Genomic DNA, 57671 nt, shown 5'->3' with positions numbered 1-57671 from the left:
AAAGCCTTGCTAGTGGTGTATAGTAGTCGCCAATCACCTTCTAGTAAGTAACTAGCTTCTAAAGGGCGTGGATTTGGGTTAAAGTCTTCTAAACTAGCGATCGCTGCTAGAATGGCTTGTTTTTGGGTTTCAGTTGCCAGCAAACCCCGATTTGTACCAGCAATTGTATCCAAGAGAGCAGCTTTTGTTACCATTATGTTCTACCTCAGAATATTAAGTATGAAATCAGAATTAACAGGAGGTTAATGTCAGTAATTCAGCAAGAATGGCTTGCTGTTAGGCATCAGGCTATTAAATAAATTTTTTTGTTTAATTCGGATTGATTAATCAAAGAGTTGAATCATTAACTAAATTATCTCGTATCAAATGATAGACTCTTAATGTCCATTTACTAATCTCTTCCTGTCTTCGTTGATATGTTAAATTCTCCTCTACGTGAGCATCCCCGGAACAAGCGGGCTATTGTAATTCCCTTGAAGCAAGAGTCGTCTATATTGGAATGGTTGCAGTCTAGCGGCCGTCTTATAGTACGTGACTTGAATGAAGCAAGTTTTTCTAGACCGGAAGAAGAAATATCTGATTTTTTAGTTGGAGAAGATGGAATGGGCGATCTTGACTATGATGATAGTGATATCAGCTTAGATGAGGATTAGCCTTGAGGACTGTGGAGACTAGATTTTATTCAGTAGTCTCTGTTTGCGATTTTTTTAAAGTGTGGAGTGAAGGAAAATTTTCTGTGGACGCTAAATTATCTCCTAATCAAGGATTGAATATTTCTGGAATTCGACTGGCTTCTCTGTTAGCCCTTTCGCTGACTATAGCCGCATTAAGTTTAGATTGGTTGAGTCATAGAGTATTCTGGCATACAGAATCTCTCACCATGCCCTTTCTGCTTTGTGCTGTAGGTGCTGCTGCTGCTGGCTTTTGGGCTGTACCATGGCTGCAAGCTTTGAAAACGGGGCAAATTATCCGAGAAGATGGACCCCAAGCACATCTGAGAAAAGCTGGTACTCCCACTATGGGTGGTGTGTTTTTCATCCCTGTGGGTGTGATAGTTGCTTGTTTCTTGTCTAATTTTGCTCAAGATGTAGTTGCTGTTTCGGCTTTAACACTCAGTTATGGGTTGATTGGCTGGATAGACGATTGGCAAATTTTGCGTCGGAAATCAAATAAAGGTATATCTCCGAAAATGAAACTGGCTTTGCAGATTATTTTTGCGGCTGCTTTCTGTGTTGGGATGATGTTGAATAGAGATTTTAGTATAACAAATATCGCTTTACCTTGGGTTGGTTTTTCCCTACCTTTAGGATTACTGTTTTGGCCTTTGGCTGGTTTCGTGCTAGTGGCAGAAAGCAATGCTACTAATTTAACAGATGGGATTGATGGTTTAGCGGGGGGAACAGTTGCGATCGCTATCTTTGCTTTAGGGGCTTTAATTGCACCCACTTCCCCAGAATTAATGATCTTCTGTGCGGCTATGAGTGGTAGTTGCATCGGATTTTTAGCCCATAACCGTAACCCAGCCCGTGTTTTTATGGGTGATACTGGTTCTTTGGCTTTGGGTGGTGCGTTAGCTGCTGTTGCACTTTTAACTAACAGTTTAGTAGTCTTGTTTATTCTCAGCGGGATATTTTTTGTAGAAACTCTGTCTGTGATGGCACAAGTTAGTTATTACAAAGCTACAAAAGGACCAGATGGGAAAGGGAAGCGGTTATTCAAAATGGCTCCTTTACATCATCATTTAGAATTAACTGGTTGGTCAGAATTGCAAGTAGTCACAGTTTTTTATCTCATTGCGGCGATTTTGGCTACTATCTGCTTGACAATAATCAAATTTTGAGATTTTTCATATATCACGAAGATATAGATCCCCGACTTCTTAGAGAATTCGGGGATCTGGTTTTTTATTGATTTTGCATTTGCTTGACAAGATGGACAATTTCTGGTAATATGATTTCATCCATTCCCAGACGGACTGCGTTACTAGAACCGGGAAGAGAAAAGATAATTTTATTTTGATAAGTACCAGCGACAGCGCGAGATGCGATCGCACGAGAACCAATTTCTTGATAACTTAAAAAACGGAATATTTCGCCAAATCCTGGTAAAGTCTTTTCTAACAGTTTTTCTATAGCATCGTAAGTAGTATCTCTAGGTGCAATTCCTGTACCACCATTAAAAATAATAACTTCTAAATTCTGATTTTTACTGATACTTTCTATATATGCTTGGATTTGGTCTGGTTCATCTTTGATAATTTGATAATCTACAATCAGATGATGAGCAGATAATAATAAATCCTGTATTAATTTTCCACTTTTATCTGTTTCTGGGTTGCGGGTATCACTGACGGTAACAACAGCACAGTTAACCGTGATATTTTCTGCATCTGGATGTGGTTGTAATTTAATCATTTATCCTTGTAAAACCTCACCCACAGTTAACTTAATATCAGAAAATAAAGGTGAACAAATTACCATATTATCAGTAAAAACCTGCTCATCATAAAAACCTTCCACCCACTCTAAAACCGTGACCTTTTTCTGCATGGGATCAACAATCCAATATTCAGCAATACCCCGCGCTGCATATTCAGAACGCTTGTAACGATAATCCCGATTTTCTTGATTAGGACTTACCACTTCAACTACTAACAAAGGAGGCGGCATATCCATTAAAATCAGAGAACGTTTAGCCTCTTTCATCTCTTCTGCTAATTCTTCTGAAAATATGACTAAATCAGGAACACGTACCCCCACCATCCGACTATTTACAGCTATTTCTGTTTTCATACTCAAGCGGTAATAGGGAATATCTAACTTTAAAAAGGAGGCAACTAAAAACATCACTATCCGCCGATTTAGCTCACTTTCAAAAGGCATAACAATTAATTCCCCGTTTTCTAATTCATATAAATTATCTGTACCGTCATCAAATTGGAGAAACTCTTCAAAAGTCATTTTTTTAGCAGTTGCAACTATCATGACTATTACTCCTATAAACTTTGAGAACATTTTTTAAGTCAAAGATCAAAGATAAAAGATCAATGACCAATGACTGATAAATAATTTAGGATTTACTTAATCCCAGATCATTTTCTTCCGCGTAACGTTCCATAAAACGCATAAAGCGTTCCCATTCTTCTGGACTTTTCATCAGGTAAAGTGCTTCGACAGTATCTGGTTTACCATTGACAAATTTACCCTTGACTTCGCGGGTAACAATTTCACCTTCTTCGTCAATCATATACATCCCAGTAATTTCTTCTGTGCTACCTTCGCTGAAAGCTTTGGGATTAGTAAAAGTAAATGTTGCTGTACCTTGATCACCACTGCGCGATCGCGTTAAACGTACATCTGGAACTACTGTTTCGTCAATACCTCTAGAAAATTGGATTTTTGCCATGATCAATGAATTTTAAGTTTTATGATGTTTAGGTTAATATTCTCTCATCATATAACAGGCATTTAACTATCGTGGTTGAATCTATTTACCGATTTCGCTTAAATCGCAGGTTATTTACTGTACTGGCAGTATGCTCAATTTTATTAGTAATTTTACTAAATTTTCATGCTGCACCAGCCGCAACCACAACTAACGCCAAAAATGTCATTATTATGATTGGTGATGGCATGGGCTGGGAAATGGCTAATGCTGCGGCTATTTCTCAGGGGTATAGTTATAGTGCAGGTAAAGGTCAAGGACTCAGCTTTCAGAATTTAGATAATTATGCCTTAGCGACAACCTACGGAACTACAATTGCTGCTGGTAATGGAGTGTTTAATACTGGTAACTCTGCATTGACTAACACTATTTCCATCACAGGTGGTAGCCCTATCTTATCTGGGTTTAGCTTCAATCCTAGATTTAATCCGGGTATTAACGCTTCCGGTGGTGAAAAAAATCTCCAACCGGATGCTGTAGGTAATTTGGTCGGTTATGATCCGGTACTTGGTGGGATTAATCCTTGGACTCCTGGAAATGACCCGGAATATATTAAGCACAGTTATCCTGACTCAGCAAACACAGCTACCACTCTTTATACCGGAGTTAAAAGCTACAATAACGCTATTTCTGTAGATATCTTTGAGAAACCGCTAGAAACGATTCTAAAAACTGCGGCTGATGTGGGAAAATCAACTGGTATTGTGACATCTGTACCTATTGATCATGCTACTCCTGGTGCTGCTGCTGCTAATGTCAACCGTCGCAATAAATATGATGGTGAGTATCCGAGTTTAGATAATATTTTGCAGCAGGAACTTCGTATTTATCAACCGACGGTAATTTTGGGTGGTGGTCATCCTCTGACTGGTGCTAGTAGTCAATCTTTACCAGTGGGAGTAGAACCTCCGACGAAGTTTGAATATATTACGAAATCGACCTATAGAGAATTGAGTAAAAACCCCAATCAAAATCGCTATGATTACACATTTGTAGAACGGGGAAGAGATGCAGCGGATAAATTAAAAGAGATTGCGAGTAAATTAGATCCCAACAAAGGCGATCGCTTATTAGGATTATATGGTGCAAGGGGACAAGAAGGAAATCTGCCAGTTAGTACAGCAAATGGAGATTACAGTCATACAGGTTTAAGTATTTTTTCTCTGTTTGCTTCCCAAGGTAAAAACCCTGATACAGTCCGTCCTTTACTTCCTGGAGAAACAAATACATCATTTATTGCTAGGGAAATTAACGAAAATCCCACTCTCAAAGATTTAACTTCAGCAGCTTTAGAAGTCTTATCAAAAGATGAAGATGGATTTTGGTTAATGGTAGAAGGTGGTGATATTGATTGGTCTGCACATGATGATAATTTAGATAATTTGATTGGTACAGTTTTAGATTTTGATCAAGCTGTGAAAACTGTAATTGATTGGATTGAAAAAAATGGTGGTTGGGAAAATAATCTCCTCATTGTTACCGCAGATCATGACCATTACCTTACTTTAAATCCTGATTTTGAGCAACTTTTAAAAACACAAGGTGCAGAAGCTTTAACTACTGAAGCTGACCCTACAAAAGCTGGACATTTTTGGGGTTCTAATCCTGATATTAAATATGGTTGGGGGAATCATTCTAACCGACCAGTTCCTGTTTACTATCAAGGTCAAGGTGCGGAAGTTTTGACTAATTTTATCGGGAAGGGTTTTCAACTTTATGGTTTTGATGTTCCGGGAATTACAGGTTTAGTAGACCAAATCCACATTTATCAAACTCAATTAGCTGCGGTTAAAAACAATAGCTAATTTTTTGTAGATCCCCGACTTCTTTAAGAAGTCGGGGATCTGAGTAATTGAATTGAGTAATTATCTATTTTCCAAAACCTTTACCTTTACTAACTGAAGGAAGACAAAGACAGTTTTCTAGTTGCTTGAGTAAAGTTTCTTCGTCCAAATTTTGACCAATTAAAACTATTTGGTTTTTCTTTTCACCTTTCCACTGATCATCATCAATGGTGAAGCGTTTACCGCACAGGTGAAAAATATGACGTTGGGGACTTTCTTCAAACCACATAATACCTTTAGCGCGGAAGACATTTGTAGGTAGTTGGTTATCTAAGAAATATTGAAATTTTCTAATTGCAAAAGGTTTATCACTTTGAAAAGAAATAGATATAAAACCATCATTTTCTAAGTGATTAGAATGATGGTGATGATGTTCATGATCGTGATGGTCATGTTCACAAGTAGAATGATCATGATCGTGATGTTCGTGATCATGATGATCGTGTTCGTGTTCTTCTGAATCAAAATATTTATCAGATTCAAATAAACCAACACTGAGGATCAAAGGAAGGGGAACTTGGGAATTTTTAGTTCTAATAATTCTTGATCCTTCCTTAATTTCGTTAATCTTCCTTTCTAAATCTTGTAACTTAGTTTCATCAACCAAATCTGCTTTATTGAGCAGAATTACATCACCATAAGTAATTTGACTAAGTGCAGCTTGGGAATTGAATAAATCTAAACTATAATTTGCTGCATCAACTACGGTGATGATGGAATCTAGACGGGTTAAATCTCGCAGTTCTGAACCCAGAAATGTCATTGCTACTGGTAAAGGATCTGCTAATCCTGTAGTTTCTACAACTAGATAATCTAGCTTTTCTTCTCTTTCTAAAACTTTGTAAACTGCATCAACTAAGTCATTATTAATGGTGCAACAAATACAACCATTGCTAAGTTCCACCATGTTATCATCAGTGGCAACAATTAACTCATTATCAATGCCAATTTCGCCAAATTCGTTGACTAAAACGGCGGTTTTTAAACCTTGCTGATTAGTCAAAATATGATTGAGTAAGGTAGTTTTACCGCTACCAAGAAAACCTGTAATAATGGTTACTGGTAATCCTTGTTTGGTATCATTCATTGCTGGAGATTCGGAAGTTATTGCTGATGTCATAGTCATGAAGTAGGATTTGAGTCTATTTAAGTCTATTTTAAATAGTAGCCTGTTTTTGGATACTTGGCTTTGCTAGTTATACTAAACACGGTTGAGACATGGACTTTTACAAAATTACGAAAAACCCAGATTTGTAGGGGTTTAGCTCCTGCTTTACCCCTACCCACAGAATCAAATGATTAAGCCGTGTTGAGTATACATACCAGCTTGAAAAATCTGATTAGCTGTTAATTTTAACTCTGGAAATGTGGCTGATATGATTATTTCATCATTTCTAAATTGTTTAACTTTATATTCTCCATTGACTAAATTATAAATAAACGTTTATATTCCGATAAAATTATTTCATTTAAAAAAAGGATAATCCACTCATGATACCCTAAAGGTTGATTCATTTCAAAGATTACTCCCTTATGTAATTCATATCTTTTATTTTCTGGTTTCCATTGCAAAAATTCTGTAAAAGTTACTGGTTTAGTTTTGGGTAAAGCTTGAATCATAATTTACCAACCTCTGCTGACGGCATTACATGATATTACTGGGAATTATTTATAGAACTACATCAGATATGATAGATGAAGAGAGCGATCGCTTTTAATTCCATTTCTCTTACCTATCCGGTTACTCACTACATACGCTATCATTGCTAATCGTTAGATGCCTTATTCCTCTATTATGACCCTATCTATTTACAATACTCTCACCCGTCGTCAAGAACCATTTACCACCGTCGAACCTGGAAAGGTAAAGATGTATTATTGCGGTGTGACGGTATATGATTACTGTCATTTGGGTCATGCTAGAGCGTGTATTGTTTGGGATGTAGTGCGGCGCTATCTTCAGTTTATCGGTTATGATGTGCGTTATATCCAGAATTTCACGGATATTGATGATAAAATTCTTAACCGCGCACGGACAGAAAATTCGACAATGGAAGCGGTATCAGAACGCTTTATCAAGGCATATTTTGAAGATATGGCACGTTTGGGAATTAAAGAAGCTGATGAATATCCCCGTGCGACCCATACCATGAACGGTATTCAAAGATTAATTCATGATTTAGAACAGAAAGGTTTTGCTTATCCGTCTCATGGTGATGTTTATTATGCGGTGCGAAAGTTTGATGAATATGGCAAACTTTCAGGACGCAAATTAGAAGATTTACAAGCTGGTGCGAGTGAACGGGTAAACGTAGAAGATCCAGAATATCAAAAAAAGAAAGATCCCTTTGATTTTGCCTTGTGGAAAGCAGCAAAACCTTCAGAACCGTCTTGGGAGTCACCTTGGGGAAAAGGCCGTCCCGGATGGCATATTGAATGTTCAGCGATGGTGCGCGATCGCCTGGGTGATACCATAGATATTCATGCTGGTGGTGCTGACTTAATTTTCCCACATCACGAAAACGAAATTGCCCAATCAGAAGCAGTAACTGGTAAACCTTTAGCAAATTACTGGTTACACAATGGCATGGTTAAGGTAGATGGTGAAAAAATGTCCAAGTCTTTGGGCAATTTTACCACTATCCGCGATTTGTTAGATCGTGGTGTTGACCCGATGGCATTAAGATTATTTGTGTTAATGGCACAATATCGCAAACCAATTGATTTTACCGATGAAGCAATTTTAGCAGCAACCAACGGCTGGCATACTATCAAAGAAGGTTTGTTATTTGGCTATCAGCATGGTAAACAATTGGGTTGGGAAAATCTCGAATTAAATAATTCTAACATTGATAAATCAGAAGCTGAGAAATTCACCAACGCAGTGGATGATGATTTTAATTTTCCTGGTGGTTTAGCGGTAATTTTTGAATTAGCCAAAGAATTAAGGAAGGAAGGAAATATCATTGTTCATCAAGGAAAAACAGAAACTCCCGCAGATGAATTATTTAAACAATGGCAAACTCTGTTAACACTAGCAGATGTTTTAGGTTTAACTGCCAAAATAGAAGAAGAAAAACCTGCAACTGATGGTATAAGTACAGAAGAAATTCAAAAGTTAGTTGACAAAAGACTGGAAGCTAGAAAAGCAAAAAACTTTGCGGAAGCTGACAGAATTCGTGATGAATTATTAATCAAAGGAATTACCTTAATTGATACAAAAGATGGCACACTTTCTCATCCTACTATTAAGCCCATAACATTGTAGTATTTTAGGGTGCGTTAATATCAAATCTGTAACGCACCTTGAATGATACCTAATTTATAATAAATGTAAAAATGTAAATGTTCAGCTATAGCAATGGTTCATACCCAGATCCCCGACTTCTAACATCAATTTATAATTTGTGAACATAATAAATAAAAGAAGTCGGGGATCTTATCGCCTTACCTGACTACTATACGTAAACAGAGATTTTCAACTTTGATTTTTTAATTTTTAATTAATACCATGTGGAAAGAACTAACAAACGCAATTTCTCATTTTAACATCCCTGCTGATTGGATCGGTATTCGCGCTGTTAAAGAAACAAGCAGAAACCATTATGTTCGTGATGGTTTACCCAAAAGCAATGGTAAATCATTAACAATGGGAGCAATGATTGAAGTCATGGTCAATGGTAGCATAGGTTATGCTGCTAGCAATTCCTTAACATTATCATCCTTGCAAAATGCAGCGGAAATAGCTTATAAACAAGCGATCGCAGCAAATAAATTTTGGATATATCCCTTTAGTCAAAATACCCGTCCCAAAGTCGTCGGTGAATATAACTCACCTTTCTTTGAACCATTAGACGCTATTAGTCCAGGGGAAATCAACGATTTATTAATTCGTATTTGTCACACCCTGAAAATTAATGATAAAATTGTCCAAACTACCGCTAATACTAACACCAGTGAAAAAGAGACTTGGTTTGTTAGTAGTAACGGCTCAGAAGTTTATCAAAAAATCATTTACCAATAAACCTTCTAGCACCGAAAGCAGCATAATCAACAATCCAATATTCAGGAATACCCATTGATTCATATTCATTGGTTTTAGTCGAATAATCTGTTTGCCAATTACTACTAACAATTTCTATTACTAAAGGAACAGAAGCAGCTTGAGTAATGGTTGATTCTTTTTTCCATAAAGGTTCATTAACTAAGTTCTCAGGATTTAGTAATAAAATGTCTGGTGCAAAAGCAGATTCAGAAGTTGATGATTTAACCAATGTTGTTTTAGGTATGAGATAAGGAAGATCAAGTTTATCTAATTCTGCTGATAATTTACGGACTAAAAAACCAATAACTAATTCATGATCTCCTAATGGTGGGTTCATATCAACAATTATTCCATTATGTAATTCATAGCGTAATCCTGTATCTGGATAGGATTGGATAAACTCATCAAAGGTTACTGCTTTAGTTAAAGTTTTAACCACGATTCACCTCTTGAATAATAATTATTATTGTATTATTATTTTATCTCATTTCCCAAGATTTTGTTTGTGTAGATGCAATTTACAATCTTCTCATTATCTTGAATCGCTGTTTCTATTTTCTCAATTTGCTAAATTGATATTGGTTATTTATTCTTAAGTCATTGTTTACACAACTTTAATTATCTACATAATATTTAAAAATAAGTATTACTTGTTTATAAAAAAGATACAAAAAATTAAATTTTAAACCTGTTTCAATCTTGACACAGGTTATTACTATGTATAAGATATAAAGGTATGTTTAAACAGTCAAAAATAAAACTAATAGTTAAAACTATATGAGTAATCAAGTATATAAGGTATTTGAAGAAATCGAGTTTAAAGCCAAACTACTTGCACAATACTGGAATAACTTTCATACAGAAATATCTCAGCATTTACCAGAGAGTTATCAACCGGAAATACAAGAACTGTCAGATAAATTAGAAACAGCATTAACTCAGCTAGTTTACGAATTACAAAATCCTACCCTTACTCTTGCTACAACCGGAACAACCAGCAGTGGTAAAAGCACTTTGGTAAATTTATTATGTGGTGCGGAAATTGTTCCCGTTGCAGTTAGTGAAATGAGTGCAGGAGCAGTGACAATTGAATATAGTAAAGAAAAATCTCTGATCATCCATGAAACACCGGGGGCGTTATGGGAGTGTGGAGAATGGAAAGGAATTAGTGACGATAAAATTTATCAGCGTCTTTATAAAGCAATGATAAGTTACATCGAAAATAGAGAAACACAACCAAATTTAGCCTGTCCACAATCTACAATTACTTATCCTTTTCGACTGTTAAAAGAATCTCAATTACAATTACCAAAAGGAACAAGAGTCAGTATTCTTGATTTACCTGGTTTAGCTTATGTGGGTGATCAAGGTAATGCTAATGTTATTAAACAAGAGTGTCAAGAGGCTTTATGTATAGTTACTTATAACAGTGCGGAAACCGATAAAGAGAAAGTAAAAATTTTATTGCAAGAGGTAGTACAGCAAGTAAAAGATTTAGAAGGTTCTCCTGCGCGGATGCTTTTCGTTTTGAATAAAATTGATGTTTTTCGAGCAGATAGAAACTGGCCAGAAACAGAAAATCGGTTTATTCAAAATACTATTAGTAGTATTAAAAATGAATTAACTGAACGATTAAAAGAATATACAGAAGAAATTGAGAAATTAGAAGTAGTAAAGCTGAGTACGTTACCTGCTTTCCTATCTCTTCAAATTGTAGCAATAGAGGAATCATTAGAAGATGTATCATTAGAAGATGTGTTAGAAGATTTATCCAGTAATGAAGAGAAGTGGACTGAACATGATAAAAGTAGAGTTGCTAAAGCACAGAAAGGAGTTGATATTTGTACAAAAGCACAACAGTTCACTGGATTAATTGATAGGAAATATAAAAAAGGCTTGTCAGCAATGCCAGAAGAATGGTCTAAACAAAATCGCCTTGGATTTGCTGAAGGACTGTGGAAAATTTCTTATGCTGAAGAATTTCAACAAAATTTGAGGGATCATATTACACAACATTTTCCGAAACTAGTAATACCAGAAATTATAAAACGGTTTCATGAATCTGCTGGAGATGCTATCGGAAGATGGTCTTTACAAACAACTACAGCTATTCTTAATAGTTCTGAAGAAAAATATCAAAAGGAATGTGAAAATATATCGCATATTAGATCATCACTTGAGCTTTTTTTGCAAGTTAGCAATAAACAATTAAGAGATCCGTTTGAAAAACTAGAGACAAAAGTTAAACAAGTTTTAGCAGAAGAGTCAGATGATGATGTTGTAACTTATATCAGAGAGATAATTGATGAACTCCAGCGTATCGAACCATATAGTGATTTGAATCAAAAATTATTTCCACTCTTTGCATGGTCTAATGAGTTAAGAAGAGGACTCATGGAAATATTAGAAGCAGTGGCGAAGTCTTTAGAAACTGGAAGAGTAAGTCTAGACAGTCCAAATTTAAAAAAAGCAGATGTTATACAAGTAAAATTACTAGAAAGTTGCTTAAAGCGTTTAGTTGATTTAGACTATACAGCTTCAGTTGCTAAAAATGGTACAACAATAGAAGCAAAAACAGAGGCAGAGAAAAAGAAACTCAAACAACTCAATGACGAACTGAATCAACTAGCTTTACACCTAAATATTGTTATAAATGATGTGTTGAAGCAAATATCTAAGCAAGAATTAAATAGAATTTTTGAGTCAGTGTCTGAATTGTTCCGTTGCCATTTATCTTATCTTGAAAAAAGAACAAATGACATAGCATCTAATATGGCAATAACATTTCCTGATTCCGAACTGAGTAAAGTTGATAAGAAACTTGAATTTAATTTTCAGTTTAGAGCAGGATTTACAATTACAGAAGGAACTTGGTTAGAAAAGAAAGAAACCCTGAGTACGGGATATGGGACAGATCAAACCAAGATTACAATACAAGAAGCACACCGGAGAAATACTAAAGGAAAGTCTGGTTGGGACTGGCTTGGTGGTACTGTTAAAGGATTCTTCAATGATTTTATATATGAAGGTGTCGTCGAGCAAAAGAAATACATTGACTATACTCCAAGACCTAGTGATAATGCTGTAATACCCAGTTTAGGAGAGTTATTTGAAACCTGGATCATCCAAACTTTAGATGAACAGACAGGAATAGTTAATCAAATAACTAAATGGTTATTCGAGCAAATTGATGTTCTAAAAAAAAATGTAGACAAAATCCAGAATGATATTATTGACCGATATCAAGAAAGACTTGATAAAGCTAAACAAGAAATTGCCATAGATTATGAACAAGAGAAAAATCTTTGGCTACCTATGCAAGAAAAGGCTAAGAATTTAAAAGAAGAATTTTCTGGCTTGAAATTGGGAAACTAAATAAAATTTATCCAAAAAACTCAATAAGATGAATAACGGAAAAATAGTATCTTCCCCAGAACAGGTTATAGAAGACCTCTATCAAGAGGTTTTTTATACAATTTATAAACAAATAAAAGGTGATAGAAAAGGAGTTTTATCCAGAGTAATCCATTTACTTGCTCCAGATAAAGCTAAAGAAATTTGTCAACGTTTTCAGATTCAAAATTATGGATCATTAAGTGATGACTTATCCATATCATCATCTATATCATCGGGTGTCATTAAGATTTTAACAAAACACCTAAAGGATAAAAAAAAATATGAAGATATACTTAATAACTTATTAAAAGTTTTTAAGGAACTGCTTAGTTTACCTAAAAATGAGGAAATAGAGAAGATGGAATTATATCAAATTGTCGCAATAGGAATTTTAATTGTAGGCGTTCCTTCTTGTGTTATATATCTCCAAAATCAGAAAGAAGAACAGAAAGAAAAACAAAATCATCAAAGTTTGCCATTACCACCACAAAAAGTTTATGCACGCATAGCCTTGCGTCTTATTGTACCTGCATCTGTAGTAAGAAATATCAAAAGAAATGGGAAAAGAAATATAAGAAAGGATGATCCAATTGATGTTTCTCAAATAGAAACATTGATAGAGAACGCTTCATATTTTTTATGTACAAGTGCAGAAAATGAGACTATTACTGATAGTATTGATCAGTCTTTATCCACAACCAATGAAGATATTACAAATGTGAGTGAAGAAAGAGAAGTTTATGTGAGAATCAATATTCATGTTGATGATGCAGAGAAAATGATTGGGAATAAAGTAAGATATACCTTAAAAACAAATCTTCCTACTGATGGACGACAAGGTACTGTTAGACAATTAGCTTGTCTCAAATATTTATCTGTATCTGGTTTAGAAAAATTTAACCGTATTTAAGGACTATCTAAAAAATGGACTGGAAAACAGCATCTTCCTACTACGAAACCCGTCTCACCGAAGCTTTAAACATCCAAAGACGTGCGCTAGATTTAATCAACCTCATACCAACAGAAATTCCCACCAAATTACAAGAAATACTCATCCAAGAAGCACAACCTACCCGTCGTCAACTAGAAAGACTCAAAAAACGCGAGTTTCGTATTGCTGTAGTCGGGTTAGAAAAAGCCGGAAAAAGCACCTTTATTAATGCTTGGTTAGAATGTGACTTACTCCCCGCAAAAGGAGGAAGATGTACATTTACCACCACACAAATTTATTCCGTACAAAATGAATCAGAACAAAAATTAGAAGTACAAGCAAAAACTGAGCAGGAATTTAGTAAATTAATTCAAGACTTAGAAACAGCCAAAGCACAAGAAGACTTGAATACTATTCGCACTAATCAAATAACTTTACAACAAGTTAGAACAGACGGAAATCGTACTTTTCCCTTTACTAGATTAGAAGATATCAGAGAACCATTAAAAAAATATGTCGCAGATGAAAAATATGCTCATGCTGTGTTAGAAGCTAGACTTTATACAAACAAACTTGCTCAAGCTGAGGGAATTGTTTTTTATGATGTTCCTGGTTTAGATTCAGGTTTAGCAAAGCACGTTGATGAAGCACAAGAAATGTTATCAGATTGTGATGCTGTGATCTTAGTACAGCGTGATCCTAATCTCAAAGAGAAGGAACAAGAAATTATTAAATTTACAGAACAAGGAGATCAAAACGTTACCGTTGCTGATAAACTTTTTGTATTTTTAAGTAGAATTGATTCATTAGGTAGTGCAGAAGCCTTAAAAACTCACATTCAAGAAGCATCTCAAGATTGGTTAAAACGGGCAAAATTACCCAGTCAAAGAATAGTTTATGGTTCTGCTGGTGCATATTTATTATTAAATAATCTGGCAGCAGAACAAACTAAGTTAGAAATTGGAGACGCTACTATTATTCAATCTCATTTACAGAGATTAACGGGAATTACTGATAAAGAACATCTTATACAAAATGGAACTGGTATTCCTGAAATCAAAGATAAAATATTCAATTATATTAATACAGAAAGAGTTGCTATTTTAAAGAAAAGATGTGAAGCATCCATTGAGAAAATTGTCAGCACTTCGGAAGAAATTTATCGTCTAGTAAGTAAAAACTATCCAGAAAATCCCGAAGAAGCTAAATTAGTGGCTGAAAATAATCGTCGGGTTTTATTTGCAGAATGGTGGAATCAAAAATGGTTGACTATTAAAGCCGATTTACAAAAATATTATGGCGATTCAGTTGCTCATAAATCTTTAGATAATTTAACCACTAATTCTTTAGTACCAATCGAGAAATTTAGAGAACGCTATTTACAAATTGTAGATCATGAAATTGCTAAACTCAGACAGGAAACATTAAACAAGAAAGATACTATTTTTCTGGCTAACTCATTTCCCAACTTTGATGCAACAAAAGCTAACTATCTTTGGCGTGATGATTTATATGTTGATATCAGCAAACTGTTGTCAAAAATTGCCCATGAACTGGCTTTAGAATTAAAAAATGAAGCCTTAAACTTAGTTGAATATATGACAAAGTTGCTATGGGGAAGTAGTCAAGTTAAAGCCAGATTAATTGAAAATTCAGAAGATTATTTTTTGGCGAAATTAGAAAATAGTTTAAGTGTGTTATTTTTGCGTTTTGCACGTCCAGTAGCAGAAGCATTAATCAGAGGACCTGTGAATAGTCCTACTCGCAATCAAATCATTAAAGATTTAGGAGTAGATGTTGAAATTGTAGATAACTACTATATAGGTAAAGAACTTGCTTATAGTGTTCTCAAAAGATATGTAAAATACGGTGCAGATTTACTTTATCACCCAGAAATTCGTCAACAAGTATTAGGAGTAACAGGAGTTGTCGCACAAATAGCAATGGATGTTGCTAGTGAGTTGATACCTGCACAACAAGCTGTAGTTTTTGAAGTGGAAAATGATATTAATGCTTTTGCAGAATATTTGCGTTATGCAATTTTTGACGCTGCGGGTTTTGAGTCTTATTATCGTCAAGAACTCCAGAATTTAGTTGATAGTTTTAGAGAGAAAGAAGGAACTTGGACTGGTGTAGCACTAAATGAATGGTTACAAGGAAATCCACTTTTATTAGCGGAAATACCAAATAATTTAAAATCTCAAACATCTAATTTAGAAGTTAGTGATAAATTACGACAATTATCTATTGCACTAAAAAGTAATCATTCACTTTCGCAGTAGAAATAATGATGCTGTTATAGAAATTACACCAGAAATTTTGAATGTTATTGATTTGTTGAAACACACAAGTCAAATCTTCTTGAATCAATGCTACAATCAACAAACAACTACTTGATGCCATATCAATATGATCATTGCACAAGACATAGAACAAACAAAAGATATCTTCCCAGATGTCGTATTTCCTCCCAGTGATTTATATAGCGATGAACCACCAGTGGAAACAGAACTGCATTTAGAGCAAATTATGCTCTTAATTAAATGTCTCAAATGGTTATGGAAAGATAGAAATGATTTCTATGCTGCGGGAAATTTAACTATTTATTATAGTCCTAACCAGAAAAAAAATGAAAATTTAAGAGGTCCTGATTTTTTTGTAGTGTTAGGAACAGAAAGAAAAACCCGCAAAAGTTGGGTAGTCTGGGACGAAGATGGTAAATATCCTAATGTAATTATAGAAATTCTCTCACCCAGTACAGCAAACAGTGATAAAGTGACTAAAAAAGAACTTTATCAAAATACATTTAGAACACCTGATTATTTTTGGTTTGATCCTTATACATTAGAATTTGCCGGTTTTTATTTAACAAATGGCAAATATCAACCTATAGAACCAAATGAAAAAGGATATTTATGGAGTGAACAGTTAGGTTTATATTTAGGAATTTATGAGGGTTTATTAAGGTATTTTACTCCTGAAGGTGATTTAGTCCCAACACCAGAAGAAACCGCAGAACGGTTAGCAGCAAAATTACGAGAATTAAATATTGATCCAGAGAAAATCTAGGCTCTAATATTTACTTAATGCTACAATCAACAAATAGCTACTTGATGCCATATCAATATGATCATTGCACAAGAATTAGAACTTGCAGAAAACATCTCCCTAGATGTCATATTTCCCCCTAGTGATTTATATAGTGATGAACCACCCGTGGAAACAGAATTGCATCTACGACAAATAATTTTACTTTTCAAATGTCTAGAATGGTTGTGGAAAGATAGAACTGATTTCTATGCTGCGGGAAATCTGACTATTTATTATAGTCCTCACCAAAAGAAATCAGAATTTTTCCGGGGTCCTGATTTTTTTGTTGTTTTGGGAACTGAACGCAAGACTCGTAAAAGTTGGGTAGTGTGGGAAGAAAATGGTAAATATCCCAATTTCATTTTAGAAATTCTTTCACCAACTACAGCTACCACTGATAGAGGATATAAAAAAGAACTTTATCAAAATACATTTAGAACACCTGATTATTTTTGGTTTGATCCTTATACATTAGAATTTGCTGGTTTTCATTTAGTAGATAATAAATATCAACCTTTAGCAGCAAATGAAAAAGGATATTTGTGGAGTGAGCAATTAGGTTTATATTTAGGAATTAATGAAGGGTTGTTACGGTATTTTACCCCAGAAGGAGAATTAGTACCTACACCAGAAGAAACCGCAGAAGAGGAAGCCAAAAGAGCAGCACGAGAAGCTGAAAGAGCAGAACAGGAAGCTAGAAAAGCTGAACGTTTAGCAGCAAAATTAAGAGAACTAAATATTGATCCAGAGACAATTTAAAAAATGAAAATTGCAGAATTATCAACGTTAGAAAAAACTTTTAATCAACTTGTGGAAACTCTGCTGATTAAAAAAGCAGAAAATGAACATTTTACGGTGAGACTCAGCAGCGAAACTAGTCAATTTACCCGCTTTAATTGTGCGAAAGTTAGACAAACAGGTTATGTTAATGATGGTTCGATTCAACTGACATTAATAGCAAATCAACGCATTAGTTTTCGTCAATTTCCCTTTACTGGTAATTGGGAAATAGATTGGGAATTAGCATACACAGCTTTACAAGAATTACGTGATGAATTACCATTATTACCAGTTGATCCTTATTTAGTAATACCATCAGGAAATAATAGCAGTAGAGAAGTTAATATTGGTAAGTTACTAACTCCAGAAATATTAGTTACCAGTATTCTAGAAACTGTTGCTAATTTAGATTTTACTGGAATATATGCTGGAGGAATTGTCATCAGAGGTTATGGTGATTCTAGCGGACAAAAACACTGGTTTGCTACCGATTATTTTAATTTAGATTATTCCTTATTTATGGCATTAGGACAAGCTGTAAAAGGAACTTTTGCCGATATTGAATGGAATGAAACCGCTTATTTAGCTAAAATAAATGATGGTAAGCAGCAATTAGAAATGCTATCTCGTCCTGTTAAAGAATTGCCAAAAGGACAATATAAAACTTATTTTGCTCCCGCTGCGGTAGCTGATTTATTGGGTATGCTTTCCTGGGGTGCTATTAGTGAAGCTGATATTCAACAGGGTAATAGTGCTTTAGCTGCTTTATCACGTCAAGAAAAACAACTTTCACCAAAATTTATTTTAAAGGAAAACTTTAAATTGGGTTTAGTTCCTAGATTTAATAACTTGGGAGAAATGGCAGCATCGGAGTTAACTTTAATAGATAAAGGAGTTTTGGTAAATAGCTTGGTTAATTCCCGCACAGCGAAGGAATATAATAAGCCTGCTAATGGTGCTAATGCTTCAGAAACCTTGCGTTCTCCAGAAATAAGTACAGGTAATTTGGCTTTTGAGCAGATTTTATCTAGTTTAGATACAGGATTATATGTTTCTAATTTGCATTATTTAAACTGGAGCGATCGCCCAACTGGTAGAATTACAGGTATGACCCGTTATGCTTGCTTTTGGGTAGAAAATGGGGAAATAGTCGCACCAATTGAAAATTTACGTTTTGATGAAAGTCTTTATCGTTTTTGGGGAGCAGAAAATTTAGTTGATTTAACTAACTTTCAAGAATTTATTCCCGAAGTTGGAACATACAGCAGTCGCCAATTAGGTGGTAGTTTAGTTCCAGGAATATTGGTAGAAGATTTCACATACACTTTGTAATATCATCTAGCTGTGAATAGTAAATAGTGAAGAAAACAATACGGTTCAGATAACTTCAGCCACAATGTTAAGACTGTAAAGTAATCTAAACCGTATAAGATTAAAAACGTTAAATCTTTGATAATTTTGAAATGTCTTGTGTTGTTAATAAGCTAAAGTTTCTAAAGTTTCTCGTAAATAGCGTTGTACTTGCTGTTCTAGGCGTAGACCTTTTAATTGAGCATTGCTCTCTAGTTGCCAGCTTTGGAAACCGGAACTAGCAGAGATGGCATATTTAAGGTTTTGCCAAATTTGAGCATTACGAGAAATCTGGCCAGTGCTAGAAGCTGAAATTTGAGCCATAGTTCCTCATTCCTCATTTTACTTCCAGAATCAAACAATTTTAGATTTTGGATTTGGCATTGATGATTGTTTTGCCCAGATGGAACAAGACAGACACCAAACAAGCTAAATCTAACATTTGTCAAATGGGGTAAGATGTGATCCATGCCTACCCCTAAAATTCTTAGTTTTTACTTAATCTTTTCTAAAGATAACTGTTATATAGCCGCAAATTCTGTGTTATCGATCACTAAACTGGGAGATATACCCAGATAAATTTGCAAAAACAACTTTTTTTTAATTAAGCAGGAGATTTTTCCTCTTGATGATTATATTTTTTTCTGCTAATAGCTTGGCATCAGCCATAGTGCTTTGTGGCTTCAGAGTTGTGAGTGCTGAGAATTAAATTTTGAATGTTGAACTAAAAGTTAAGTCAACTCAACATTCATCAATTAACTCAGCACTCAGCACTCTTCACTGAACACTACTTAGTTAGGGTAAGGGTACGACGTTTAGTTACCATTTGATAGGCTTCAATGATGTCACCTTCAGCCCAGTCATGGAACTTATCAATGTTGATGCCGCATTCATAACCAGCGTTAACTTCGCGGGCATCTTCTTTCATCCGTTTGAGGGAATCAAGAACACCTTCATAGATCACCTTACTGCCGCGACGGACTCGCACTTTGCAGTTGCGAAGCAGTTTACCCGATTGTACATAACAACCAGCAACCGCACCACGACCAACAGGGAAGACAGCACGTACTTCTGTTTGACCCAGGGGTTCTTCCACCAACTCTGGTTCTAGCAGACCTTCTAAAGCTCCTTGAATATCTTCTAGGAGTTTGTAGATGATATTGTATTCGCGTACATCCACACCTGCTTCATCCGCAGCTTGTCTAGCACCACTAGCGTAGGTGGTGTTGAAACCAATGATCACGGCGTTACTAGCAGCAGCTAAATCAATGTCTGTTTCTGTGATTTCTCCAGCAGTAGCCAACAACATCCGAATTTGAACTTCGTTTTGAGGGATTTGCTTGAGAGAACCGATAATGGCTTCTACAGAACCTTGGACATCTCCTTTCAGGATCAAGTTGAGTTCTTTCAACTCGCCTTCTTGAGCTTGAGCCGAGAGGGTTGTGAGGGTAACACGTCCTTGTAACAAGCGGGATTGCCGTTGTTTGTCGGCACGAACACTTGCCAGGGTGCGAGCTTCTTTTTCGTTCGCAAACACCTCGAAGTCATCACCTGCTGCGGGTACATCGCTTAGGCCCAGGACTTCAACAGCACAGGAGGGAGTAGCAACGTTTACTCGTTTGCCCCTATCATCTACCATGGCTCGGACTTTACCAAATGCCGATCCAGCTACTAGCATATCTCCGACATGGAGAGTACCATTTTGAATCAGCAGGGTAGCAACTGCACCCTTGGCTTTATCTAAGTGGGCTTCAATAACCGTTCCCTTAGCCACACGATTTGGGTTAGCAGATAGTTCGGCGACCTCTGCCACCAGAAGAACCATTTCTAAGAGTGTATCCAGGTTCTCGCCCTTGATGGCACTCACAGGAACCATAATAGTCTCACCACCCCAGTCTTCTGCGGTTAGACCATAATTAGTCAGTTCTTGTTTAACACGCTCTGGCTGCGCCCCTTCTTTGTCAATCTTGTTAATAGCGACAACAATTGGTACACCTGCGGCTTGAGCATGGCTAATGGCTTCCACTGTTTGCGGACGAACACCGTCATCAGCAGCAACCACCAAAATAGCAATGTCTGTTACCCGCGCTCCTCTAGCCCGCATAGCGGTGAAAGCTTCGTGACCTGGGGTATCTAGGAAGACAATCTGTTGTGGCTTGCCATCATGTTCCAAATCAACGTGGTATGCGCCGATATGCTGGGTAATACCACCTGCTTCACCAGCAGCCACCTTAGTTTTGCGAATTGAGTCGAGCAGAGTTGTTTTTCCGTGGTCTACGTGACCCATAATGGTCACAACCGGCGGACGACGAATCAGGTGTTCCAGATCCGTAATGTCAATCATTTCTGTGACTTTGCGGGCTTCTGCTTCTGGTTCTGCCGTTTCGATTTCTACTTCTAATTCTTTAGCTACCAGGGTAATGGTGGGAATATCCAGGTTTTGGGTGATACTTACCGCCATGCCTTTCATAAACAGGATTTTGACAATCTCTGTATCGGCAATAATCAAGCCCTCAGACAACTCTTGTACAGTCATCGGTCCAGTGATCACCAGTTTTTCTGGACGTTCACGCTTGACTTCTACTTCTTGCTGACGACGGTTTTGGTCGCGATGGGAACCAGACTTTTTATTATTTCTAGTAGTGGGTGCTGGTGCAACTAATGTTGGTTGCTGTGTAGGTCGAGTAGCCTTGGGCTTAGGTGGACGAGCTATGGAAAGACTCATTTGGACGTTGGCTGGAATTTCCAGACCGTCTTCATCCAGTAAGTCTTCTTCTTCAAAATCATCATCGAGGATGGGTTTAACTCGTTTGCCTTTAGGACCAACTTTGGCTTTCTCTTTGATTTCGTCAATGATTTCTTCTTCTTGCCATTTTTTGCCACCTTTACTTGGACGTGGTGGTGTTGGCCGTTTCAAATCCAGCAAATCTGGCCTAATTGGCGGCTCATTGACTAATGCCTCTTTTTTAGCTCCTCCAGACATGGGTTTGGGTGGAGTTGCTATGGGCATTGCTGCTACAGCTTCACCAGGACGTGCTGGCCTGGGTCGTTGCACATCAGATGATGGTGTGGGTGCAAATTTACTCCCTCTGTGTTCTGGTCTCGCTGGTGATGGAGTAGAACGACCCGGTTTTTGGGGTGGAGTATGTGGTGTTTGGTCTGTGCTTGCCTTGCTAATCTTGGGTTTCGTGTGTTCCCGTTCTTCTTCACTGCGCCGTTCGCGCTTCAGAATTGGTTTATATGCCTGAGATAGCTGTTCTGTGGGAGAGGTTTTTTCCTCCACAGGTCTTGCTGGCGGTTCAACCAGTTGCGGTTTTTGGGGTTTTTCCGGTTTGGGTCTAGGAGACACAGCTTTTTCCGGTTTTTCCGCTTTTACTTTTTCTGGCGCTGGTTGGACAATGGACTGATGATCCGGTTCTGCCACAGGTTTCTGTGGGGTCTCAGATTGATTCCGGGGTACAGGTCGAGTGGGTGCCGTCGGTTTCATGGGTGAGACTGGTGTAGCGAAAGGCCGTGGAGGTGATGGAGAATTAACTTCAGATTCAGACGAAGCAAATTGACTATTGATAGCAACTGACGCTTCTGATGCGTTGGAGGTAGTATTTCTCAAGATTTTGGGTTTGCGAATTTCCAAAATTTGCTGTTTATGGGTGGCAGCAGGTCGGTTTCGGGAGCCTATTTGCTGTGAATTTAGTTTATGGCTGTTTGTACCTAATTCCTTTTTGGCCGTGACATTCGTCACTGCGAGTTTTTCCGCAGCCATCCGAATTTGTTCAGCCTCAGATTCTGAGATAGTGCTGCTATGGCTTTTGACCGCAATATTGAGCTGGTCGCAAATTGCTAATAGCTCTTTGTTATCCAAATTCAATTCCTTTGATAATTCATAGATTCTAACTTTGCCGTTGTTCATCCACTCTTTCCCCTTTAATTTACAGTTTTAACGGATGGTTGCCTGGTTTTCGACATCTCCATCCTTTGATCACTGTTTTTTAGGTTGCCCTTGGTGATGTTGCCGGTGCCTCCAATTAGGAAAGAGAGATGTTTCGGTTTAATACTGGCATCCCCACCCAGAACGATGGTTGAAGAGACCCCATAAAATTTTTCTTACATAAAAAATTTTTTGGGCATCCTTGATGCCGAACTGCGCTTGAGCGCTACCAGGTTGCCATGTTTTAGGTTTTTGTTTTGCTGATTCTGAGTCTTCCACAACACAATCGAGTAAAACTTAATGGGAGTATTGCTTCGTATCTCTCTAAAAAGTTAGAGAGTCACTTGTCTTGTACACCCATTTACTATTTTGGCACTACACAACGATAACAGAGGCTGTGATGAAAGCGTTAGTTGTTCGGCTTTCATCACAATTTCTCTAGAGATTACCGTTGTTAAGTTATTTTGAGTGAAGTATCCAAACTTACACTTTTGTGCTGAGTTCGTGATTTCCTCTCTCATCAGATCTGGCTCTGTTAGTGACATTTTAGTAAATGTTAGCAACTGAATGCTATCGGAGTCTGAAACAGCCTTTCTGGCTTTGAAACCTTGATCCGCATCTGGACGGAAACCAGTCAGTATTCCGCGTTCGGCGAACTAAAATATTTAGTTCGACTAGATTTGATTTTGGGGATTGCTTTCGGTTAGACGTTGCCACAATGTCTGATACAGTGTTTCTGGCACTATTCCATGTAGCGATCGCCCTAATCTATTTTTTTTCTGAGCTGCTTGGAGGCAGGTAGTTTGTGGACAAATATAGGCAGAACGCCCCATGCCCTGATCTAATTGTACCTTCCCAGATGGAAAGACGCGGATAATCCTCCAAAACTCTTCTTTTAGTCCTACCCGGCGACAACTAAGACAACGCCGATAGTTTGGTTTCATCGGTTTTGTGTTCAGTTAGGTCAGCAGTTAATGGTAGCAGCATCAAGTTGATGCTTAACAGATAATGCCCCAAAACAGCTGAGGATTAATCTTCCTCATCCGTGTCGAAATTATCATTCTCTAATTCTAATTCTTCTGGATATTCATCTTCTATTTCCTCCATCTGATTTTCATCATCCTCCGGTTGATATTTGGCTCTGACATCTGCAAATTTAGCATCCTCTCCGGCATAGTCATATTTAGCTTTATCTTTAATGTCAATTTTCCAGCCGGTTAGTCGGGCAGCTAATCGCACATTTTGTCCTTCTTTACCAATAGCCAAACTTAGTTGATCTTCAGCTACTAAAACGTGGGTTTGGCGACTTTCCGGGTCCATTAAGCGCACTTCATCTACTCTGGCTGGACTCAAGGCGTTGGCAATATAAGTTGCTGGATCTGGAGACCAGCGAATTACATCTATTTTTTCACCCCTTAACTCATTCACTACTACTTGAATTCGTGATCCCCTCGCACCAATACAAGCCCCAACAGGGTCTACATCTCGGTCAAGGGTATCTACTGCTATTTTAGTCCGTGGTCCTACATAACGAGAAGGTGGATTCGCTTCTCGCGCTACTGCGACTATTCGCACAACTTCATCTTCAATTTCTGGGACTTCGTTGGCGAACAAGTAAACTACTAACCCAGCATCAGCACGAGATACCAATAACTGTGGTCCTCGTTGCTGACCTTGGGACACTTTTTTCAGGTATACCTTAAAGGTGGCATTAGCTCGATAGTTATCATTTGGCAGTTGTTCCCGTTTTGGTAATTCAGCTTCTACTTCTGGTTGACCAAAACCGCTACTAACTGCCAAAACTACAGATTGCCTTTCAAATCTTAAAACTCTCGCTTGTAAAACAGTGCTTTCTAAATCTTGGAACTCTTCTTGCACCATTTGGCGCTGTTGATCCCGCAATTTTTGCGCTAATACCTGTTTTGTTTGCATTGCCGCCATCCGCCCAAATTCTCCTTGATCTGGGGTGACATCTAGTACCACAGAATCACCTGATTGAGCTTCAGGCGCAACTTGTTGCACTTCATCTAGAGAAATTTGATGGTCGGAATTATTAACTTCTTCGACAATTGTTTTAGTAGAAAGAACTCGAAATCCTTCTCCATCAATATCAAGTTCTACTTCAAAATTATCAAAATAGGTTTCATCAAATTGTTTGCGCTCTAAATTTTGGGCGCGGCGATAACGTTCGTAACCTTTAAGTAATGCTTCTCTAATAGATGATTGCACTGCTAAACGAGGTAAATTTCGCTCGCGGCTGATGCTTTCAATTAAATCTTTTAATCCAGGTAAAGTAACCATTGACATAAGCAATCTCCTTAACTTATCTGTCAGCAACCGCCACAATTTTTAACTTTAAATTTGGGATTTCAGATTTCTATCTAAAACCCCCAGTCTAAAATCTAGGATCTAAAATCTAAATTTGGTTAGCGGCGCTCATCCAGTTGCACCCTGGTAACTAGGGATCGGGGAATTTCCACTACACGACCTTTTTGGTTTAAGTAAACTTTTGTTTCATCCCGGCGAATCAACTGACCAATCCACTCTTGCTGTCCTTCGTAAGGTTCAGAAGTGGAAATAACTACAGGAAATCCTTTAAAGGAAATAAACTCCCTGTCAGTTATCAGTTGTCGCGAAATTCCAGGACTAGATACTTCCAATACATAAGCATCTGGAATTATCTCTGCCGCATCTAAGGAAGCTTCTAAAGCACGGCTCATCCGTTCGCAATCGTCTAAACCAGTATCCTGTTGAGGATTACGGATGTCTACCCGTAAAGTTGGCGGACGTTGGTTAGTGTGAAAAACTATGCCAGCAATTTCCAATCCCAGTTCTGTTGCTACTGGGGTCGCCAAGTCAATAATTTGTGGGACTAAAGGATGAGTCATGCGAGAATTCAATAAAAAAAGTGGGCTTCGACCCACTTCCGGCGATAGGGATATCTTCCAAGAAGTCTTGTGACGAACCGTCGCTGGTTCGCCCCTAACATGAGTGTAGCGTATTTTTTTCGTTAGTCATCAGTCAGGGAACAGGGAATAGGGAATAGGGAACAGGGAACAGATAATTATTTATTCTCCCCATCACCCTAGCTTCTGTCCCGGATTTCTGGGAGAGCAGCGCCTTTATCAACTACTGTGTGAACAGATGCTGGCGATCGCATTTGTCTTGTTTGCTCGATAATTTGCTCAATATCTTCTTGGGATAGGCGTTGGACGTAGTTAATTTTGACTTCTTCTAAAAAGTCATTGAGTAGACTTTGAATTTCAGAAATTACGTGTTTCTGCTGAATTTCCGCACCTAAAACAGTAGTAAATTTTTCTAATAACTGACTAGAAAGTTTGGCAGCGACTGGATCTTTAATGGCGCTAACTAAGGCAATATATAGGTTAGTGGTAATTTGATTGGCTAGTTGTTCACTTAACTGGCTTTGTGCTTGTCCCACTCCTGGCAGCATCAGCAAGTTACGATAAATCGGTATTTGCCCAAAAGCAGTTTCAATATTGTGGCGCAAAATGGCATTAATTTCTGGTTGGATTTTGGGGAGAACTTGATTAACGATAGTTTGTACTAACAGTCCAGCGATCGCTTCTACTTCGTTGATATTATTAATATCTATGTAGGCACGCTCTTTTTCTGGCTGTAATAGCAATTTAATTATTTCACCGCGCTGAATTGACCCCTGCATTTGGTTAATTACCCGCACCACCACAATTTCTGTGATTTCTTCGGCAAAATTGGCTACTATACCTTGGTGAATTTGCTTCCTGACTAAATGTAGATCAATTAACTGTGCTTGATCTAAACGTACTAATACTGATAAAACTCGCAACCAGCGCCAAAAGGGAATTATTAAAAATAAGTCATACCAACGCCACAAAATTGCTTCCAACCAGCTTAAATGATGATTTTGACGTTTGATATAAAAAGTCCGTCCCAGTAATTCTAAGGCAAATATCACGACAAATGGTAAATCAATTAGCCAAAAATTATCGATAAACTCGCCATTTTCCCCGATTTTACGGTAATAATTGGCGGCAATTCCAGGACGAATTTGCTGATTGAAAAAATTAATTTCTTGAATCCAGCCCCGTTTAGATAAATACGCTGGACTCCAAAAAGTAGCAAAAGCCTGTTTTGAAGACTTTTGTCCAACGTGTTCCCGCATCCGGTTTTTAATTTTTTCTAGAGTTCCGCTTTTACCCACACTAGCAAAGGGGTTACTATCAATTATCTCGTTGCTGAGACTGCTGATTTCTGCTAACTTGGTTTTGACTTGAGGTGAGTTTAAACCTGTTTGGCTAACCTGTTCTTCTAAAGCAGCTATTGTTTCTAAATAATTTTTCGTGTCTCGATGTGGTTCAATACCTTTAATCGGGTCATAAATCTGGGTGATTTGAGGAACTCTACGGAAGTAGAAATCACGCCAATTTACGTAACTCAAATCAAACAAAACTAACCCTAAGTTGACAGTGGCAGTAATAGCTATTAACCTCTCAAACCATAGATTACCTTGTTTTCGGGATTTTAATTTACTCATCATCAGTTAGAAATTATACAAAATACACGATATTTCTCTTCTTTAGTGTAGAGTATGGGTAGATCGTCACTCCTGCTAATTAAACCCTAGAGTTAATAGATGCTAACAAGAAATTTATTTACAGTTTAGCTGTTTTAAGATTCAGGCAAGAATTCTCTAGAGTATGAAGTTAAGTTAAGTTGATAAAGATACACATAATATAATGTAGAAATACCCAATACTAGATATTGTGATGGAAAATTTGTGTATAATATATTAGCTAAGAGTATTATATTATGAAATTCCGTATAACTATATTCTGTGCTGATAGAGTTAGATAAAATTTTCAGGTTGAGCAAAGCCTTTTCCGCATACCTTACATTACAAAACTGTGGGTATAGGGTATAAATAAAAGCTTAATAGTTATTTTGTCTAAGTAATGTATCGGTTACAAACCTTGGTGATTAATATGACACCAATTTTCCCCATCCCGATGCTGATGTATCAAAGATTTTTACTAGGAAGGTAGTCAAATGCAATTATTTGAGCATTATATTCTTACACTTTTTAATGTAGATCGTGGCTTCGATAAAACAAATAAAAGAAACAGTATAGAGTATCTTGAAAAAAGATTTGAATTATTCGAGTCAGTGACTGTTCCATCTATTAATTCTCAAACAAATCAAAATTTTTTTTGGTTGATCTTTTTCGATATAAATACACCAGATGTGTTTAAAAAAAGGGCAGAAGAGACATTAAAAATGAGCAACTGCTTGCCAGTATATGTTCAGGGAGAGCAAGAAATTTTGCCCTTTCTAAAAGGTAAATTATTGCCTAAAACCCAGTGTTTAGTAACAACAAACTTAGACAATGACGATGCACTACACAAAAATTTTGTGGGAATTATTCAATCTAACTTTAGAGACGAAAAAGTTTATTTTCTTAACATTACCCTTGGTTATATGCTGCGTCATGATGGTTTATTAATGAGAGAGTTTTTGTCTAGCCCATTTCATACTATTGTTGAAACAGTAAGTGATGAGTTATTAACTTGCCTGAGTGTTCCTCATCATTATCTATATTCTTTATCAATGCTGGGTGTTCCTGTGTACCAAATTGCGTCTGAACCGGCATGGTTACAGTTAGTTCATGATACAAATGTTGTTAATCGTTTGGATGTAAATGCAGTTTTGATATGGGATGTTACAAAAATAAAGAATTTTGCTATTACTAATCTTCCCTCTAATTTTCAAGATATAGCTAAAGCTAGTATGCTCAATTTTGTTTATAAATTGATTATTGATAAGAAAAGGTCGTATAAACAAAAATCCAAACAAATTATTTATACTTTATTTTCATTTCTTGTTCCTGCAATACTCAAAGTTAAATTTTTCTGGCAATATCGAAACAAAAGAAAAGTTGAATTTTCAAAATCTGAGATACTAAAAATCATCAATGATATGAATTAGGTGTTGAAGATTCATGGTAACGCCGAGTTTATCGAGTTTATTTTGGTTTATCCATATCATGTCCCTTTCATAAATATTAGTGATATTCTACCTACGTCAAATTACAAGTCCTCTCAGGGGAGAACTAATTCAAAGAGTGACTGCTTTACTGAATGCGTCAGGAAAATACGTTCTTTCAATTAATTGTCATGAGTATCTCCATCCAAATATTTAGGACTTACGCAAGTGTCACACTAAAAATCTGTTGTAGGGTGCGTCAGACTGCATAAATCCTGCAAATAAACAGATTGTTGATATCTGACGCACCCTACCAATGTGCCAGTTGCGTAAGTCGTGATATTATTGAAATTACAGAAGATTATGTAACTTTCCTGATAGCTATTTCTTTAGATTAAATCAAGTTCAATTTCCCATACGAATTATGTCCAAATTTCAAACAAGTAATTTACCAACTCTATTAGTAACAGGTGGAGCAGGATTTATTGGGGCTAATTTTGTTCTGAAAGCAAGAAAAGAAAAATGGGCTAATATTATTAATTTAGATAAATTGACTTATGCAAGTAACCTCCAAAACCTAGCAGAGTTAGAAGATGATCCTAACTATAATTTTGTGCAAGGAGATATTAATAACTCTGAGTTAGTCAGTTATTTATTAGATCAATATCAACCAGATGCGGTCATCAACTTTGCAGCAGAAACTCATGTTGATCGTTCTATTGTCAGTCCTGAAAATTTCATCAAGACTAATGTAGTTGGAACATTTCAATTATTAGAAGCTAGTAAAGCTTATTGGCAAAAACTACCTTTATCAAAAAAAGAAAATTTTCGCTTTTTGCATATATCTACTGATGAAGTATATGGTTCTTTAAGCCTAACAGATCCAGCGTTCCGTGAAGATACACCATATCAACCTAATAGCCCTTATGCTGCTTCTAAAGCTGGTGCTGACCATCTCGTGCGCTCCTACTATCACACATACAATTTACCTACTTTAACAACCAATTGCTCTAATAATTATGGACCTCTACAATTCCCTGAAAAATTGATACCTTTAATGATTCTCAATGCTTTAAATGGCAAACCTCTACCTATATATGGTGATGGTCAAAATATCAGAGATTGGTTATATGTAGGTGATCACTGTGATGCTATTCATCTAGTTTTAAAAGAGGGTAAAAGTGGTGAAACTTACAATATTGGGGGAATTAATGAACAAACAAATTCAGTGGTTGTGGAAAAAATTTGCAGCATTCTTGATGAATTAGCACCTAAAGAGAATTTTCAACATTCTTCTTTAATAACTTTTATTAAAGACCGTCCTGGACATGATCGCCGCTATGCTATTGATTGTAGTAAAATCAGCAAAGAATTAGGCTGGAAACCCAAGGAAAATTTTGAAAGTGGTTTATTAAAAACGGTTCAATGGTATCTAAACAATTCAGCTTGGGTAGATTCTATTTTTACCGGAGCATACCAAAACTGGATTAAACAAAATTATGAAACTCGTTAATTTATTTGTTATACAAGGATGGTGAAATGAAGGGTATTATTCTCGCTGGTGGTTCTGGTACACGACTTTATCCTTTAACTCAAGTTGTCAGTAAACAGTTAATGTCTGTTTATGATAAACCGATGATTTACTATCCTTTATCGGTGTTGATGTTAGCTGGAATTAGGGAAATTCTGATTATTTCGACTCCCACAGATTTACCTCTTTTTCAGCGACTTCTCAAGGATGGTAGTCAATGGGGTTTAAAGTTTAGTTATGTGGAACAACCGAAACCAGAAGGTTTAGCTCAAGCTTTTATTTTGGGAAAAGATTTTATTAAAAATGAACCAGTATGTTTAATTTTAGGAGACAACATATTTTATGGACATGGTTTCACTGAAGTCCTGACTCGTGCTGCTCAACTCCAACAGGGTGGGTTAGTTTTTGGTTATAAGGTGACACAACCAGAAAGCTATGGTGTGATTGAATTTAATGAGTCGGGAAAAGCCATTAGTATTGAGGAAAAACCAAAGTTTCCTAAATCAAAGTATGCTGTTCCTGGTATTTATTTTTATGATGCTCAAGTAACAGAAATTGCTGCTGCTTTAAAACCTTCTGCGCGTAATGAGTTGGAAATTACTGATGTAAATTTAGCTTACCTAAATCAAGGTAAATTACAGGTAGAAATTTTAGGTCGAGGTTATGCTTGGTTGGATACGGGTACACATGAATCTCTACATCAAGCCTCAAATTTTATTCAAACATTAGAACAAAGACAGGGATTAAAAATCGCTTGTATTGAAGAAATCGCTTACCTTCAAGGATATATTGATTCTAGTCAATTGTCTTATTTAACTGAGTCTATGGGTAAAAGTAGTTATGGTCTTTATTTGCGGCGAATTCTAGAAGATGAGATTGATTTTACTCTATAAAAAACAGAATAATTTTTAATCTAAAAAAGATGAATTTATGAAGGTTGTAAAAACGGATATTGCTGATGTGCTGATAATTGAGCCGCAAGTTTTTGGAGATGAACGCGGCTTTTTTTATGAAAGTTATAACGAAAAAACTTTTTTAGAAAAGGTAGGAATATCATCTCATTTTGTCCAGGATAATCACTCTCGTTCTATTAAAAATGTTTTGCGTGGGTTACATTATCAAATTCAGCAACCACAGGGAAAACTTGTCAGAGTTGTAGTAGGTTCAGTGTTTGATGTGGCTGTTGATTTGCGAAAAAGTTCTGCTACTTTTGGTCAATGGGTTGGTGTGTATTTATCGGCTGAAAATAAACATCAATTTTGGATACCACCTGGTTTTGCTCATGGTTTTTTGGTGCTGTCTGAATATGCTGAATTTTTGTACAAAACTACTGATTATTATGCGCCACAATACGATCGCACTCTCCTGTGGAATGATCCTGATTTAGCTATTTCTTGGCCAATTCAAGATGAACCAATTGTTTCTGCTAAGGATAAGGTTGGTAAGTTGTTTCCAGAAGCGGAGGTTTATTTATGAAAATACTTTTAACAGGTACAACTGGCCAGGTAGGTTGGGAATTACAACGCACTCTGATGACTGTGGGTGATGTGATTTCTCTAGGACGAAATCAATTAGATTTAGCTAAACCAGATACAATCTGTCAAATAATTAGGGATGTAAAACCTGATTTAATTGTCAATCCTGCTGCTTACACTGTGGTAGATAAAGCGGAATCAGAACCAGATTTAGCAATGATGATCAATGGTATTGCACCTGGTATAATAGCTGAAGAGGCTAAACGTCTGGGTGCAGCTATGATTCACTATTCTACAGATTATGTGTTTGATGGAACTAAAGATACTCCATACCTGGAAAATGACCGAACAAATCCACAAAATATCTATGGAAAAACAAAGTTAGCGGGTGAGGAAGCAATTAAATCTGTTGGTGTTAATTATCTCATTCTCCGCACTAGCTGGGTTTATGGGTTACATGGGAAAAACTTTTTATTAACGATGCAAAGACTGGCTAAGGAAAGGGAAGAAATCAGGGTTGTTGATGACCAAATTGGCGCACCAACTTGGAGTAGAATGATCGCAGAAATTACTGCTCAAATAGTTTCTCAGTCTCAGCCAAATCCATCTAATTTTTTCGCTAGTAAAAGTGGATTATATCATTTATCTGCAAGTGGAAAAACTAGCTGGTATGGTTTTGCTAAGGCAATTTTTAATGATGATTTTCCCAATAATGAACGCAAGTTACAAAGATTAATTCCTATTACTACCCCAGAATATCCTACTCCTGCAAATAGACCGGCTTTTTCTTTATTGGATCATCAAAAATTGTCTCATACTTTTGGTTTGGTGATGCCAGATTGGGAGCAGGTTTTACAGTTGGTGCTTGCTATTTAATTTAATAGATCCCCGACTTCTTAAAGAAGTCGGGGATCTGGATTATTCCTCGTTTTCCTCTTCATCGGTTTCTAAATCAATATCTTCCAAAGATTGATGGGGAATAGCTGCAATAATGGCATCTATGACTTTGGAAACTTGTAAAATCTCAATGTTTAAATCGGGAAATTTTTGTCCTTTGGGAACGATCGCTCTTTTAAATCCTAGTTTTGCTGCTTCTTTTAACCGCAGTTCCATTTGGGAAACCGATCGCACTTGTCCCCCTAAACCAACTTCACCTATCAACACAGTACCAGGATCAACTATTCTATCACGGAAACTGGCGACAATGGCGATCGCTATTCCTAAATCTACCGCAGGTTCTTCTACATTTAAACCCCCCGCAGATGCTACATAAGAATCTAATTTTGACATGGGTATCCCTACCCGTTTTTCTAATACTGCTAAAATCTGAACTAATCTATTATAATCTATCCCTGTTCCGGCTCGACGGGGGGAAGGGTAACTTGTGGGGCTAACTAAAGCTTGTAATTCTACTACTATTGGTCTTGTTCCTTCACAAGCTACAACAATAGCTGTACCTGGGGCGGGGTCGTCGCGGTTTCCTAGAAACAACTCTGAAGGATTGTCTACTTCCCGTAATCCTTCAGATACCATTTCAAATATACCAATTTCGTGTGTTGCTCCGAAACGATTTTTAACAGTTCTTAATAATCGGTGGGATGCAAAGCGATCGCCTTCAAAATACAAAACTGTATCTACTAAATGTTCTAAAACCCTCGGACCTGCAATTGTTCCTTCTTTGGTGACATGACCGACAATTAACATGGTAATATCTTCGTGTTTTGCCACCTTCATCAAAGCTGCTGTACATTCCCGGACTTGAGCGACTGAACCGGGTGCAGATGTCAGTGCTGGAAAGAATACTGTTTGTATACTATCAATTACTGCTAAGTTTGGTTTGAGTGAGTCTATTTCTCTGAGAATTTCTTCTAAATCCGTTTCTGGCAAAACATACAAGTTTGCCCCAATGCTCAGAGGATCGATTGGTTTATCTGTATTTTCTGGTAATTTTTCCGTTTCAGATGGGTCAGTTTCTTTACCTTCAAGTTCCTCAGTAACTACCTTGATCGGTTTGGACATTCCCAAACGAGAAGCGCGTAACTTTACTTGTTGTCCTGATTCTTCGCCGGTGACGTAGAGAATGCGGTATTTTTGCGCTAATTGGTTAGATACTTGTAATAGTAAAGTAGATTTACCTATACCGGGATCACCACCGATTAGCACCATCGAACCGGGGACAACTCCTCCACCGAGTACCCGATCTAATTCACCATAACCAGATTCCCAGCGAGCAATTTGGCGATCGCTAATTTGATCAAAAGTCAGAGAAGATCTGGGTTTAGCTGGTTTGCTATTAGGTTTAGCACCAGTTTGAGCAGCGTGCCAATTACCTACCCCTCCCCGACTAGGTATATCTACTCCAAAAGGTGTGGCATTCTGTTCTACCAAAGAATCGTAAGTGTCGCAATTTGAACACTTTCCAAACCATTGGGAAAATTCGGCTGCACATTTGCTACAAATGAAAACGGTCTTTGGCTTTGCCATGCTTAATATTTATTTAAAAATCTTAATTCTTCCTTAAGTTTTATAAAAACTAAAGTCTAATCATAGTAGTAGTTACAGCTTTTTTCTAATCAGCTGTAGGAATGATATCTTAATATTATGATATTAAAATTCATCATGTAAAATTTTAGTTAGGGAGATTAGGAAAACTTGGAAAGTCATAAAGAAAAAATCCTGGTAGTAGACGACGAAGCCAGCATTCGCCGGATTTTGGAAACGCGCCTTTCCATGATTGGCTACGATGTAGTAACTGCTGGTGATGGAGAAGAAGCTTTAGAAACTTTTCGTAAAGCTGAACCGGACCTGGTAGTTTTGGATGTGATGATGCCAAAGCTAGATGGCTATGGTGTTTGTCAAGAATTACGTAAAGAATCTGACGTTCCCATAATCATGCTAACAGCTTTGGGGGACGTAGCCGATCGCATCACTGGCTTAGAACTGGGTGCAGATGACTATGTAGTTAAACCATTCTCCCCTAAAGAATTAGAAGCGCGAATTCGCTCGGTTTTACGCAGGGTAGATAAAACTGGTGCGACTGGTATTCCTAGTTCTGGAGTAATTCATGTCGGAAATATCAGAATTGATACAAATAAGCGCCAAGTTTACAAAGGTGATGAACGTATCCGCTTAACTGGGATGGAATTTAGCTTATTAGAATTATTAGTAAGTCGTTCTGGAGAGGCTTTTTCCCGTTCAGAAATTTTACAAGAAGTTTGGGGTTACACACCAGAACGCCACGTAGATACTCGCGTGGTAGACGTGCATATTTCCCGTTTACGGGCAAAATTAGAAGATGATCCCAGTAACCCAGAACTGATACTTACTGCTAGAGGTACTGGTTATCTTTTTCAACGCATCCTTGAACCGGGAGAGGAGTAAGAAGCAGGGGATTGGGGACTGGTGACTGGGGATTGGGGATTGGGGATTGGGTAAGAGTTTTCCAAATGACTAATGACTAATAACTAATGTCTAAATCTGATCCTAATCGAGTTTTAAGGCGTTTACCCCTAGTAGTTGGGGGTTTAGGTGCTGTACTTTTGTTAATGAATCGGTTGTTAACACCAGAACTGACAAATTCTCAAGCACGGGGGGATGTGTTGGGAGTAATTTTGAGTGCAGTGTTAATTTTAACGGGTTTAATTTGGCAACAAGTACAGCCAAAAACCCCTGATACAGTAGAACTAATTGGAGAGGAAGGTTTTGTCTTAGCACCAGATTTACCAGAAACCGTGAAAACAGAATTAGCTTGGGCATCGCATTTATTATTAACTAATACAGTCACGCGATCGCTCATAGTTTATTACCAAGGTAAAGTTTTGTTACGTCGCGGTATTCTGGCTTCTAAATCGGAAGTTACACCAGGAGCGATATTAAAGCGGGTATTGGAAACTCAAAAAGCAGTTTATTTAGTTGCTTTGTATGTGTATCCCGGCAAAATTGAATTTGATTATTTACCAGAAAACACACAAGGGGTAATTTGTCAACCAATTGGTAAAGAAGGAGTCTTGATTTTAGGCGCAAATGCTCCCCGTAGTTATACTAAACAAGACGAAAACTGGATTGCGGGGATTGCTGATAAATTAGCTGTAACGCTTGGTAATTGGTAATTGGTGATAAAGTTCCTGTTTTCATCCTGTTCATACTTTGATCCTGGACATCCTGATTCAGACAATAATTATGCAAATTATTTACTGGTTATTAATAGCTGTAATGCTCGTGGGTGTAATTGGTGCAGTAGTTCCCGCTATTCCTGGTAGTAGCTTAATATTAGGAGCTATTATTCTTTGGGGAATTGTTAATGGTTCTGTCGCAGTTATTAAAATACCTCTGATTGTTACAGGTATTGTTCTACTTCTGAGTATGGCAGTGGATTTTTTAGCTGGTTACATAGGAGCAAAAAAAGCCGGTGCGAGTAAATGGGGACAAATTGGCGCATTTGTCGGGTTATTCCTGGGATTTTTCGGTTTATTGCCAGCATTACCCTTTGGTGGTCCATTGTTGGGAATGTTAATAGGTCCACTTTTAGGGGCAATTATTGGTGAGTTTCTGTATCAACGAGATTTAGGTAAAGCAGTGAAAGCTGGAATAGGAATTACAGTAGGAACGCTGGTAGGGAATTTTATTCAGGGTTTATTAGCAGTAGGTGCAGTGGTAGTTTTTCTATGGACTACATGGCCACAGGTATATGGTGGGTAGTATTTTCACCACAAGTTAGGATGTCAAGGTCTATTGTCTTCATGATAACTTTAAAGAACGAGGAATACTGTTACAACTCGGATAAATAAAAAAAATCAAAACCATGGAAAAGCTTAGAATGTAAGCATTTAGTCGATATTTAACCGATACAATTGACGTATTCAGCTAGAATTACCCTTGACAAAATTTACCAAATATCAAAGAAATAACTAAATACTTGATGAAGATTCCATCAAGATGCTTCAGTAGATATTGCCAGTAACCGACCGACTATGTAATTATTCTAGTGTAGGGAACACACAAGGAACTCAAGCAAACTGCTACAGTATCCTCACCGTGTTAACACAGCAATCCTAATCTATTTTTTAAACGAAAACACAAATCAACCTCAACTCAGGTAAAATCGCTTATTTATGGAATTGCTACACAAGTTATAGGATTGCTGCCCACTAAAGCAAGTAACTATTTTTTCACAAACTTTTCATAGGAGCTAAAGACTACAATGTTTAACTTCAAATCTCAACTTTTAGGCGCTGCTGTTCTTGCTACTGGTTTAATTGCTTCTGCTGGTTCTGCTCAAGCGTGGACTGGTAAATTCTCATTTGATGGAGATGGAACTACAGCTGCTATAAACAACGCAGGTTTCAACTTTACTGCTCCAAATAGAATCGAACTAGGACTGAAAACTGGTGATTTTGCTGGTGATGCAGGTGGAGATATTTTTGACACCATATTTGCTTCATTACCTCCAGTGTTTATCAATATTGATGGTGTTGGTAAGGAACTTACTGTAAGCAGCTTTACAAATCCTGTTTTTAGTGCAATATCAGGTGGAGTAGACATTAGCTTTAACTTCAAAGGTATGTTTGAGGACGGAAGCAATGCGATAGGAAACATTGACTTCACTACTTTCGATTTCACAAACGCAGGAGTAGCGCAAACCGCTTATAATGATGGCACCAGTATTAACTCAGTATTCAAAGGTGTGGTAGTAGCTTCTGTTCCCGAACCTACCACAATGTTAGGTTTAGGCTTAGTAGCTGCTGGTATGACCGTAGCTCGTCGTCGCAAACTTGTAAAAGCATAAATTGAAAGACTGCTTTTAACATCAAAATCTTAAATATAGACCTGGTGGGAATGCAAAATTATCCCAACCCGGTCATTTTTTATGTGTAGCTATTCAGTTTTGCACAACCATAATTTATCAAAGATATCATTCCAAATAAAGATGTAATTTCAGAGCAGCATTAACTAATTCCATTAATTCTGTACTCAAACTACCTACAGCATCTCCTAAAATCCTTTGTTTAGAAATAGTACGTACTTGCTGGGCTTGAACTTTAGAAGGTTTAGATAGACCACTATCTTCTGGCTGTAGCAAAACCTCAAAAGGATAAACACGGCTAACATTAGAAGTAATAGGTAAAATTGTAACTACATTAGCAGCATTATTATTAGCATCATTACTGGCTATTAACACCGGACGGCGTTTATCCATTTCTGATCCTATTGCGGGACTCAGGTTAGCAAAGTAAATTTCACCACGTTTCATTTGTCAAGCCATCCCCTGCGGTTAATTCCCACTCTGGGTCAATTTCTGCTGATGCTTCTTTATATGCTTGTTCTAATTCTTGAAATCGCAATAAATCTAACGCTAATTCAATTACTTGAGAGCGAGATTTACACCCTTTGGTAATTTTGTAGTTCTCAATAAAGTGTACTAAAGAAGCTGGTAAGGAAATTGATATTTTTTCCGTTTGCATGGTATTACCAACAGGTAATCTTTTATTTCTTACTTTAATGTAGCACCAAACCTCAGATCCCCGACCTCTAACATCAATTCAGAATTGATAGAGAGGATAAAAAAAAGAAGTCGGGGATCTAATATCTATTTCAATGCTGCTTTCGCTTCTTTTGCAACTGCTTCTATTTCATCATTAACCAAAGTCTCTAAAATAGATTTAGCTTCCGCACCGCCTAAATTACCTAAAGCTTGGACAACTCTGTAACGCACTTGCCAATCTGGGTTAGTCGCATAAGGAGTTAACAGAGGAACTGCTTGCACATCTCCTAATTCACCCAGGGAACTAATAGCCGCAGTTTGCACTAAACCATTATCTGAAGTAAGTGCTTCTTTGAGTAGTTCTAAACCCCGTGAATCTCCCAATGCTCCCAAAGTGGCGATAATACTGAATTGTACGAGCCATTCTGGGGTTCGATGGTAAAGTTGCTCTAAATCTGCAAAAGCTGCGTGTAATTTCAGCGCACCTAAACAATCTGCTGCTGCTGCTTGTACATCCGCTTCAGGATCATTAAGTAGTTCCCGTAGTACCTGCAAGGATAAATCTAAATCCTGTTCTCCCAATGTATCCATTTGACTGACAGCAGAATAACGGACACGGGAATTTTTATCACCAATAGCGATTTGTACTAATTCTAAGGCGGTTTTGGGTTCTAGTTCGCGAATTTGATTGACTGCACGTAGGCGATCGCCTAAATTTTCCGAACTCAGTAATTCTTGCACCGATTCAGCAGAAATACTCATTTAATTATCCTATGTTATTATTGGTTTCAACTTCAGGCGTGGCGAATAGAATATGGCTTTGCCTCCCGTAAGGGATACGCTGCTATACAAACAAAGTCCACCTGCGTGGACTAACGTAAAATCAAAGATTTGAAACCCACACAGGTGGGTTTTGCCTGTGTAGACGCGGTTTCTAACCGCTTTTGTTTGTCACCTGTCACCTCATCTTCTACTCAGCAGCCATAGCGCGAATAATATCACCACGAGTTAGAATCCCAATCACTTTACCTGTACTATCTAACACTGGGAGACGATGAACTTTATGTTCTTGGATTGTTTTTGCAGCTTCTTTCAGGGGTTTATCAGGAGTAATAGTCAGAGGGTTTTTACTCATAACTTCCCCTACGGTTTGTCCTAAAGCCTTATGTAAATCCCGGTCATAGGTGGCAGGGTTTTGTAAATAAATAACACTATCCAAAAACATGATGTAAGCTGGAGGAGTAACGCCTGTTTCCTGCCACATCAAGTCAGTTTCTGATATAATTCCTACCAATTTACCTGTATCATCAATTACGGGTAAACCGCTAATTCGCTTTTCTGCTAAGATTTGGATGGCTTCTTTTAAAGGAGTTTGAGGACGAACGAGGATAGGGTCATGGCTCATTACGTCTGCAACGGTTTTAGACATTTTTTTACTTACACCTTTTATAAAAGTCTTTTTAATTATTGTAGAAAATTATGGGTAACAAATAAATATTGTTAATAGATTGTTACTTTTGATTTTAAAATAAAATTTGAACAGCTTGAAAACATCTGAATTTAAAAAGTTAGAATTTTTTTTATTTTTGGATTGACATAAGAGGTATATAAACTTATTCTGATTAAAATATTTAAGATAGAGAAATCAGCAGTTATATAAAAAATATTTAATTTAAAAATTACAATATAAATTTGATTTTTCTAGCAGCATATAAACACATACCTAAAAAAATCAACCCCTCACGAACATGGGAAATATTAGATTTTCCATAGCTTCTTTCTTGATACCTGACAGGTACTTCAACAATGTGTAAATTTTACTTTATTATATAAATCCTGTAAAGAAATTTCAAAAGGTACAGTTACAAGAGATATATTTTCATCTTCTTCATCGTACTCACACAAATTCCATCTTTTCTTGCCAGTTTTAGAAAATTGTTCTACATGAATGCGGTTTTGGTCAATTAATAAATATTCTTGGAAATTGGAAATTGTTCTGTAAGCTGCAAATTTATCTTCTCTGTCATAACCTTTGGTAGATTTAGATAAAACTTCAATAATTACCTGGGGATTTGTAATTGTATCTGTGCGATTATTGAAAAATTCTGGTTCATCTGCAATAATCATCACATCGGGATAAGTGTATATTAGTCGTTGAGGTATCCACAAACGTATATCACCCATAAAAACTTCGTAATTTTTATCTCTAAAGGCAAAATTTAGCCCAGAACTTAGATTTAAAGAGATGCGGTTGTGATTTATAGATGCACCAGTCATCGGAATAATTTCTCCTTCAATGTATTCGCTTTTGTAGTCAGCAGTTGCTTCTAATTCTAGGTATTCCTCTGGGGTGTAATATTGCTTGTCTGTGAGTTGCATATTTTTGATGAGAAAGCTATTGATATTAATTTAGCATATTAGTAATAGTTATGGCTTAACTAGGTTGCAGATTAATTTTCTAATGTTTCCAGTCTGTTGCATCAGATATGCAACCAAAGTATGGTATTTATTAATTACATTATCAAGGTAAAAATTTTAGCCAGTAGATGATGGTAATATATACCTTGCTTCTATTAGTAGAAAATTTAACAGGCTAGAAATTATAAGATTTATGATGATAACTGCAAACAAGACTTTATTAAAGTTAGTTAAACATAAGTTTGATAGGATTTTCAACTATCTGCGATCGCAAATTCCCAGTTATTTATTTATTGGCATTATATTCGCTGTAGTGGTCAGATTAGTTTGTGTTCCTAATAAATCAGTAGATTATAAATATTTTTTAGATCCTTGGTATGATTTTATTGTTGCTAATGGTGGATTTAGTGCCTTTAAATATAACTTTTATGATTATACACCTTCCTATCTTTACTGGTTGTTAATTGCTGCTACCTTACTATCTGGAGTTCCTAAGATATTAGGAATTAAACTTTTTGCCATGACAGTTGATTTTATTTGTGCATTTTTCACTTATAAAATTGTCAAACTTAAATATCCTACAGGGAGAATGGCGAATTGGGCATTTTTAGCAGTTATATTAAGTCCCACAGTGATTTACAATAGCTCCCTTTGGGGACAATGTGACGTTATTTATACTACAGGATTAATAACCTGTGTTTACTTTTTATCTATTCATAAACAAATTCCTGCATTAACCAGTTTTGGTATAGCAATTTCCTTTAAATTGCAAGCCATGTTTTTAGCACCTTTATTATTAATTTTATTGGTAAAAAAACGCATAACATGGTATTATTTACCCGTAGTTCCTCTAATTTATTTAATTGCTATGTTACCAGCGTGGATTGCTGGTAGACCTATAAAAGAATTAATATTTGTGTATTTTGATCAAGCCAATAAATATAAGGAACTAGCTAAAAACGTACCTAACCTTTATCAATGGATTCCTAATGAATTTTATAATATTGTTGTACCTATAGGGTTACTATTAACTGTAGCTACTATATTTTTATTAGCCTACCTTGTCTACAGAAGTAAACTAGAAATAACTCAAGATAGGCTGATATATTTAGCTACAATATCTGTATTTTTCATGCCATACATCTTGCCTAAAATGCACGAAAGATATTTTTATCCGACCGATATTTTATCTATTATTTTTGCTTTTTATTTTCCTCAATATCGGTGGGTAGCCATATCAGTACAATTAGCATCATTTTTTAGCTATTTAGGCACTGATATATATATCAAAATCTTTTCTATACCTTTAGGTTTTACATTGTGGTTTATTGTGAAAAACTGTGATTTGATATTTCCGAAGTTTCAATCTAATTTATCCTTGAATAGTAATAATAAAATCTAGCGTGGAAAATTACCATTACAAAAATTATCATCTAGCAGCAATTGTAGGTATTAGTAGCTTAATATTACTAATATCTAGTATTATCAGACATGAATTATTTAATTCATCTGGAGATTTGGCATTTTTTGATCAATGTGTTTATTTAATCAGTCAAGGTAAAAATCCTATTTCTTCTGTACTTGGTTTTCATGCTTTAGCTGATCATGCTGCTTGGATTTTATATTTTATTGCTTTATTATATAAAATTTATCCTACTGTTTATTGGCTGTTTGTCGTTCAGTCTTTAGCATTAGCTTCAGGTGCTATACCCACATATTTTTTAGCACTACAAGCAGGTTTGAAAGAAAGTCAAGCAACAGCAATGGTAGCGGTTTATCTATTATATCCTGTAGTTTATAACAGCAATTTATGTGATTTTCACCCAGATACTCTTGCTGTACCTGCACTGTTAACAGCAGTTTTAGCTGCAAGAAATAAAAAAATAGTTTGGTTCTGTGCAAGTTTTTTAGTAGTGTTGGGATGCAAAGCTGTACTTTCCTTAACAATAGCAGCTATGGGGGTTTGGTTGCTATTGTTTGAGAACAGACGGTTATATGGTTTAATTGCTATCATAAGTGGTGTCGCATGGTTTTTAATTGCCAACAAAATCATTATTCCTGTTTTTGGTAATGAAACAGCATTACTTAACCGTCATCTTTATCGCTATAGTTATTTAGGAAACTCATTTTCCGATATATTAAATATTTTTATTTCCCAGCCAACACAGATTTTTCAAAATATCTTTTCAACAATCAATTTAGAATATATTATTTTCTTAGTATTGCCTGTTATTTGGGGGTTAAAACATCAATATATTTCTCCTTTATTATCCGCAATTCCTTGTTTAGCCCTAAATATCCTTTCTGACCATCCTTCACAGAAAAATTTAGTTCTACATTATTCTTTACCAATAATTCCTTTTCTAATATTAATTTTAATTGCTAGTTTAAACGCTGGTAAAGCATGGGTAAAACAACCAAGGCTAATTATTTTATGGTCTTTAATTTGTTTTTTAATGTTAGGCAAATGGGGTTTCTTTTTCTCCAAATATATTAAATTTGCGGATAATTTACCAGCTACTCAGGAAGCAATATCTTTAATTTCAACTAAAGATAGTGTTCTCACTACGGATATTATTAGCCCACATTTAACCCATAGAGAATTAATTACGTTTAAATATAATATTCAAGAGATAAATAACTTTCATTATATTTTACTTAATGTTCGTCATCCTGGTTGGGCTGCAACTGTCGACGATTATCAGAATTTAGTTAACCAATTAAAAAACAATTCAAAATTTAAGTTAAAATATCAAAAAGAAGATGTATTTTTATTTATTAAACAGTGAATTATGAAATAATTTTCCAGCCTTTTACTTCTCCCAAAACCTCACTTCCAGATAAATCTATTTTGTCAAGACTATCATTATCAACCAACAAATAAGCTCCTTTATTTAACATTTCCTGCAAACCCTCTACAGGAACAGCAATAACTTTACAATCACAATAAAAATCTAAACTAGGACGATTATAATCAAAAGAAGTATAAATTGTAGTTCCTGCTGTAATATGCTGACGAATTAATGCTGCTACTGGTTGCACAGGAAAAGCTTCATTTAACTCCCATATCCAAGAATTTGAAAGCATTAATAGTGATAAAACTAAATACATTCCAGTAAATAACACAGGAATAAATTGACGGTTATGATGATTTATTAACCATGATATTATACCCATAGTCATTGCTAAAACAAAACTCATAATAACTAAAATTGGCTGTTTATCAAATATACTAAAATAAACACAACCCCCTAAACCAACAAATATTAAAAAAGCAAAAAATCCTATCAAAAATTTACTTTTAAACTTTCCTTCTTGCCAAAGAGAACTTAAATTAGCCCCAATTGCTAAAGCTAAAAATGGATATACAGGCATAACATACCAGGGCAGTTTCGTACTCATGAAAGAAACTATAGCAAAATAAACAATTGCGCCAACAAGCACCAAAGAACCCCAAGCCCTATCACGGTTTTTCCAACTTAAATATAAACCTCCAGGTAGAAACAACAACCAGGGAAAACAATATTTTATTAACTCCAGTACATAATACCAAATAGGACCAGTATTACCTTCAACTGCTGTCCCTAGTCTATCAAAAGCTTGGGATTGAAAATGCACATCTAAGAAAGTATTACCATAATGTTGCCATTGAGCAAAATACCAGCCAATAGAAGGTAAATTTCCTAAAAGCATTCCTATCCATAAATATGGATTTTTTAACAGAGATAATTGTTTATTAGCAATAATAAATAAACCTGCTATTCCTGCCAAAACTACCACTAACATTCCCTTAGTTAGAGTAATTAAACCCAAACAGAACCCTATACCAAGAGCATATTTTTTATCATCACGGGCTTTGATAACACAAAATAACAATAATAGAAAAAATGAAATACTCATACCATCTAACATTGCCAGTCTACCATGACGCACCACAGGCAATAATGTTAAATAAACCAAGGCAGAAAATAAAGCTGGTAAAGTTTCTGAAAAAACCAAACGTCCAATTAAGTAAAGTAAAGGTACTCCTAAAGCTGTTAAAAATGCTGCTGGAAATCTGGTAGTAAATTCTTGCACTCCTCCTATTTGATAGCAAACAGCTATTAACCATTGCATCAAAGGTGGTTTTAATAAAAAAGGATCTCCTTGTATAGTAGGATAAAACCAGTTGCCAGTTCGGTAAATTTCTCTAGCGACTATTGCATAAGTTCCTTCATCCCAGTCTCTTAAAGGTAAATTACCCAAACCTATCAGCCATAAAAACAGAGATGCTACCAATAAAGCTAATAACCATTCTTTTTCTTTGAATGGACGCATTTTGTAAATCTGGATCATATTTTAAAAAAAAGTTAATTATTATCCCTAAGTCTATTTATTTTTATACATAAAAATTATAAAAATTACTAGGATCAGCAATGATTTTGTAAGCGAGAGATGAAAGTTTTGAATCATTTGTCACCCACAAAATAAAAGCATGGGTATCAAGTAATACTTTCATTCTGAATATCTAGGGGATTAAGAAAATCTTTCAAAATATCTTCTGGTAGAGGTGCATTAAAATCAGGATCAATAACCACTTTACCACGATCTAAACCTGGTATTCGCGCTAATGGTTGTTGAGAGAAAGGTACAATACGAGCAACAGGAGTACCAGCTTGGGAAATAACTACTTCTTCTCCTGACAAAACGCGATGCAGTAATTGTCTAAAATCACTTAGATTGTCGGGAAATTCTACGCTATACATGGGTATAATTAAATAATGAGCATAAATTAATGTCTGTTCTTTAGCCTTTCCTCTAATTTTACTAGATTTTAAATTTATTTTTTTGATTTTCTGTCAACTATGATTACCACTGATTTATCAAATCAAAATATTGTGATCATACTCATCAATAATTTTCCATCACATCAATAATAACTGTGAACCAGCCCATCTACTCCCTAGTTATTCCCATCTACAACGAAGAAGAAAACATCACAGAAATGTATAGCCGTTTAACTAATGTCATGGAACAATTAGACGGTGAAACTGAACTGATTTTAATTGATGATGGTAGCCGAGATCGCTCTTTGAGTATGATCCGCGAATTACACCATCATGATAGTCGAATCCGTTACCTAAGTCTAGCCAGAAATTTTGGTCATCAAATTGCCGTCACCGCAGGTTTAAACTTTGTCCAAGGTAAAAGTATCATCGTCATGGATGCTGACTTACAGGACCCACCAGAGTTAATTTTAACAATGATTGACAAATGGCATGAAGGATACCAGGTAGTTTATGCCCAGCGCAAGTCCCGTCAAAAAGAAAATTGGTTCAAACGCTTAACAGCATATCTTTTTTATCGCATTCTCAAACGGTTGGCTAAAGTTGACATCCCTGTGGATACAGGAGACTTCTGTTTAATGGATAGACAGGTAGTAGATATCCTCAATGCTATGCCAGAACGTAACCGTTACATTCGTGGTTTACGTGCTTGGGTAGGTTTTCGACAAACATCGGTACTTTTTGAACGCAGTCCCCGTTATGCTGGAGATGTAAAATATACCTTTGGTAAATCTTTATCCTTAGCAATTGATGGTATTATTTCTTTTTCCACAGTTCCTTTAAGACTGGCAACCTATTTAGGTATCATATCAGCCACTATCGCCTTAATTATGATATTGTTAGTGCTTTATTGGCGAATATTTGCACCAGTATCTCCCTTAATAGGCTACACATTAATTACAATTGCTATGTTTTTCTTAGGTTCAGTGCAGTTAATTTGTATTGGCATTTTAGGTGAATATATTGGTCGAATTTACGAGGAAGTTAAAGGCCGTCCTCTTTACACACTCAAGGAAACTGGAGGTTATGCAAAAAATTGATATCCTCAAATCCCTAACTTTTTTAAGCAATGATTATTTTGTTGTTTATTTAAAAAATCATCATTAAAATACTCAGGTAATATCAGTGTCACCACCAGAATTTAGTTTACTATTAATATCAGTTCTCACCAGCGTTGCTGGACAATTCTTCTTAAAAACAGGAGCAATGAAATTAGGGAAAGTTGATGCAGGTAACTTTCTGAATCTCATCCTCAACATGATCACCATCCCAGAACTTTTATTAGGACTAACCTGTTATGGTATTGGTGCAGTAGCATACATATTACTACTAACCAGAGTAAATCTTAGTGTTGCTGCTCCTGCTGTATCAGTTGGTTATATATTTTCCGTATTATTGGGGTACTTTATTTTAAAAGAACCTATACCTATGATCCGTTTTGTGGGATTAGGTTTTATTGTCACAGGAGTAATATTAGTAGTGTGGCGCAAATAAAATCAAAATATAGCAGATTGCAGATCAATGAGGTACAGAATCTACAGAATCTCAACTGAAACCTATACACCAAGCAGTTTTTCTCCTGACTCCTGACTCCTGAATTCTGCTGTAACAATGATTTATACAGAAGTATCTATCTTAACAAATAACTCAGCCTCAATCATGGGAAACTATCATCAGTTATTTTTTATCAATCTATTCGATATGCTTCTAAAAACAACAAAATCCAGATACAGACTTAATTTTATCTTTAAAAAAAGACTGGAATATAAGCACTTAAATATACATGAATAGTATTGTTACTGATAGTTTGTGCCGTTATTTTGTGGTAGATACTCTATTGCTAAAGTCTGGTATGTGAAATAATCATTAACTTATTATCAAACGATGTTGACAAAAGTACAAAAGTCATAGATTCCTTACTTACGGGGGTAACTGAATGGTAAAAGCCAAGGTTTGAGGCAAATATGTATAATTTATCTTCTTAAATTTCGGAATTTCTGTAATGTTGCATCGCACTTTTGATGATTTACAGTAAATAACTGATTATCTAAATAGTTGGACAAAATGTGTTATAACCTACCGTCAGAAACCTGAGCGACGGTTCAACCCTTGAAGGAGCTATGTAGTGGAAAACAAAAAGTCATTTTTTTGGCCGCAGGGAATATTAATTGTATTGTTGTGCTTAACTGGTACGGTGGGCATTGGTATAATGATGCTCGTTAAGCCAAATTCCTCTGAGGCTCAAAATCGTCAAAGTATCAGCAACAATGAGATTGCTGTTAATATCGGAACTCAGGAGCGGATTGAGCAATTCAAGTCAGCAATGCTCACTACTTGGCAGCAAGAAGCACAAGCAAAAGGGATTATTACTGATGTACCATCACGCTTTCAAGGAGTAACAATTAAGGCGGTTACACTTTCTCCCCAACAGAAAGTAATTGCACTCACTTTTGATGATGGTCCTTGGCCGAAAAGCACCGTCCAAGTTCTAGATATCCTCCAAAAAAATAATATTAAAGGTACATTTTTTGTTGTTGGACAAAATGTAAAAAATTATCCTGATTTAACTAGACGCATAGTTACTGAAGGTCATTCTATTGCTAATCATACTTGGCATCACTGGTATCATCACATGAACCCACAAGTTGCAGCCTATGAAGTTGCCAATACTTCAGATATTATTTTTAAGACTACAGGTGTAAAAACTGGTTTGTTTCGTCCACCAGGTGGCATTATGAGCAATGGAGTAGTCGCCTACGCTAAAAATAATAAGTATGCAATTATTATGTGGTCTGCTGACTCTGTAGACTATTCTCGTCCTACTGTACCAAAATTAATTAACAATATATTCAATTCCGCAAAACCTGGTGGCATTGTGTTAATGCACGACGGTGGAGGCGATCGCACCCGCACGGTCCAAGCTTTACCAGAAATTATCAGTAGATTCCGCAAAAAAGGCTATAAGTTTGTCACAATTCCAGAAATGCTAGAAATGCAAGACAAACACCAACAGTTAGTTGCTAATAAGAAGTAGTTAGGAGTCAGGAGTCGTAGGGGCGAAGCATTCGGAAAATAGCCTTGGACAAAAATTGATAATTGGTCGCCCGAATGCTGATGCTTCCAGCACGCTTCGCGAACGCCCGTACAGGAGTCAGGAGAAAGAATTAATTTTTTCCCTATTACCTCTTAACTGTCCCCAGTCACCAGTCCCCTGTCCCCAGTCACCAGTCACCTAACTACACTGAACTTAACTGTTTACCTGCTTTCTCAGCTTCCGCATTAGCTTCTGGACTATCAGCTTCTGAAGGTGGGACAACTTGCCAGAACTTAGGTAAATACTCTGACCAATTCTGTAAAATTAGCTGCGCTTTTGGTGAACCTGTGCGATCGCTATGAGCTTTAATCAACTCATACAATTGTTTCGCACCAGCTTCTGTTACTACTCGCTGAATATTGACAATAGCCTTATTCACCAACTCAGGGAAAGCACCATCTTCATCTAAGAAGTAACCTAACCCCCCAGTCATCCCAGCGCCAACGTTGCGGCCGACTTTACCCAGCACCACAACCACACCACCAGTCATATACTCGCAGCAATGATCACCAGCGCCTTCAATAACCGCTGTACCTTTAGAATTCCGCACAGCAAAGCGTTCTCCGGCTAAACCGTTGGCAAATAACACCCCACCAGTCGCACCATAAAGACAGGTATTGCCAACAATGACATTTTGTGCAGGGTCATAGTTAGCTTCTGACGGGGGTTTAATAATAATCTCCCCACCGTGCATCCCCTTACCTACATAGTCGTTAGCTTCTCCTGTCAAAGTCAGAGTTAAACCGGGTAAGTTAAACGCCCCAAAGCTTTGACCTACGCTACCTTGGAAATTCAGGTTTATTTGTCCTTCAAAGCCACTATCACCGTATTGAGAAGCAATAGCACCTGCTAATCTTGATCCCACTGTTCTATCAGTGTTGACAACCTTAAAGGTTTTGGTGACAGTAGATTGATTTTTGATGGTTGCTTGAATTTCCCCATCCGCTAAAAACTGATCATCTAAAACTGGTCCATTGCTGTGAACTTGTTCATGTACCAACCAGCTACGGTTTGATTTTGCATCTGGTAACTTAGTTAAACAATCTAAATTGATAGATTGCGTTTTTGTTAGCTTCACATCAGAACTCATAGTTAACAGATCCGCTCTACCAGTCAACTCGCTTAAAGAACGATAACCCAGTTTTGCTAACAAACTCCGCACTTCTTCCGCGATGAAATAGAAGAAGTTAACAACATGATCAGGAATACCTGTGAAGCGTAGACGCAGTTCTTCTTTCTGAGTCGCTACACCCTTGGGACAGGTGTTTAAATGACACACCCGTGCCATAATACAGCCTTCTGCAATCATGGCGATAGAACCGAAACCGAACTCTTCAGCGCCCATTAAAGCAGCAATGAGGACATCCCAGCCACTCTTTAAACCGCCATCAACTCTTAAAACCACGCGATCGCGCAAACCATTATCCATCAACACCCGATGCACTTCACTCAATCCGAGTTCCCACGGACTGCCAGCGTGTTTAATAGAACTCAAAGGAGATGCACCAGTACCGCCATCATGGCCGGAAATTTGGATAATATCAGCATTCGCTTTGGCTACACCAGCCGCAATTGTGCCAATACCGATTTCTGCTACTAACTTCACAGAAACCTGTGCTTTGGGGTTAATTTGATGCAGGTCAAAAATTAACTGCGCCAAATCTTCAATCGAGTAAATATCATGGTGAGGTGGGGGAGAAATCAAAGTTACACCGGGTTTAGAACGGCGCAACATGGCGATATAAGGACTAACCTTGGGACCTGGTAACTGTCCACCTTCACCGGGTTTTGCACCTTGAGCAATTTTGATTTCGATTTGTTTGGCGCTGGCTAAATATCCCGGTGTGACACCAAAACGACCGGAAGCGACTTGTTTGATGGCGCTGGAAGCGGTGTCACCATTTTTCAAACCGTTCAAATGTGGCAGAGTGGGTGAATGTCCATTTTCGTCAATATCATTTAATATATTGTAACGAACCGGATCTTCTCCACCTTCCCCAGAATTAGATTTACCACCAATGCGGTTCATGGCGATCGCTAAAGTTTCATGTGCTTCCCTGGAAAGCGCACCTAAAGACATTCCCCCAGTACAGAAGCGTTTCGCAATCTCGCTGACTGATTCTACCTCTTCAATAGGTATAGATGGGCGATCGCCTACAAAATCCAATAAATCTCTTAAAGCCGTTGCTGGTCTACCTTGCAGATGCTGTTTATAAACTTCATAATGGTCATAATGCTTACCATCAACAGCTTTATGCAGCGATTTAACCAGTTCCGGGCTATTGCTATGATATTCACCACCGGGACGGTATTGGACAAATCCCAAATTTTCCAACTTCTTCGCTGACAGTTCTGGGAAAGCCTTACTGTGGAAAGAAAGCACTTCTTGAGCCAGTTCAGCACAACTTAAACCACCGATGCGGGAAGTAGTTCCCCGGAAAGCTAAATTCAACAAATCGCCACCAATACCGATAGCTTCAAAGATTTGCGCCGCTTGATAGCTAGAAAGCAGCGAAATTCCCATTTTTGAGAGAATTTTCAACAAACCTGATTCTACAGCTTGACGATAATTAGCGATCGCCTGATCCAGAGTAATGTTATTCAGTTTACCCCGTTCTCTAAACTGTTGGGTTTTTGCATCAGCCCACCAATCTCGCACCGTATCCAAAGCCATATAAGGGCAAACCGCACCCGCACCATAACCCAACAAACACGCAAAATGGTGTGTACTCCAACATTGGGCGGTGTGAACAACTAAAGAAGTTTTCATCCGCACACCTTCGCGGATCAAATAGTGATGCACCGCACCCACAGCCAACAAAGGCGGAATATAACTATATTCATCACTTATACCCGCTTCCTTGCCCCCCTTTTCAAGGGGGGTTGGGGGGATCTTATCAGTGTTTTCAAGGGGGGTTGGGGCAATCTTATCACTCAAAATCAGAATCTTCGCACCAGCCCGTACTGACTCCGCTGCTTGTTTTTGTAAAGCTTCCACAGCAGCTTTCAAACCATCAGGACCAGCAGCAATAGAAAACAGAGTTGATAACTCAGCAGTTGCAAAACCTGATAATTGGATAGCTTCTAACTCAGAATCAGTTAAAATCGGCGAATCTAGCTTTAATCTTCTCGCGTGTTCTGCTTTTGGTTCTAATAAATTACCCCTTTCTCCCAATTCCACCGTTAAAGACATTACCAATTTTTCCCGTAACGGATCAATGGGTGGGTTTGTTACCTGAGCAAAACGTTGTTTGAAATAGTTATAAAGTAGATGGGGTTTTTCTGACAACACCGCCAAAGGAATATCATCACCCATACAGAAAGTCGGTTCAGCACCAGCGTTAGCCATCGACTGAATGATCATTTCTACATCTTCACTGGTGTAACCAAAAGCAATCTGTTGTTGCAGTAAAGTTTGTTTATCTACTGTGTTAGTGGTTAGTTGTCCGTTGTCAGTGGGATGATGACCGTTACCATTGACAGCTGTAGATTTTACTAACTGTTTCAGTTCTTGGCGGTACTCTTGCAACCAATCGCCGTAAGGATGTAAATTAGCAATACGCTGTTTAATGTCCCAGTTCTTCAAAATTTCATTGCTGCTTAAATCTACAGCAATCATTTGTCCTGGTCCTAATCTGCCTTTTTCCAGAATATTTGCTTCTGGGAAATCAACTACACCCGCTTCAGATCCAACTACAATATAGTCATCTTTGGTAATTACATAACGCGCCGGTCTTAAACCATTCCGGTCTAAAGTCGCACCAACTCTTTTACCATCACTAAATACCAACAGCGCCGGACCATCCCAAGCTTCTTGTAAACCGCTGTAATATTCGTAAAAATCAACAATTTCAGGATAATCTTTTAAAGAAGGTTGATTTTTGTAAGCCTCTGGAACCATCATCATTAAAGCTTCCAAAGGGCTACGTCCTGAACGCACTAGCAATTCTAGCACGTTATCAAGGGTAGCTGAATCGCTACTGTCTGTATTTACTAGGGGTTTAAATTCTTCAGCGCGACCATTCCAAATTGGATGATCTAAGGTAGCTTCTCTGGCCATCATCCAGTTAATGTTACCCAACAGAGTGTTAATTTCTCCATTGTGACCCAATAGCCGCATCGGTTGAGCTAAAGGCCATTTAGGCATCGTATTGGTACTAAAGCGACGATGGTAAACAGCAAAGGCACATTTAAAAGCTGGGTTTTTTAAATCCTGGTAAAATTCTCCCAACACCGCCGATCGCACCATACCTTTATAAACAATTGTGCGGCTGGATAGGGAGCAGACATAAAATTCTTCGGAAATATTTTTCGCAGCTTTGACAATGCGACGACGGGTAAGATACAGTTCCCGTTCTAATTCATCACCGCTTTTATCAGCCGAACTCAGAAAAATTTGTTCTATTTGTGGTTGGTTTTCTTTTGCTTGTATTCCTAAAACTTCTGGACGCACGGGGACTACTCGCCAGCCCAGTACAGTCAAATTTTCCTCGGCGGCCACTTGTTCACATAAGGCCTTTGTTTTTTTGGCTGATTCCTGGTCTTGGGGTAAGAATATCATTCCTACGGCCATGTTACCAGTATCGGAAACATTGATCCCTTCTTGTTGCAACAAATCCCAAGGAATTGCCGTCAAAATCCCTGCACCATCTCCAGAGTCTTGGTCTGCGCTGCATCCTCCTCTGTGTTCTAAACAAGTCAGAGCAGTTAAAGCCTTGTCCAAAATTTCATGGTTAGCTCGATTTTGGCGATGGGCGATAAACCCTACACCACAAGCGTCTCGTTCTTCTACTAACCATCTTTGTCCTGGATAAGTTTCCGTAATTTCTACATTTGACATTGTGATGTTTTGACCCTGATTTAATGATTGATGATTCATATTCTATTCCTGAAGTTATCCTGAAAATTATTGAGTTACGAATTCTGCACTGTTGCTACTGCTAGGGAAAAAATCTCAATTTAGCGATCGCGAAATACATAATCACGAAAAATTAGGGAAAAAAAATTTTAACTTAGGGTTTACATTTTGGCTCACCCGTGTTAAAATATCATCGCTATTTTTTAAGTGTTTATGCACTGCACTATTAGAAAAAGTATCTTTATCTGGACAATTTGCTTTCCCTGACATTACGTTTATTTAGATGATGAAGCTAAGTATTTTTCAATCCCCTTTTAGCCAGATCAAGGGTATTTATCAGGATAACCTACCTCGGTGTGCCTGACATTCAGTTTAAACTGAAAACTCCACTGTCTCTAAAACTGCAATTATCTTATTGCAGCAACAAATACAGAGTATTCAACTATATAACCATTTGACGATTCCTAAACTATAGCTGTTGTCTATATTTTCTCTGGTTGTTAATTGCCACCTGTCTGGTAGGCAATCAAAACTTACTAAAACCACAACAGCATCTGCCAATGACTTATGTCAAGCTGCGCTATCGGTGATGATGGAATATTTTAATTTTGGTTTAAACACCAAGACTACTATTATAGCGTGTTTGTAAAAATGTGTTATTTAAAACAATTAGCCTTAGTAGTTTTGGCGGGAAAATTGCTTGCCAGTTTTTACAGGATATAAATAGCCAAGGTATATAATATCATCTTTAATGAAAAATAACAGCATATTTTTTTAAGATTTCCTCATAATTGGTCAGATATCCTCTAAGGTGGTAACTTTAGTTCAAAGGTCAGGGAACAAGGTACTGGGTATTGCGGACTGGGGAGAGAGAGGACGGGGAGTAGGGGAATATTAATAACCTAATTACTAATGACAACTGACAAAAATGCCAATGATCATCATTAACAAGCGGCGGTTTTTCCGCTATTCTGTGTCGTCAATACTTTCGACAGCATTTTGCTTGACTGCTACCTATGCTACTAACGCCAAACAGTCTCCGACAAATCCTCAAACTCACCCCAGAGTGGTTTCTCAATTACCAACACCATCATCAGGTACTCAAATTACCCTGAATGGTCGGACTTTAACAGGTGCTTGGATACAACAACAGGGAACATCGGGTACAGTCATCACACATCTGAGTGATGGGGCAATCAGGCAGTTGATAGGGGTAAATTTATTAAATACCAGCAATCCTGAATTACAACCAGTAGAATGGTTTTCTTCCACACCATCACCAACCCTCAAAGCCAAACTGTTGAGAGGATATCGTTATTTAGATATTTCTAGTTTTGCTCAAACCAGTGGCTGGCAAATGCAAGCAAATGGTAATACATTAGTAATTTCTACACCACCAGCAAAAATCAATAATATTCGTCAGGGAAAACAAACTTGGGGCGATCGCCTTGTTATTGATTTAGATAGTCCCACGCCCTGGAAAATTACACAAGGTCAACCGATAAAAAGACCCGTAAACCCAAACACCCCAACTTCCCAACCCCCTGCACCACCAAATAGAGAGTGGATCATCACCCTAGATAGTACAGCTGATAATGGTTTAATTCAACTATATACGCCTCAACTACCGATAACACCACCAGACCAGTCAAAACAATTACCCTTAGCACCAAAACCAGAAGCACTGATTCAAAAAGTAGAGATGGTCAGTAACCAAACTAATATTAGTTTGAGTGTTCCCTTTGGTTCATCTCCCCGCATTACAACCCTTGCTAACCCAAATCGCTTAGTTATTGATATTCGACCTGATGCTTTAGTAGCACGGGATATTACGTGGTCTCAGGGATTACGCTGGCAACAAAGATTTATAAATTCAGGTACAGAAAGCTTTCCCGTCGTTTGGCTAGAAATTAACCCTCGGATGGTTGGGTTAACATTAAAACCAATGTTAGCAAATCCAGAAAGTCAAACAGGTATTTCCCCTTTAATACAAACAGCACAACGTTATTTAGCCGTAGCAGGAATTAACGGAGGTTATTTTAACCGTAATAACAGATTACCTTTAGGGGCAGTCCGGCGGGATAATCAGTGGATGTCAGGACCTATTCTCAACCGGGGTGCGATCGCCTGGAATAATAATGGAGAATTTTATTTTGGCCGTCTCACCTTAAACGAAACCTTAAACAGCACCAATAACCAACCCTTGCCAATTTTATTCCTAAATAGCGGCTATGTACAAAATGGCATTGCCCGTTATACACCAACTTGGGGTTCTACTTACACACCCCTCACAGATAACGAAATCATCCTCATCGTCCAAAAAGACCAAATTACCAACCAGTTACCAGGTGGTAAAGTAGGTGTAACTCCTGTTCCCATTCCTCAAAACGGCTACCTCCTCACCTTGCGCGGTACTGCTACCACCAACGCCGCCAAATTACCTATTGGCACAAAAGTTAGTATCTCCAGTTCCACCACTCCTGCTGATTTTAGCCGTTATCCCCACATAATCGGCGCAGGTCCGCTTTTAGTCCAAAATCGGCAAATTGTCCTTGATGCCAAAGATGAGAAATTTAGTAATGCTTTCATCACCGAAAGAGCCGTTCGCAGCGCCATCTGCACCACCACCACAGGTAATTTAATGATTGCTGCTGTACATAACCGTGCTGGAGGACCAGGACCCAATTTAGCTGAACACGCTCAATTAATGCAGCTTATGGGTTGCGTAAATGCCCTGAATTTGGACGGTGGCAGTTCTACGAGTTTATACTTGGGAGGGCAATTACTCGACCGTTCCCCCAATACAGCCGCCCGTGTCCATAATGGTATCGGTATTTTTCTTGACCCAAGATAATCTGTAGATTCAACACTCAAATGCAATATTAAAAAACATTGTTGAAAAATATTGTTTCCAATTTTGCATTTTTGATTTTGCCAAAGACTAATTTTTCCATCCTTACTGAAAGTTGAGAACAAGCTGGCATTTTATTTAATGAAGAGTTAGTGTAGACCCAAGACTTTTACTAGTGGTAGGTTAAGCCATGACATTTTATTTTGCTATTCTTAGCAAAGTGAAATTAATCTGCTAATTTTACCGTTAGTAATACCAATCACAATTTTTCACTAAATATTAAGAATAATAACTTTTTGTATGTTCCCAAATGAGGTATCTATGGCTCAATTAACAGAAACTGTCTCTAATAATACTCTCACCCTCAGCGCCGCTATTAATAACAAAGGAGTGGCTGCCGGCGAACTACGCCCTTGGGGTTCTTTTACAGTTTTAGAAGAAGGAAGAGGTTACAAAATTAAACGCATCGAAGTTAAACCAGGCCACCGTCTCAGTCTACAAATGCACCACCATCGTAGTGAACACTGGATAGTCGTCTCCGGTACTGCTAAAGTAGTTTGTGGCGAAAGCGAAGTTTTGCTCAGTAATAATCAGTCTACCTATGTACCCCAATGTACTGTTCACCGTTTAGAGAATCCTGGTGTAATTCCCTTGATTTTGATTGAAGTCCAAAATGGCGAATACTTGGGCGAAGATGATATTATTCGCTACCAAGATGACTATGCTCGTAGTGATAAGTGACTGGGGAATTTAGAATGAAGAATGAAGAATGAGCATTGGTAAAAATCTTTTCTTCCCCTGCCTCCCCTGACTCCTGACTCCTAAATTCTTCATTCTAAATTCTAAATTCTAAATTCTCCTGAATCCTGACTCCTGTAATATTAAAGATGGATTTTCTGATTGCTACCAAAATTCCATGATTCATTTGAGTCCAGCAGCCACGAACGAGATCGGGCGCTTAAAATCCAAACAGCAGCCAAATATCTTGTTTCGCTTACGGGTAAAACCAGGTGGCTGTTCAGGTTGGTTATATGATATTTCCTTTGATGAAGTAGTCAAAGTTGAAGATCAGGTTTTTGATGTTAATACTACCCAGCTAGTCATCGACAAAGAAAGCATCAAATATATCAACGGTTTGACTTTAGACTATTCAGAGGATCTTATGGGTGGAGGTTTTCGCTTCTACAACCCCATAGCAACGTCTACCTGTAGTTGTGGTAATTCTTTTTCTATTTCATAGGGAACAGGGAACAGGGAACAGAAAGCAAAAGGCAAAAGGCAAAAGGCAAAAGGCAAAAGGCAAAAGGCAAAAGATAAATATTCTACCCCTACCTCCCCTGACTCCTG

General features: G+C 37.3%; 48 protein-coding genes and 2 pseudogenes (1 of these 50 running past the window's edge). 28 read left to right on the top strand and 22 right to left on the bottom strand.

The annotated features are described in order from the left end of the window. Positions 1–194, bottom strand: the 5' end (the start) of a protein-coding gene (locus tag VB694_RS10925; RefSeq protein WP_323360339.1) for a PAP/fibrillin family protein. It extends 388 nt beyond the left edge of the window; only the first 194 of its 582 coding nucleotides appear in the window; its start codon is at positions 192–194; its stop codon lies beyond the left edge, outside the window. Positions 195–416: 222 nt separating this feature from the next. Here VB694_RS10925 and VB694_RS10920 point away from each other — a divergent pair, with 222 nt between their 5' ends. Both VB694_RS10920 and mraY read left to right on the top strand, forming a co-directional pair. After that, positions 417–653, top strand: coding sequence for a DUF3134 domain-containing protein (locus tag VB694_RS10920; protein WP_323360338.1), 237 nt, complete (start codon positions 417–419; stop codon positions 651–653). Between the two features lie 83 nt (positions 654–736). After that, the gene (gene mraY, locus VB694_RS10915) at positions 737–1840 is read left to right on the top strand and encodes a phospho-N-acetylmuramoyl-pentapeptide-transferase (protein WP_323360337.1); all 1104 of its coding nucleotides are present in this window, start codon (positions 737–739) and stop codon (positions 1838–1840) included. A gap of 64 nt (positions 1841–1904) precedes the next feature. On the opposite strand, the gene VB694_RS10910 is transcribed toward mraY, so the two are convergent. The 3 genes from VB694_RS10910 to psb28 all read right to left on the bottom strand — a co-directional run bounded on the left by VB694_RS10910 (position 1905) and on the right by psb28 (position 3405). Next, entirely contained in the window at positions 1905–2414 is a 510-nt protein-coding gene (locus tag VB694_RS10910) for a MogA/MoaB family molybdenum cofactor biosynthesis protein (protein WP_416233477.1), read from the bottom strand. After that, positions 2415–2984 (bottom strand): Uma2 family endonuclease, encoded by a 570-nt coding sequence (locus VB694_RS10905; protein ID WP_323360336.1) that lies wholly within the window; start codon positions 2982–2984, stop codon positions 2415–2417. Between the two features lie 85 nt (positions 2985–3069). Continuing rightward, a complete protein-coding gene (psb28, locus tag VB694_RS10900) occupies positions 3070–3405 on the bottom strand; it encodes a photosystem II reaction center protein Psb28 (protein ID WP_323360335.1) in 336 nt (111 codons plus the stop codon). Positions 3406–3617: 212 nt separating this feature from the next. Here psb28 and VB694_RS10895 point away from each other — a divergent pair, with 212 nt between their 5' ends. Beyond that, the gene (locus VB694_RS10895; protein WP_323360407.1) at positions 3618–5249 is read left to right on the top strand and encodes an alkaline phosphatase; all 1632 of its coding nucleotides are present in this window, start codon (positions 3618–3620) and stop codon (positions 5247–5249) included. Positions 5250–5313: 64 nt separating this feature from the next. Here VB694_RS10895 and VB694_RS10890 read toward each other — a convergent pair whose 3' ends face one another. Continuing rightward, positions 5314–6408: a GTP-binding protein gene (locus VB694_RS10890; RefSeq protein ID WP_323360406.1), complete on the bottom strand. Its 1095-nt coding sequence runs from the start codon at positions 6406–6408 to the stop codon at positions 5314–5316. Positions 6409–6713: 305 nt separating this feature from the next. Beyond that, positions 6714–6908, bottom strand: coding sequence for a Uma2 family endonuclease (locus VB694_RS25310; protein WP_416233476.1), 195 nt, complete (start codon positions 6906–6908; stop codon positions 6714–6716). Positions 6909–7083: 175 nt separating this feature from the next. Here VB694_RS25310 and cysS point away from each other — a divergent pair, with 175 nt between their 5' ends. Together cysS and VB694_RS10875 are read left to right on the top strand one after the other, a co-directional pair. Further along, on the top strand, positions 7084–8556 hold the full coding sequence (cysS, locus tag VB694_RS10880; protein WP_323360405.1) for a cysteine--tRNA ligase: 1473 nt from the start codon (positions 7084–7086) through the stop codon (positions 8554–8556). 243 nt (positions 8557–8799) lie between these two features. Further along, positions 8800–9303: pseudogene (locus VB694_RS10875) on the top strand (PmbA/TldA family metallopeptidase); the annotation flags it as partial. 1 nt (position 9304) lies between these two features. Here VB694_RS10875 and VB694_RS10870 read toward each other — a convergent pair. Continuing rightward, a pseudogene (locus VB694_RS10870) lies at positions 9305–9772 on the bottom strand (Uma2 family endonuclease); the annotation flags it as partial. A 338-nt stretch (positions 9773–10110) separates the two neighbouring features. On the opposite strand from VB694_RS10870, the gene VB694_RS10865 reads away from it, so the two are divergent. From VB694_RS10865 to VB694_RS10840, 6 genes are all read left to right on the top strand, one after another. Continuing rightward, positions 10111–12708 carry a dynamin family protein gene (locus VB694_RS10865; protein ID WP_323360334.1) on the top strand — a complete coding sequence of 866 codons (2598 nt, stop codon included), beginning with the start codon at positions 10111–10113 and terminating at the stop codon, positions 12706–12708. Between the two features lie 28 nt (positions 12709–12736). Then, entirely contained in the window at positions 12737–13639 is a 903-nt protein-coding gene (locus VB694_RS10860; RefSeq protein ID WP_323360333.1) for a hypothetical protein, read from the top strand. Positions 13640–13653: 14 nt separating this feature from the next. Then, a complete protein-coding gene (locus VB694_RS10855) occupies positions 13654–15942 on the top strand; it encodes a dynamin family protein (protein ID WP_323360332.1) in 2289 nt (762 codons plus the stop codon). A 127-nt stretch (positions 15943–16069) separates the two neighbouring features. Beyond that, positions 16070–16729: a Uma2 family endonuclease gene (locus VB694_RS10850; RefSeq protein WP_323360331.1), complete on the top strand. Its 660-nt coding sequence runs from the start codon at positions 16070–16072 to the stop codon at positions 16727–16729. A gap of 57 nt (positions 16730–16786) precedes the next feature. Continuing rightward, the gene (locus tag VB694_RS10845) at positions 16787–17509 is read left to right on the top strand and encodes a Uma2 family endonuclease (RefSeq protein ID WP_323360330.1); all 723 of its coding nucleotides are present in this window, start codon (positions 16787–16789) and stop codon (positions 17507–17509) included. Between the two features lie 3 nt (positions 17510–17512). Further along, entirely contained in the window at positions 17513–18862 is a 1350-nt protein-coding gene (locus tag VB694_RS10840; RefSeq protein ID WP_323360329.1) for a TldD/PmbA family protein, read from the top strand. 144 nt (positions 18863–19006) lie between these two features. On the opposite strand, the gene VB694_RS10835 is transcribed toward VB694_RS10840, so the two are convergent. From VB694_RS10835 to VB694_RS10810, 6 genes are all read right to left on the bottom strand, one after another. Then, complete coding sequence (locus tag VB694_RS10835; RefSeq protein ID WP_323360328.1) at positions 19007–19204, bottom strand: hypothetical protein; 198 nt, start codon at positions 19202–19204, stop codon at positions 19007–19009. A gap of 463 nt (positions 19205–19667) precedes the next feature. Further along, entirely contained in the window at positions 19668–22790 is a 3123-nt protein-coding gene (gene infB / locus VB694_RS10830; RefSeq protein ID WP_323360327.1) for a translation initiation factor IF-2, read from the bottom strand. A gap of 692 nt (positions 22791–23482) precedes the next feature. Continuing rightward, a complete protein-coding gene (locus VB694_RS10825; RefSeq protein WP_323360326.1) occupies positions 23483–23752 on the bottom strand; it encodes a YlxR family protein in 270 nt (89 codons plus the stop codon). An 85-nt stretch (positions 23753–23837) separates the two neighbouring features. Next, positions 23838–25115, bottom strand: a complete 1278-nt coding sequence (nusA, locus tag VB694_RS10820) for a transcription termination factor NusA (RefSeq protein WP_323360325.1) — start codon at positions 25113–25115, stop codon at positions 23838–23840. 119 nt (positions 25116–25234) lie between these two features. Continuing rightward, on the bottom strand, positions 25235–25696 hold the full coding sequence (gene rimP, locus VB694_RS10815) for a ribosome maturation factor RimP (RefSeq protein WP_323360324.1): 462 nt from the start codon (positions 25694–25696) through the stop codon (positions 25235–25237). Between the two features lie 197 nt (positions 25697–25893). After that, positions 25894–27345, bottom strand: a complete 1452-nt coding sequence (locus tag VB694_RS10810; RefSeq protein ID WP_323360404.1) for a hypothetical protein — start codon at positions 27343–27345, stop codon at positions 25894–25896. Between the two features lie 512 nt (positions 27346–27857). Here VB694_RS10810 and VB694_RS10805 point away from each other — a divergent pair. From VB694_RS10805 to rfbD, 5 genes are all read left to right on the top strand, one after another. Further along, positions 27858–28793 (top strand): glycosyltransferase, encoded by a 936-nt coding sequence (locus VB694_RS10805; protein ID WP_323360323.1) that lies wholly within the window; start codon positions 27858–27860, stop codon positions 28791–28793. A gap of 421 nt (positions 28794–29214) precedes the next feature. Further along, entirely contained in the window at positions 29215–30303 is a 1089-nt protein-coding gene (gene rfbB / locus VB694_RS10800) for a dTDP-glucose 4,6-dehydratase (RefSeq protein WP_323360322.1), read from the top strand. A 26-nt stretch (positions 30304–30329) separates the two neighbouring features. Beyond that, a complete protein-coding gene (rfbA, locus tag VB694_RS10795) occupies positions 30330–31214 on the top strand; it encodes a glucose-1-phosphate thymidylyltransferase RfbA (protein WP_323360321.1) in 885 nt (294 codons plus the stop codon). Positions 31215–31251: 37 nt separating this feature from the next. After that, on the top strand, positions 31252–31797 hold the full coding sequence (rfbC, locus tag VB694_RS10790; protein ID WP_323360320.1) for a dTDP-4-dehydrorhamnose 3,5-epimerase: 546 nt from the start codon (positions 31252–31254) through the stop codon (positions 31795–31797). Further along, a complete protein-coding gene (gene rfbD, locus VB694_RS10785) occupies positions 31794–32672 on the top strand; it encodes a dTDP-4-dehydrorhamnose reductase (RefSeq protein ID WP_323360319.1) in 879 nt (292 codons plus the stop codon). Before rfbC ends, rfbD begins: the two co-directional genes overlap by 4 nt. Before the next feature lie 42 nt (positions 32673–32714). Here rfbD and radA read toward each other — a convergent pair whose 3' ends face one another. Then, entirely contained in the window at positions 32715–34280 is a 1566-nt protein-coding gene (gene radA, locus VB694_RS10780; protein WP_323360318.1) for a DNA repair protein RadA, read from the bottom strand. Between the two features lie 168 nt (positions 34281–34448). Between radA and rpaB the strand changes: the two genes are divergently transcribed. From rpaB to VB694_RS10760, 4 genes are all read left to right on the top strand, one after another. Further along, a complete protein-coding gene (gene rpaB / locus VB694_RS10775) occupies positions 34449–35177 on the top strand; it encodes a response regulator transcription factor RpaB (RefSeq protein ID WP_323360317.1) in 729 nt (242 codons plus the stop codon). An 86-nt stretch (positions 35178–35263) separates the two neighbouring features. Then, a complete protein-coding gene (locus VB694_RS10770; protein ID WP_323360316.1) occupies positions 35264–35905 on the top strand; it encodes a cofactor assembly of complex C subunit B in 642 nt (213 codons plus the stop codon). 70 nt (positions 35906–35975) lie between these two features. Then, positions 35976–36494: a DUF456 domain-containing protein gene (locus VB694_RS10765; protein WP_323360315.1), complete on the top strand. Its 519-nt coding sequence runs from the start codon at positions 35976–35978 to the stop codon at positions 36492–36494. A gap of 502 nt (positions 36495–36996) precedes the next feature. Continuing rightward, positions 36997–37581 carry a PEP-CTERM sorting domain-containing protein gene (locus tag VB694_RS10760; RefSeq protein ID WP_323360314.1) on the top strand — a complete coding sequence of 195 codons (585 nt, stop codon included), beginning with the start codon at positions 36997–36999 and terminating at the stop codon, positions 37579–37581. 126 nt (positions 37582–37707) lie between these two features. Here the strand turns inward: VB694_RS10760 and VB694_RS10755 are convergent, their stop codons facing one another. From VB694_RS10755 to VB694_RS10735, 5 genes are all read right to left on the bottom strand, one after another. Then, positions 37708–38046 (bottom strand): type II toxin-antitoxin system PemK/MazF family toxin, encoded by a 339-nt coding sequence (locus VB694_RS10755; protein WP_323360313.1) that lies wholly within the window; start codon positions 38044–38046, stop codon positions 37708–37710. Next, positions 38033–38257, bottom strand: a complete 225-nt coding sequence (locus tag VB694_RS10750; RefSeq protein ID WP_323360312.1) for a CopG family transcriptional regulator — start codon at positions 38255–38257, stop codon at positions 38033–38035. Before VB694_RS10750 ends, VB694_RS10755 begins: the two co-directional genes overlap by 14 nt. A gap of 125 nt (positions 38258–38382) precedes the next feature. Continuing rightward, a complete protein-coding gene (nblB, locus tag VB694_RS10745) occupies positions 38383–39039 on the bottom strand; it encodes a phycobilisome degradation protein NblB (RefSeq protein WP_323360311.1) in 657 nt (218 codons plus the stop codon). 208 nt (positions 39040–39247) lie between these two features. Then, positions 39248–39706: a CBS domain-containing protein gene (locus VB694_RS10740; RefSeq protein WP_323360310.1), complete on the bottom strand. Its 459-nt coding sequence runs from the start codon at positions 39704–39706 to the stop codon at positions 39248–39250. 371 nt (positions 39707–40077) lie between these two features. Then, positions 40078–40656, bottom strand: coding sequence for a Uma2 family endonuclease (locus VB694_RS10735; protein ID WP_323360309.1), 579 nt, complete (start codon positions 40654–40656; stop codon positions 40078–40080). Between the two features lie 232 nt (positions 40657–40888). On the opposite strand from VB694_RS10735, the gene VB694_RS10730 reads away from it, so the two are divergent. Both VB694_RS10730 and VB694_RS10725 read left to right on the top strand, forming a co-directional pair. After that, positions 40889–42097 carry a hypothetical protein gene (locus VB694_RS10730; protein ID WP_323360308.1) on the top strand — a complete coding sequence of 403 codons (1209 nt, stop codon included), beginning with the start codon at positions 40889–40891 and terminating at the stop codon, positions 42095–42097. 1 nt (position 42098) lies between these two features. Beyond that, on the top strand, positions 42099–43484 hold the full coding sequence (locus VB694_RS10725) for a DUF2079 domain-containing protein (protein ID WP_323360307.1): 1386 nt from the start codon (positions 42099–42101) through the stop codon (positions 43482–43484). Position 43485: 1 nt separating this feature from the next. On the opposite strand, the gene VB694_RS10720 is transcribed toward VB694_RS10725, so the two are convergent. Both VB694_RS10720 and VB694_RS10715 read right to left on the bottom strand, forming a co-directional pair. Further along, positions 43486–45012, bottom strand: a complete 1527-nt coding sequence (locus VB694_RS10720; RefSeq protein WP_323360306.1) for a glycosyltransferase family 39 protein — start codon at positions 45010–45012, stop codon at positions 43486–43488. A 164-nt stretch (positions 45013–45176) separates the two neighbouring features. Beyond that, positions 45177–45440, bottom strand: coding sequence for a type II toxin-antitoxin system Phd/YefM family antitoxin (locus tag VB694_RS10715; RefSeq protein ID WP_323360305.1), 264 nt, complete (start codon positions 45438–45440; stop codon positions 45177–45179). Positions 45441–45616: 176 nt separating this feature from the next. Here VB694_RS10715 and VB694_RS10710 point away from each other — a divergent pair, with 176 nt between their 5' ends. The 3 genes from VB694_RS10710 (at position 45617) to VB694_RS10700 (ending at position 48555) form a co-directional block, all read left to right on the top strand. Further along, positions 45617–46561 carry a glycosyltransferase family 2 protein gene (locus VB694_RS10710; protein WP_323360304.1) on the top strand — a complete coding sequence of 315 codons (945 nt, stop codon included), beginning with the start codon at positions 45617–45619 and terminating at the stop codon, positions 46559–46561. A gap of 85 nt (positions 46562–46646) precedes the next feature. Further along, a complete protein-coding gene (locus tag VB694_RS10705; RefSeq protein ID WP_323360303.1) occupies positions 46647–47015 on the top strand; it encodes an EamA family transporter in 369 nt (122 codons plus the stop codon). Between the two features lie 631 nt (positions 47016–47646). After that, positions 47647–48555, top strand: a complete 909-nt coding sequence (locus tag VB694_RS10700; protein WP_323360302.1) for a polysaccharide deacetylase family protein — start codon at positions 47647–47649, stop codon at positions 48553–48555. Positions 48556–48757: 202 nt separating this feature from the next. Here VB694_RS10700 and gltB read toward each other — a convergent pair whose 3' ends face one another. Further along, on the bottom strand, positions 48758–53494 hold the full coding sequence (gene gltB / locus VB694_RS10695; protein ID WP_323360301.1) for a glutamate synthase large subunit: 4737 nt from the start codon (positions 53492–53494) through the stop codon (positions 48758–48760). 907 nt (positions 53495–54401) lie between these two features. On the opposite strand from gltB, the gene VB694_RS10690 reads away from it, so the two are divergent. The 3 genes from VB694_RS10690 (at position 54402) to VB694_RS10680 (ending at position 57564) form a co-directional block, all read left to right on the top strand. Beyond that, on the top strand, positions 54402–56327 hold the full coding sequence (locus VB694_RS10690) for a phosphodiester glycosidase family protein (protein WP_323360300.1): 1926 nt from the start codon (positions 54402–54404) through the stop codon (positions 56325–56327). A gap of 318 nt (positions 56328–56645) precedes the next feature. Then, a complete protein-coding gene (locus VB694_RS10685) occupies positions 56646–57065 on the top strand; it encodes a phosphomannose isomerase type II C-terminal cupin domain (protein ID WP_323360299.1) in 420 nt (139 codons plus the stop codon). A 175-nt stretch (positions 57066–57240) separates the two neighbouring features. Then, positions 57241–57564 (top strand): iron-sulfur cluster assembly accessory protein, encoded by a 324-nt coding sequence (locus VB694_RS10680; protein WP_323360298.1) that lies wholly within the window; start codon positions 57241–57243, stop codon positions 57562–57564. Positions 57565–57671: the final 107 nt, after the last annotated feature.

Origin of the sequence: Anabaena sp. UHCC 0451, assembly GCF_034931405.1 — a bacterium.
GTDB lineage: Bacteria > Cyanobacteriota > Cyanobacteriia > Cyanobacteriales > Nostocaceae > RDYJ01.
Note: the sequence above shows the minus strand (reverse complement) of the source record. Positions and strands in the feature narration are given on the sequence as shown.

Bases quoted from the DNA above. Each gene is read 5' to 3' on its own strand.
- VB694_RS10920 (WP_323360338.1), top strand. From the start codon at position 417: ATGTTAAATTCTCCTCTACGTGAGCATCCCCGGAACAAGCGGGCTATT.
- VB694_RS10910 (WP_416233477.1), bottom strand. From the start codon at position 2,414: ATGATTAAATTACAACCACATCCAGATGCAGAAAATATCACGGTTAAC.
- VB694_RS10905 (WP_323360336.1), bottom strand. From the start codon at position 2,984: ATGATAGTTGCAACTGCTAAAAAAATGACTTTTGAAGAGTTTCTCCAA.
- psb28 (WP_323360335.1), bottom strand. From the start codon at position 3,405: ATGGCAAAAATCCAATTTTCTAGAGGTATTGACGAAACAGTAGTTCCA.
- VB694_RS10895 (WP_323360407.1), top strand. From the start codon at position 3,618: ATGATTGGTGATGGCATGGGCTGGGAAATGGCTAATGCTGCGGCTATT.
- VB694_RS10890 (WP_323360406.1), bottom strand. From the start codon at position 6,408: ATGACATCAGCAATAACTTCCGAATCTCCAGCAATGAATGATACCAAA.
- VB694_RS25310 (WP_416233476.1), bottom strand. From the start codon at position 6,908: ATGATTCAAGCTTTACCCAAAACTAAACCAGTAACTTTTACAGAATTT.
- cysS (WP_323360405.1), top strand. From the start codon at position 7,084: ATGACCCTATCTATTTACAATACTCTCACCCGTCGTCAAGAACCATTT.
- VB694_RS10865 (WP_323360334.1), top strand. From the start codon at position 10,111: ATGAGTAATCAAGTATATAAGGTATTTGAAGAAATCGAGTTTAAAGCC.
- VB694_RS10860 (WP_323360333.1), top strand. From the start codon at position 12,737: ATGAATAACGGAAAAATAGTATCTTCCCCAGAACAGGTTATAGAAGAC.
- VB694_RS10855 (WP_323360332.1), top strand. From the start codon at position 13,654: ATGGACTGGAAAACAGCATCTTCCTACTACGAAACCCGTCTCACCGAA.
- VB694_RS10850 (WP_323360331.1), top strand. From the start codon at position 16,070: ATGATCATTGCACAAGACATAGAACAAACAAAAGATATCTTCCCAGAT.
- VB694_RS10845 (WP_323360330.1), top strand. From the start codon at position 16,787: ATGATCATTGCACAAGAATTAGAACTTGCAGAAAACATCTCCCTAGAT.
- VB694_RS10840 (WP_323360329.1), top strand. From the start codon at position 17,513: ATGAAAATTGCAGAATTATCAACGTTAGAAAAAACTTTTAATCAACTT.
- VB694_RS10835 (WP_323360328.1), bottom strand. From the start codon at position 19,204: ATGGCTCAAATTTCAGCTTCTAGCACTGGCCAGATTTCTCGTAATGCT.
- infB (WP_323360327.1), bottom strand. From the start codon at position 22,790: ATGAACAACGGCAAAGTTAGAATCTATGAATTATCAAAGGAATTGAAT.
- VB694_RS10825 (WP_323360326.1), bottom strand. From the start codon at position 23,752: ATGAAACCAAACTATCGGCGTTGTCTTAGTTGTCGCCGGGTAGGACTA.
- nusA (WP_323360325.1), bottom strand. From the start codon at position 25,115: ATGTCAATGGTTACTTTACCTGGATTAAAAGATTTAATTGAAAGCATC.
- rimP (WP_323360324.1), bottom strand. From the start codon at position 25,696: ATGACTCATCCTTTAGTCCCACAAATTATTGACTTGGCGACCCCAGTA.
- VB694_RS10810 (WP_323360404.1), bottom strand. From the start codon at position 27,345: ATGAGTAAATTAAAATCCCGAAAACAAGGTAATCTATGGTTTGAGAGG.
- VB694_RS10805 (WP_323360323.1), top strand. From the start codon at position 27,858: ATGCAATTATTTGAGCATTATATTCTTACACTTTTTAATGTAGATCGT.
- rfbB (WP_323360322.1), top strand. From the start codon at position 29,215: ATGTCCAAATTTCAAACAAGTAATTTACCAACTCTATTAGTAACAGGT.
- rfbA (WP_323360321.1), top strand. From the start codon at position 30,330: ATGAAGGGTATTATTCTCGCTGGTGGTTCTGGTACACGACTTTATCCT.
- rfbC (WP_323360320.1), top strand. From the start codon at position 31,252: ATGAAGGTTGTAAAAACGGATATTGCTGATGTGCTGATAATTGAGCCG.
- rfbD (WP_323360319.1), top strand. From the start codon at position 31,794: ATGAAAATACTTTTAACAGGTACAACTGGCCAGGTAGGTTGGGAATTA.
- radA (WP_323360318.1), bottom strand. From the start codon at position 34,280: ATGGCAAAGCCAAAGACCGTTTTCATTTGTAGCAAATGTGCAGCCGAA.
- VB694_RS10770 (WP_323360316.1), top strand. From the start codon at position 35,264: ATGTCTAAATCTGATCCTAATCGAGTTTTAAGGCGTTTACCCCTAGTA.
- VB694_RS10765 (WP_323360315.1), top strand. From the start codon at position 35,976: ATGCAAATTATTTACTGGTTATTAATAGCTGTAATGCTCGTGGGTGTA.
- VB694_RS10760 (WP_323360314.1), top strand. From the start codon at position 36,997: ATGTTTAACTTCAAATCTCAACTTTTAGGCGCTGCTGTTCTTGCTACT.
- VB694_RS10755 (WP_323360313.1), bottom strand. From the start codon at position 38,046: ATGAAACGTGGTGAAATTTACTTTGCTAACCTGAGTCCCGCAATAGGA.
- VB694_RS10750 (WP_323360312.1), bottom strand. From the start codon at position 38,257: ATGCAAACGGAAAAAATATCAATTTCCTTACCAGCTTCTTTAGTACAC.
- nblB (WP_323360311.1), bottom strand. From the start codon at position 39,039: ATGAGTATTTCTGCTGAATCGGTGCAAGAATTACTGAGTTCGGAAAAT.
- VB694_RS10740 (WP_323360310.1), bottom strand. From the start codon at position 39,706: ATGTCTAAAACCGTTGCAGACGTAATGAGCCATGACCCTATCCTCGTT.
- VB694_RS10735 (WP_323360309.1), bottom strand. From the start codon at position 40,656: ATGCAACTCACAGACAAGCAATATTACACCCCAGAGGAATACCTAGAA.
- VB694_RS10730 (WP_323360308.1), top strand. From the start codon at position 40,889: ATGATGATAACTGCAAACAAGACTTTATTAAAGTTAGTTAAACATAAG.
- VB694_RS10720 (WP_323360306.1), bottom strand. From the start codon at position 45,012: ATGCGTCCATTCAAAGAAAAAGAATGGTTATTAGCTTTATTGGTAGCA.
- VB694_RS10715 (WP_323360305.1), bottom strand. From the start codon at position 45,440: ATGTATAGCGTAGAATTTCCCGACAATCTAAGTGATTTTAGACAATTA.
- gltB (WP_323360301.1), bottom strand. From the start codon at position 53,494: ATGAATCATCAATCATTAAATCAGGGTCAAAACATCACAATGTCAAAT.
- VB694_RS10690 (WP_323360300.1), top strand. From the start codon at position 54,402: ATGCCAATGATCATCATTAACAAGCGGCGGTTTTTCCGCTATTCTGTG.
- VB694_RS10685 (WP_323360299.1), top strand. From the start codon at position 56,646: ATGGCTCAATTAACAGAAACTGTCTCTAATAATACTCTCACCCTCAGC.
- VB694_RS10680 (WP_323360298.1), top strand. From the start codon at position 57,241: ATGATTCATTTGAGTCCAGCAGCCACGAACGAGATCGGGCGCTTAAAA.